The organism is Polaribacter aquimarinus (assembly GCF_003129485.1).
Classification (GTDB): Bacteria; Bacteroidota; Bacteroidia; order Flavobacteriales; family Flavobacteriaceae; genus Polaribacter; species Polaribacter aquimarinus.
In genome coordinates this window covers 115,343-173,013 of the sequence record NZ_QFFG01000001.1, presented here as the reverse complement: position 1 = coordinate 173,013, position 57,671 = coordinate 115,343, and the positions used below count along the sequence as shown (strand labels likewise).

General features: G+C 29.2%; 56 protein-coding genes and 1 pseudogene (2 of these 57 running past the window's edge). 31 read left to right on the top strand and 26 right to left on the bottom strand.

Annotated elements, in window-relative coordinates; translation table 11 throughout:
* A protein-coding gene (locus DIS07_RS00785; RefSeq protein ID WP_109403315.1) for a TonB-dependent receptor domain-containing protein crosses the window boundary here: on the bottom strand, positions 1-783 show its 5' portion. 1,674 nt of this gene lie to the left of the window's left edge; only the first 783 of its 2,457 coding nucleotides appear in the window; the start codon lies at positions 781-783; the stop codon falls past the left edge of the window.
* A gap of 93 nt (positions 784-876) precedes the next feature.
* Here DIS07_RS00785 and DIS07_RS00780 point away from each other — a divergent pair, with 93 nt between their 5' ends.
* The gene (locus tag DIS07_RS00780) at positions 877-1,248 is read left to right on the top strand and encodes a CoA-binding protein (RefSeq protein ID WP_109403314.1); all 372 of its coding nucleotides are present in this window, start codon (positions 877-879) and stop codon (positions 1,246-1,248) included.
* A 161-nt stretch (positions 1,249-1,409) separates the two neighbouring features.
* Here DIS07_RS00780 and DIS07_RS00775 read toward each other — a convergent pair whose 3' ends face one another.
* Genes DIS07_RS00775 through pyrR form a run of 6 tightly spaced genes read right to left on the bottom strand, consistent with a single transcriptional unit; the run spans position 1,410 to position 5,237 of the window.
* Positions 1,410-2,180: a LuxR C-terminal-related transcriptional regulator gene (locus tag DIS07_RS00775; RefSeq protein WP_109403313.1), complete on the bottom strand. Its 771-nt coding sequence runs from the start codon at positions 2,178-2,180 to the stop codon at positions 1,410-1,412.
* A 10-nt stretch (positions 2,181-2,190) separates the two neighbouring features.
* Positions 2,191-3,105, bottom strand: coding sequence for a ribonuclease Z (locus DIS07_RS00770; RefSeq protein WP_109403312.1), 915 nt, complete (start codon positions 3,103-3,105; stop codon positions 2,191-2,193).
* Positions 3,102-3,422 (bottom strand): T9SS type A sorting domain-containing protein, encoded by a 321-nt coding sequence (locus DIS07_RS00765; protein WP_109403311.1) that lies wholly within the window; start codon positions 3,420-3,422, stop codon positions 3,102-3,104. The genes DIS07_RS00770 and DIS07_RS00765 overlap by 4 nt, the downstream gene beginning before the upstream one ends.
* Positions 3,423-3,430: 8 nt before the next feature.
* Positions 3,431-3,763 (bottom strand): hypothetical protein, encoded by a 333-nt coding sequence (locus tag DIS07_RS00760; protein WP_109403310.1) that lies wholly within the window; start codon positions 3,761-3,763, stop codon positions 3,431-3,433.
* Positions 3,764-3,766: 3 nt separating this feature from the next.
* Positions 3,767-4,696 carry an aspartate carbamoyltransferase catalytic subunit gene (locus tag DIS07_RS00755; protein WP_109403309.1) on the bottom strand — a complete coding sequence of 310 codons (930 nt, stop codon included), beginning with the start codon at positions 4,694-4,696 and terminating at the stop codon, positions 3,767-3,769.
* Between the two features lies 1 nt (position 4,697).
* Positions 4,698-5,237 (bottom strand): bifunctional pyr operon transcriptional regulator/uracil phosphoribosyltransferase PyrR, encoded by a 540-nt coding sequence (gene pyrR, locus DIS07_RS00750; protein WP_109403308.1) that lies wholly within the window; start codon positions 5,235-5,237, stop codon positions 4,698-4,700.
* Positions 5,238-5,429: 192 nt separating this feature from the next.
* Between pyrR and DIS07_RS00745 the strand changes: the two genes are divergently transcribed.
* Positions 5,430-6,800, top strand: a complete 1,371-nt coding sequence (locus tag DIS07_RS00745) for a tetratricopeptide repeat protein (protein ID WP_109403307.1) — start codon at positions 5,430-5,432, stop codon at positions 6,798-6,800.
* A gap of 22 nt (positions 6,801-6,822) precedes the next feature.
* Here the strand turns inward: DIS07_RS00745 and DIS07_RS00740 are convergent, their stop codons facing one another.
* The gene (locus DIS07_RS00740) at positions 6,823-7,593 is read right to left on the bottom strand and encodes an MBL fold metallo-hydrolase (protein WP_109403306.1); all 771 of its coding nucleotides are present in this window, start codon (positions 7,591-7,593) and stop codon (positions 6,823-6,825) included.
* A 109-nt stretch (positions 7,594-7,702) separates the two neighbouring features.
* Between DIS07_RS00740 and DIS07_RS00735 the strand changes: the two genes are divergently transcribed.
* The 4 genes from DIS07_RS00735 (at position 7,703) to DIS07_RS00720 (ending at position 12,370) form a co-directional block, all read left to right on the top strand.
* Positions 7,703-8,626: a DUF368 domain-containing protein gene (locus DIS07_RS00735; RefSeq protein ID WP_109403305.1), complete on the top strand. Its 924-nt coding sequence runs from the start codon at positions 7,703-7,705 to the stop codon at positions 8,624-8,626.
* Positions 8,626-9,633: a DUF368 domain-containing protein gene (locus tag DIS07_RS00730; RefSeq protein ID WP_109403304.1), complete on the top strand. Its 1,008-nt coding sequence runs from the start codon at positions 8,626-8,628 to the stop codon at positions 9,631-9,633. Before DIS07_RS00735 ends, DIS07_RS00730 begins: the two co-directional genes overlap by 1 nt.
* The gene (locus DIS07_RS00725) at positions 9,614-10,372 is read left to right on the top strand and encodes a shikimate dehydrogenase family protein (RefSeq protein ID WP_109403303.1); all 759 of its coding nucleotides are present in this window, start codon (positions 9,614-9,616) and stop codon (positions 10,370-10,372) included. The genes DIS07_RS00730 and DIS07_RS00725 overlap by 20 nt, the downstream gene beginning before the upstream one ends.
* A gap of 75 nt (positions 10,373-10,447) precedes the next feature.
* The gene (locus DIS07_RS00720) at positions 10,448-12,370 is read left to right on the top strand and encodes a DUF349 domain-containing protein (protein ID WP_235869067.1); all 1,923 of its coding nucleotides are present in this window, start codon (positions 10,448-10,450) and stop codon (positions 12,368-12,370) included.
* A 77-nt stretch (positions 12,371-12,447) separates the two neighbouring features.
* Here DIS07_RS00720 and DIS07_RS00715 read toward each other — a convergent pair whose 3' ends face one another.
* Both DIS07_RS00715 and DIS07_RS00710 read right to left on the bottom strand, forming a co-directional pair.
* Positions 12,448-13,221 carry a zinc ribbon domain-containing protein gene (locus DIS07_RS00715; RefSeq protein WP_109403302.1) on the bottom strand — a complete coding sequence of 258 codons (774 nt, stop codon included), beginning with the start codon at positions 13,219-13,221 and terminating at the stop codon, positions 12,448-12,450.
* A gap of 2 nt (positions 13,222-13,223) precedes the next feature.
* Entirely contained in the window at positions 13,224-14,318 is a 1,095-nt protein-coding gene (locus tag DIS07_RS00710; protein ID WP_109403301.1) for a Nif3-like dinuclear metal center hexameric protein, read from the bottom strand.
* Positions 14,319-14,394: 76 nt separating this feature from the next.
* Here DIS07_RS00710 and lpxK point away from each other — a divergent pair, with 76 nt between their 5' ends.
* Together lpxK and DIS07_RS00700 are read left to right on the top strand one after the other, a co-directional pair.
* Positions 14,395-15,423 (top strand): tetraacyldisaccharide 4'-kinase, encoded by a 1,029-nt coding sequence (gene lpxK / locus DIS07_RS00705; RefSeq protein ID WP_109403300.1) that lies wholly within the window; start codon positions 14,395-14,397, stop codon positions 15,421-15,423.
* Positions 15,424-15,559: 136 nt separating this feature from the next.
* On the top strand, positions 15,560-16,033 hold the full coding sequence (locus DIS07_RS00700; protein WP_109403299.1) for a thioredoxin family protein: 474 nt from the start codon (positions 15,560-15,562) through the stop codon (positions 16,031-16,033).
* 72 nt (positions 16,034-16,105) lie between these two features.
* Here DIS07_RS00700 and DIS07_RS00695 read toward each other — a convergent pair whose 3' ends face one another.
* The 6 genes from DIS07_RS00695 to DIS07_RS00670 form a co-directional block, all read right to left on the bottom strand.
* Positions 16,106-17,206, bottom strand: a complete 1,101-nt coding sequence (locus DIS07_RS00695; protein WP_109403298.1) for an OmpA family protein — start codon at positions 17,204-17,206, stop codon at positions 16,106-16,108.
* Between the two features lie 112 nt (positions 17,207-17,318).
* Positions 17,319-18,215 carry a Ppx/GppA phosphatase family protein gene (locus tag DIS07_RS00690; protein WP_109403297.1) on the bottom strand — a complete coding sequence of 299 codons (897 nt, stop codon included), beginning with the start codon at positions 18,213-18,215 and terminating at the stop codon, positions 17,319-17,321.
* 6 nt (positions 18,216-18,221) lie between these two features.
* Positions 18,222-18,710, bottom strand: coding sequence for a SixA phosphatase family protein (locus DIS07_RS00685; RefSeq protein ID WP_109403296.1), 489 nt, complete (start codon positions 18,708-18,710; stop codon positions 18,222-18,224).
* Between the two features lie 34 nt (positions 18,711-18,744).
* Positions 18,745-19,392, bottom strand: a complete 648-nt coding sequence (gene pdxH, locus DIS07_RS00680; RefSeq protein WP_109403295.1) for a pyridoxamine 5'-phosphate oxidase — start codon at positions 19,390-19,392, stop codon at positions 18,745-18,747.
* A 19-nt stretch (positions 19,393-19,411) separates the two neighbouring features.
* Positions 19,412-19,900 carry a hypothetical protein gene (locus DIS07_RS00675; protein WP_109403294.1) on the bottom strand — a complete coding sequence of 163 codons (489 nt, stop codon included), beginning with the start codon at positions 19,898-19,900 and terminating at the stop codon, positions 19,412-19,414.
* Complete coding sequence (locus DIS07_RS00670) at positions 19,897-21,330, bottom strand: sodium:solute symporter (protein WP_109403293.1); 1,434 nt, start codon at positions 21,328-21,330, stop codon at positions 19,897-19,899. The genes DIS07_RS00675 and DIS07_RS00670 overlap by 4 nt, the downstream gene beginning before the upstream one ends.
* A gap of 92 nt (positions 21,331-21,422) precedes the next feature.
* On the opposite strand from DIS07_RS00670, the gene recR reads away from it, so the two are divergent.
* A complete protein-coding gene (recR, locus tag DIS07_RS00665) occupies positions 21,423-22,040 on the top strand; it encodes a recombination mediator RecR (protein WP_109403292.1) in 618 nt (205 codons plus the stop codon).
* A 1-nt stretch (position 22,041) separates the two neighbouring features.
* Here the strand turns inward: recR and DIS07_RS00660 are convergent.
* The 5 genes and pseudogenes from DIS07_RS00660 to DIS07_RS00640 form a co-directional block, all read right to left on the bottom strand.
* Positions 22,042-23,291, bottom strand: a pseudogene (locus DIS07_RS00660) (TCR/Tet family MFS transporter).
* 40 nt (positions 23,292-23,331) lie between these two features.
* Entirely contained in the window at positions 23,332-23,931 is a 600-nt protein-coding gene (locus DIS07_RS00655) for a CopD family protein (RefSeq protein WP_109403291.1), read from the bottom strand.
* Positions 23,932-24,055: 124 nt separating this feature from the next.
* Complete coding sequence (gene hemH, locus DIS07_RS00650; RefSeq protein WP_109403290.1) at positions 24,056-25,075, bottom strand: ferrochelatase; 1,020 nt, start codon at positions 25,073-25,075, stop codon at positions 24,056-24,058.
* 110 nt (positions 25,076-25,185) lie between these two features.
* A complete protein-coding gene (locus DIS07_RS00645; RefSeq protein ID WP_109403289.1) occupies positions 25,186-25,701 on the bottom strand; it encodes a TrmH family RNA methyltransferase in 516 nt (171 codons plus the stop codon).
* 64 nt (positions 25,702-25,765) lie between these two features.
* Positions 25,766-26,650 carry a helix-turn-helix transcriptional regulator gene (locus DIS07_RS00640; protein ID WP_109403288.1) on the bottom strand — a complete coding sequence of 295 codons (885 nt, stop codon included), beginning with the start codon at positions 26,648-26,650 and terminating at the stop codon, positions 25,766-25,768.
* 205 nt (positions 26,651-26,855) lie between these two features.
* Between DIS07_RS00640 and hemA the strand changes: the two genes are divergently transcribed.
* The 9 genes from hemA (at position 26,856) to hemF (ending at position 35,772) form a co-directional block, all read left to right on the top strand.
* Positions 26,856-28,091 (top strand): glutamyl-tRNA reductase, encoded by a 1,236-nt coding sequence (hemA, locus tag DIS07_RS00635; RefSeq protein ID WP_109403287.1) that lies wholly within the window; start codon positions 26,856-26,858, stop codon positions 28,089-28,091.
* A 10-nt stretch (positions 28,092-28,101) separates the two neighbouring features.
* Complete coding sequence (gene hemC, locus DIS07_RS00630) at positions 28,102-29,691, top strand: hydroxymethylbilane synthase (protein ID WP_109403286.1); 1,590 nt, start codon at positions 28,102-28,104, stop codon at positions 29,689-29,691.
* Between the two features lie 4 nt (positions 29,692-29,695).
* Positions 29,696-30,658 carry a porphobilinogen synthase gene (hemB, locus tag DIS07_RS00625; protein WP_109403285.1) on the top strand — a complete coding sequence of 321 codons (963 nt, stop codon included), beginning with the start codon at positions 29,696-29,698 and terminating at the stop codon, positions 30,656-30,658.
* Positions 30,659-30,719: 61 nt separating this feature from the next.
* Positions 30,720-32,012, top strand: a complete 1,293-nt coding sequence (gene hemL, locus DIS07_RS00620; protein WP_109403284.1) for a glutamate-1-semialdehyde 2,1-aminomutase — start codon at positions 30,720-30,722, stop codon at positions 32,010-32,012.
* Positions 32,013-32,036: 24 nt separating this feature from the next.
* Entirely contained in the window at positions 32,037-32,393 is a 357-nt protein-coding gene (locus DIS07_RS00615) for a four helix bundle protein (RefSeq protein WP_109403283.1), read from the top strand.
* Between the two features lie 44 nt (positions 32,394-32,437).
* Positions 32,438-33,463 carry a uroporphyrinogen decarboxylase gene (gene hemE / locus DIS07_RS00610; protein WP_109403282.1) on the top strand — a complete coding sequence of 342 codons (1,026 nt, stop codon included), beginning with the start codon at positions 32,438-32,440 and terminating at the stop codon, positions 33,461-33,463.
* Between the two features lie 131 nt (positions 33,464-33,594).
* Entirely contained in the window at positions 33,595-34,341 is a 747-nt protein-coding gene (locus tag DIS07_RS00605) for an EI24 domain-containing protein (protein WP_109403281.1), read from the top strand.
* Positions 34,341-34,880: a GNAT family N-acetyltransferase gene (locus DIS07_RS00600; protein ID WP_109403280.1), complete on the top strand. Its 540-nt coding sequence runs from the start codon at positions 34,341-34,343 to the stop codon at positions 34,878-34,880. The genes DIS07_RS00605 and DIS07_RS00600 overlap by 1 nt, the downstream gene beginning before the upstream one ends.
* A complete protein-coding gene (gene hemF / locus DIS07_RS00595; RefSeq protein WP_109403279.1) occupies positions 34,870-35,772 on the top strand; it encodes an oxygen-dependent coproporphyrinogen oxidase in 903 nt (300 codons plus the stop codon). The genes DIS07_RS00600 and hemF overlap by 11 nt, the downstream gene beginning before the upstream one ends.
* On the opposite strand, the gene DIS07_RS00590 is transcribed toward hemF, so the two are convergent.
* A complete protein-coding gene (locus tag DIS07_RS00590; RefSeq protein ID WP_109403278.1) occupies positions 35,769-37,649 on the bottom strand; it encodes a tetratricopeptide repeat protein in 1,881 nt (626 codons plus the stop codon). The two genes, hemF and DIS07_RS00590, sit on opposite strands and share 4 nt — an antisense overlap.
* Before the next feature lie 394 nt (positions 37,650-38,043).
* On the opposite strand from DIS07_RS00590, the gene DIS07_RS00585 reads away from it, so the two are divergent.
* From DIS07_RS00585 to DIS07_RS00545, 9 genes are all read left to right on the top strand, one after another.
* Positions 38,044-38,550: a hypothetical protein gene (locus tag DIS07_RS00585; protein ID WP_109403277.1), complete on the top strand. Its 507-nt coding sequence runs from the start codon at positions 38,044-38,046 to the stop codon at positions 38,548-38,550.
* Positions 38,551-38,564: 14 nt separating this feature from the next.
* Positions 38,565-39,329, top strand: coding sequence for a hemopexin repeat-containing protein (locus DIS07_RS00580; protein WP_109403276.1), 765 nt, complete (start codon positions 38,565-38,567; stop codon positions 39,327-39,329).
* 692 nt (positions 39,330-40,021) lie between these two features.
* Complete coding sequence (locus tag DIS07_RS00575) at positions 40,022-41,311, top strand: S41 family peptidase (RefSeq protein ID WP_109403275.1); 1,290 nt, start codon at positions 40,022-40,024, stop codon at positions 41,309-41,311.
* A 229-nt stretch (positions 41,312-41,540) separates the two neighbouring features.
* Positions 41,541-42,794 (top strand): sensor histidine kinase, encoded by a 1,254-nt coding sequence (locus tag DIS07_RS00570; protein ID WP_109403274.1) that lies wholly within the window; start codon positions 41,541-41,543, stop codon positions 42,792-42,794.
* A complete protein-coding gene (locus DIS07_RS00565; RefSeq protein WP_109403273.1) occupies positions 42,791-43,489 on the top strand; it encodes a response regulator transcription factor in 699 nt (232 codons plus the stop codon). Before DIS07_RS00570 ends, DIS07_RS00565 begins: the two co-directional genes overlap by 4 nt.
* Positions 43,490-43,592: 103 nt before the next feature.
* A complete protein-coding gene (locus DIS07_RS00560) occupies positions 43,593-44,156 on the top strand; it encodes a hypothetical protein (protein WP_109403272.1) in 564 nt (187 codons plus the stop codon).
* Between the two features lie 186 nt (positions 44,157-44,342).
* Positions 44,343-45,656 (top strand): dihydrolipoamide acetyltransferase family protein, encoded by a 1,314-nt coding sequence (locus tag DIS07_RS00555; RefSeq protein ID WP_109403271.1) that lies wholly within the window; start codon positions 44,343-44,345, stop codon positions 45,654-45,656.
* A 102-nt stretch (positions 45,657-45,758) separates the two neighbouring features.
* Complete coding sequence (locus tag DIS07_RS00550; protein WP_109403270.1) at positions 45,759-46,493, top strand: hypothetical protein; 735 nt, start codon at positions 45,759-45,761, stop codon at positions 46,491-46,493.
* Positions 46,494-46,631: 138 nt separating this feature from the next.
* Positions 46,632-50,207 (top strand): TraB/GumN family protein, encoded by a 3,576-nt coding sequence (locus DIS07_RS00545; protein ID WP_109403269.1) that lies wholly within the window; start codon positions 46,632-46,634, stop codon positions 50,205-50,207.
* An 85-nt stretch (positions 50,208-50,292) separates the two neighbouring features.
* On the opposite strand, the gene DIS07_RS00540 is transcribed toward DIS07_RS00545, so the two are convergent.
* From DIS07_RS00540 to DIS07_RS00525, 4 genes are all read right to left on the bottom strand, one after another.
* Positions 50,293-51,924: a pyruvate dehydrogenase complex dihydrolipoamide acetyltransferase gene (locus tag DIS07_RS00540; protein WP_109403268.1), complete on the bottom strand. Its 1,632-nt coding sequence runs from the start codon at positions 51,922-51,924 to the stop codon at positions 50,293-50,295.
* A gap of 6 nt (positions 51,925-51,930) precedes the next feature.
* Positions 51,931-52,920: a pyruvate dehydrogenase (acetyl-transferring) E1 component subunit alpha gene (gene pdhA, locus DIS07_RS00535; protein WP_109403267.1), complete on the bottom strand. Its 990-nt coding sequence runs from the start codon at positions 52,918-52,920 to the stop codon at positions 51,931-51,933.
* Positions 52,921-53,051: 131 nt separating this feature from the next.
* The gene (locus DIS07_RS00530; protein WP_181374494.1) at positions 53,052-53,687 is read right to left on the bottom strand and encodes a hypothetical protein; all 636 of its coding nucleotides are present in this window, start codon (positions 53,685-53,687) and stop codon (positions 53,052-53,054) included.
* Positions 53,688-53,806: 119 nt separating this feature from the next.
* Complete coding sequence (locus tag DIS07_RS00525; RefSeq protein WP_109403265.1) at positions 53,807-54,475, bottom strand: M15 family metallopeptidase; 669 nt, start codon at positions 54,473-54,475, stop codon at positions 53,807-53,809.
* 141 nt (positions 54,476-54,616) lie between these two features.
* On the opposite strand from DIS07_RS00525, the gene DIS07_RS00520 reads away from it, so the two are divergent.
* The 4 genes in view from DIS07_RS00520 to DIS07_RS00505 are tightly spaced (at most 47 nt apart) and all read left to right on the top strand, a layout consistent with a single transcriptional unit that may run on beyond the window.
* The gene (locus DIS07_RS00520) at positions 54,617-55,471 is read left to right on the top strand and encodes a PPK2 family polyphosphate kinase (protein ID WP_109403264.1); all 855 of its coding nucleotides are present in this window, start codon (positions 54,617-54,619) and stop codon (positions 55,469-55,471) included.
* Positions 55,472-55,518: 47 nt separating this feature from the next.
* Positions 55,519-56,346, top strand: coding sequence for a 3'-5' exonuclease (locus DIS07_RS00515; RefSeq protein ID WP_109403263.1), 828 nt, complete (start codon positions 55,519-55,521; stop codon positions 56,344-56,346).
* Between the two features lie 30 nt (positions 56,347-56,376).
* A complete protein-coding gene (locus tag DIS07_RS00510) occupies positions 56,377-56,862 on the top strand; it encodes an ABC transporter ATPase (RefSeq protein ID WP_109403262.1) in 486 nt (161 codons plus the stop codon).
* Between the two features lie 20 nt (positions 56,863-56,882).
* Positions 56,883-57,671, top strand: the beginning of a protein-coding gene (locus tag DIS07_RS00505; RefSeq protein ID WP_109403261.1) for a glycoside hydrolase family 3 N-terminal domain-containing protein. The gene runs 2,130 nt beyond the window's last position; the window shows 789 of its 2,919 coding nt (coding positions 1-789); its start codon is at positions 56,883-56,885; the stop codon falls past the right edge of the window.

Below are 57,671 nucleotides of genomic sequence, written 5' to 3'. Positions count from 1 at the left end.
CATATTTGTAGATGCATTATATCTTACATAATGACCCGCAGTAACACCACCATCAATAGAGCCATTAAAGCCCATGTTAGCGTTTTTATTTAAAACAATATTAATAATTCCGCTCATACCTTCAGGGTTGTATTTAGCTGAAGGATTTGTAATTAATTCTACACTTTTTATTGATGAAGACGGAATTTGTTTTAATAAATCTGCTACAGGTATGTTGGTAGGTCTTCCATCAACCAAAACTCTTACATTAGAGTTTCCACGCAAACTTATTTGCCCCGTTTGGCTATCTACACTTACAGATTGTACGTTGTTTAACAATTCTGAAGCAGTTGTACCAGCAGATGTAAGATCTTTTCCAACATTGATTACTTTTCTGTCTACTTTTTGTACTACAGTAGAGGTTTCAGCTCTGACTACAACTTCATCTAAATTAGCAGTGTCTTCTTGTAAAGCTATTGTTGCTAAATTTATTTTTTTGTTTTTAGAGGTTACATTAATTTTTCTTGAGTAAAGTTTGTAACCTATAAATTGAACTTCTACTAAACTATTTCCTTTTGGAATATCTTTAATTTTAAAAAAACCTTTTTCGTCTGTAATTCCTCCAGTTAGAATTTTTTTTGCCATGTCTCTAATCACTATGTTTACATATGGCAAAGGTTCTTTTGTTTTGTTATCGATTACTTTTCCAGAAACAACTCCAGGTTTTGCAATCATATCTTTTGCCATTTGGGCAAAAGAATTTACTGATACAAATAGTATAACGATTAGTAATGCTTTTTTCATTTTAGTTGATTTAGTTTTGGTTGAATGCTATATAGACGTGCCAATGTTTATATTTGTTACAGGAAATAATCCTGTTTAACGTATTATTAACATATGAAAAATGTAACTCTTGTTCTCGGTGCTTCTTTAAAAGAGGTTAGGTATTCTAATATTGCTATTCGCAGACTAAGAAGTAAAGAAATACCTGTAGTTGCTGTTGGCTTTAGAACAGGTGCGGTAGCAGATGTAAAGATTGAAACAGAAAAGATACAGTTTCAAAATATAGAAACTGTAACATTGTACCTTAATCCAAAAAGGCAAGTTGAGTATTACCATTATATAATTAATTTAAAACCTAGACGTGTAATTTTTAATCCAGGGACAGAGAATTTCGAGTTTATAAAATTATTGAAAGAAAACGGTATCGAGTCTGAAGTTGCCTGTACTTTAGTTTTATTAAGTACGAATCAGTATTATAAGATGTAAATTGAGTTGATTTGAAGACTTTTTCTTTTCAAAATATTGTGGATTTTAATAAAACTATTTTGTTTACCAAAAATAATCAACCCAATTTACAATAAAACAAAGATAAATTTTGATTGATTCTTAGACAATACTCATTATGAGTATTTTAAGTGCGATTTAAGTTAGATTAGTTTTGGATTATTTTTAAAATAGCTAATCAATTCGAAAGTAGAAGTTAACTTTAGCTTTTTTAAAATATTTCTTCTATGAGTATCAACAGTATGTTTACTAATGTTTAAATTCTCAGCGATTTTAGTACTTGTTTTTTTAGAAATTAATAGTCTTATAATGTCTCTTTCTCTATTACTAATTATATCCAATAAATTATTACTAGACATGTTTTTATAGAAGAGTGTTTCGTATTCTTTTTTATCATTCAAATACTTAGCACAGGCGCAAATATCCATATTTAAGTCTAAGTCTAAAACTGTATAATGTGCCATGCCTATAATAGGTTTATTAGTTTCATCAAATTGTAACGGAGTGGTATTTTGTATAATGGTGATATAATCTCCTTTTGCATTTTTGATTCTATAATTCCAAGTATAGCTCATTCGTTTACGTTGCTGGTTGTCTAATTCTGTCATTGTAAACTTCATTAAATCTTGTAAACAAGCTAACCATAGTTGAATGTCTTTTGGGTGAAAAAGAGACCAAAAATAATCCATTCCTCCTTCTTCCATATTTTTTTTAGGAATACCCGTACATGCTGTAAAATTTTTACTAATATATTCGAAATTCTGATGAACTGTATTTGTAATACAAAAGAAAGTTGAGTTATAAGGATAGTAAAAATCTAATTCAATTAATTTTTTAATATGCTCTTCAATTTCTACATTAGGGTAGCTATTAAAAATATCATTGTAAATAGAATTGATGTTATAAGTGTTCAAATAAAAAAAATTAAATGTTAAATATTTTTCCGGGTTCTGCTAATGCTGTATTCTTAAAAACCTCTTGTGCTTCTTGCTTAAAGATAGAAATATCTTTGTATCTCCCTGAATAGTGTCCTAAAACTAATTGATTTACATTTGCTTCTTTTGCAATTCTGGCTGCTTGTTTTGTGGTAGAATGTTTTGTTTTTTTTGCTAAATCTATTCTATCGTCTAAAAAAGTAGCTTCGTGATATAACAAATCAACATTTTTTATCGTAGGAATAATATCGGGTTTATAACTAGTATCGCTGCAAAAAGCAAAACTTAACGGTTTACTAGAAGGAAGGGTTAATTCAGAATTAGATACAACTTCTCCAGTAGATAAAGTAATGTTTTTACCAGCTTTAATATTTAAATAATCAGCTTTTCCAATTTCCGGATAACCACTGATATTCAACATATTTAATTTTTTAGGTTTTTCTTTTTCAGTAAATAAATAACCATTGGTATACACCCTATGGTCTAAAGGAATTGTTCTGATTTCTACTTTATCATCCTCAAAAATAAGTTCACTTTCATTAGAAATTAATTCATGAAAAACCATTGGGTATTTTGCATGAGACTGTGAGATTTTAAGTTGTAAGAGAGTTGCTTTTTTTATGCCTTTAGGTCCATAAATATGTAATTCTTTTTCTCTATTAAGTATGCCAAAAGTTGATAGTAAGCCGACTAAACCATAAAAATGATCACCATGTAAATGAGAGATAAAAATATGGTTTATTTTAGAAAACCCAACTTTATATTTTCGCATTTGACGTTGTGTACCTTCACCACAATCAATTAAAAAATGACGGTTATTAATTTCTAAATATTGAGCCGTTGGAAAAGCATTTATTCTTGGAGTTGCAGAATGGCACCCTAAAATGGTTAGGCAAATACTCATCTAATCACAAAACGTTTTGAGATATTGCTTTTTTTGTCTTGAATACTGTAAATGTATATACCGGATGGTAAATCTTTTTTGAAAAATGGAATACTGTTTTTACCACCTTTTACTTTAATTCTTTTTTTAAAAACAGTTTTTCCTAACACATTTCTAACAGTAAAAAATACATTAGAAGTAGATGAGGATATAAAACTAATTTTGGTGGTGTTTGTAAATGGGTTTGGAGCAGCAGAAAGTGCATCAATAGATTTTTCTTGAGAAAAACTTAGCGAAGTAATACTTAAAAATAAAATAAAAAGTATTCTTTTAATCATTTTTTTGTTTAAAAACCTAATTCTCTTTCCATATCTTCCATATCAATAACATCTTCCGCTTCTTGTAATGTAGGAACTATGTTAAAGCTATCAGGAAAATTATCTATGTTAATCTCTGAACTTATGACTACAAATGATGTGCCATTTTCCTTTTTTTGTTCAGATATATCCAAAAATAATAAAAATTCTTTACTAGAAATGTTAATATTATTAGAAACTTGGATAACAATATTTTCTTTTTGACGATTCTTTTCTTCAATTAAAAAAGAGTTGTAAAACTCAGAAAACGAATTTTCATCAATTGAAATAAGAGTAAACTTATCATTTTTATCAATTTGCATAACTTACCTTTTAACTTGTTGTGCCAATAAATAAATAACAGCCATTCTTACTGCAACACCATTTTCTACTTGATTTAAGATGATTGAGTCATTAGAGTCTGCCACATCACTGGTAATCTCAACTCCACGATTTATTGGTCCTGGATGCATGATTACAATTTTCTTGCCAAGGTTGTCTAAAATCTCTTGATTAATTCCAAAAAGTTGTGTGTATTCTCTGGTAGATGGAAAATATTTTATGTCCATTCTTTCATGTTGAACACGTAAAACATTGGCTACATCACACCATTCTAATGCTTTTTTTAAATTGTTTTCTACTTCAACACCTAAGCTAGAAATGTATTTAGGTATTAAAGTAGTTGGTCCACAAACTTTTACTTTAGCTCCTTGTAACTGCAGAGCGAAAATATTAGACAGTGCAACTCTAGAGTGTAAAATATCACCGATAATCACTATTTTTTTGCCTTTTACATTGCCTAATTTTTCTCTTATAGAATAAGAATCTAAAAGTGCTTGAGTTGGGTGTTCATGTGTTCCATCACCGGCATTAATAATTTTTGCATCCACATGTCTAGATAAGAAAACTCCAGAACCTACACTTGCATGACGCATTACAACAATATCTACTTTCATAGCTAAGATATTATTTACAGTATCTATTAATGTTTCTCCCTTTTTCACCGAAGATTGACTTGCAGAAAAGTTAATTACATCAGCAGAAAGTCTTTTTTCTGCTAATTCGAAACTTAATTTAGTACGCGTACTATTTTCAAAAAATAAATTAGCAATGGTAATATCTCTTAGAGAAGGAACTTTTTTAATAGGTCTATTAATTACCTCTTTAAAATGATCTGCAGTTTTAAAAATAATATCAATATCTGATGATTTTAGATATTTTATTCCCAATAAATGTTCTACACTTAATTCTGACATATTACTTATATTCAATATAGACCGAGTCCTTTTTATGTGTTTCTTTCCAAGTTACCAAAACGCGTTCTTTATTAATAGCATCTACTTGTCTACCTCTATAATCAGGTTGTATTGGTAGGTGTCTACTAAATCTTCTATCAATTAAAACGAGCAACTCAATATTATCGGGTCTACCATAAGATTGCATTGCAGTTAAAGCAGCTCGAATACTTCTTCCAGAATACAAAACGTCATCGATAATAATAACTTTTTTACCTTCAATTAAAAATTCCATTTTGTTAGTTTCGGCTGCTAAAGGAGCCTTTCTTCTCCCAAAATCATCTCTATAAAACGTAATGTCTAGAAGACCTAATTGTAAGTTTTTTATATGGTATTCTTTTTCTAATAACTTTGCTAATCTATTTGCCAAAAAACTACCTCTAGGTTGTAAGCCAATTAAAACAGTATTGGAAAAATCGTTGTGATTTTCGATTAACTGACATGCCAATCGATGTAAAATTATTTCAATATCTTTTGAGTTAAGAAGTGTTTTTTTGCTCATAAGAAACCTATCAAATTAGCTTGATAGCTATTGAAAATCAAAATTACTGCAAATAAATGTATATGCAAAATTTATCACAACTAAATAAAATATTAGAATTTGTTAATTAAATTGTTAAAAACAAATGTTTGGATTTTAAAAGTGATGTAAGACTTATAGTACTTTTAAAGTAATAATTCAAATATCATAGTTATGTCTCTATTAAAATTTGAATCCATGCTCAAAACCAATGCAGTATATTTCTTTGATTTGGTTGAGTTTGAAGAAATTATTATCCATTATTTAGATGCAGGTAAACACGCTTTGGCTAAAAAAGCGGTAAAATTAGGTTTACAACAACATCCTGCATCCATCGACTTAAAATTACTTCAGGTAGAACTTTATATTTTTGAAGATGACTTAGATAAAGCTTCATTGTTATTAAAGAGAATAGAACGTTTAGAACCTAACAATGATGAAGTTTTTATACAAAAAGCAACCATTAGTTCTAAAAAAGGAAACCATAAAGAAGCTATAAAATTTTTAAAACAGTCACTAAGCTTTACTAAAGATAAAGTTGATGTATGGTCTCTTTTAGGGATGGAATATCTTTATTTAGATGATTTTGAAAACGCAAGATTGAGTTTTGCAAAATGTATCGATGTAGATTACGAAGATTATTCAGCGCTATACAATGTTGTGTATTGTTTTGATATGGAAAAAGAGCATGAAGCAGCTATAAAATTTTTAAATTCTTATATTGATAGTAATCCGTATTGTGAAGTAGCATGGCATCAATTAGGTAGACAATACTATATATTAGATATGTTTAAAAAAGCTTTAACTTCTTTTGATTATGCAGTTTTAATAGATGAATCTTTTATAGGTGGGTACTTAGAAAAAGCAAAAACTTTAGAGCAATTAGAACGTTATCAAGAAGCAATAGATAATTATTTAATTACTTTAGAGTTAGATGATGCTACAGCTTTTGCTTATGTTAGAATAGGAGAATGCCATGAAAAATTAGGTAATTTTAACGAAGCTATTTCTTTTTATAAAAAGGCAGTTCACGAAGATCCTTTATTGGATAAAGGTTGGGTTTTACTTACAGACTTATTTTACCAACAAGAAAACTATCAAAAAGCATCTTACTATATTTCTAAAGCTTTAAAGATTGAAGAAGATAATGCAATGTATTGGAGGCGTTATTCTGAAATTAATTTGAAATTGAATTTTTATGAAGAAGCTGTTTCAGGTTTTAAAAATTGTTTAAATTTAAATGATGATGATATAGAAGTTTATATCGGGTTGTGTGACGTTTTATCTTTTTTAGGCGAATTTAATGATGCATTAAATATTTTAATTAAAGCAAAAAAGATTTACAGAGATTTTGCTGAAATAGAATATAGATTAGCAGGGTTGTTTATAGTTTTAAACAGAGAAAAATACGGGTTTAATCACTTAACCACAGCGCTTAAAATAGATTACGAATACAGCTCTATTTTAAATGAGTTGTTTCCAACAGTATATGATTCTCAAAAAGTACAAAAATTATTGAATGATTTTAAAAAGGCTATGGAGTAAAACCAATTAAAACTTATTTTCTTTAAGGGTACCAATTCCATTGAATCACATCTATAGAAGAGTTTTTATTATTTACAATTTGTTTAAATTTTGTAACATCACTTAATCCATTAGATCCTCTGTAATGGTAAGGGTATATTTTCTTAGGTTTAAATGCTAATACAGCATCAGCTGCACTTTCTATATTCATAGTATAAGGTAAATTCATGCAGATAAAAGCTTTATCTATATTTTTTAAGTTTCGCATTTCTGGGATATCTTCAGTATCACCCGAAAAATAAATACGTTCATTGCCAATTGTAATCACATATCCGTTTCCTCTACCTTTTGGGTGAAACCTTAAAGCTTCTTCTCTCAAATTATACATAGGAATAGCTTCAATTTTAAAGTTATTTATAGATTTTTTATCTCCATTATTCATCACTATAATTTTTTGAGCATTAATCGTTTTAATCTTTTCAGCAACTGCCTTCGGAGCAATTATAGTGGTTTGTTTAAGGTCTAAAGCTTGTAGTGTTTTGATATTCAAGTGATCTCCATGTATGTCTGTTATCAAAACATAAGTAGGGTTTTTAAATTTCGAAAAAGTACCTGCTCCACCAGTTGGGTCTAAATAAATGTTTTGGTTTTTAAATTGAATAACAACAGTAGCATGAGTTATTGGAGTGATTTTAACTTTTTCATTCTCAATTTGGTTATTCTTTACTACCAAAGCATTTTTTTCTTTTTGCTCATTTTTTTTACAAGCAAGAGTAATAGAAGTTAATAGAAAAACAAATAGAATTTTTTTCATGATATGAGCTTAATAAGTTGTTATACCAAAGATAATAATATTGAAAGTTGATTTTTGTTAACTTTTCTCTAAAATCCTTTATCTTCGTTTCTCAAAAATCAACTTTAAAATGAGTAGAAAATTAAAAGACTATTTAGTAATCGGACTTAAAGGAATGGCAATGGGAGCTGCAGATGTTGTTCCTGGTGTTTCTGGTGGAACTATCGCTTTTATCTCTGGTATTTATGAAGAATTACTAGGTTCTATTAGTAATGTGAGTTTAAAACTACTTAAAACCTTAAAAACTGATGGAATAAAAGTTGCATGGAAACAACTAAATGGAAATTTCTTAGCAGCATTATTTATTGGAATTTTTGTGAGTATCGTTTCTTTGGCAAAAGCCATTAAATGGATGTTAGAGAACGCGCCTATTTTGTTATGGTCTTTTTTCTTTGGTTTGGTTTTAGCGAGTATTATTTATATCGCTAAACAAATCACAAAGTGGAATGTTATCTCAATTATAGCTTTGGTTTTAGGCGCTTTTTTAGCATATTATATTACAACTTTAAACCCTTTGGTTTCTGAAAACTCGTCTTTATTATTTTTGTTTTTAGCAGGGGCAATAGCAATTTGTGCAATGATTTTACCAGGGATTTCAGGTGCTTTTATCTTAGTTTTACTTGGAGCATATAAACCAATTTTAGCAGCTGTGAATGACAGAGATATAAAAACTATTGCAGCAGTTGGTTTAGGAGCAATAGTTGGTCTATTAAGTTTTTCGAAAGTTTTAAAATGGTTGTTTGCCAATTATAAAAATGCAACACTAGCAGGTTTAACAGGTTTTATCATCGGTTCTTTAAATAAAATTTGGCCTTGGAAAGAAACACTTACTTGGCGTACAAACTCTCATGGTGTAGAAGTGCCTTTCAACCAACAAAGTGTTTCTCCACTTTCTTTTAATGGAGATTCACAATTAACTTTAGCAATCATTTTAGCAATTGTAGGTTTTGGTTTAATTTTATTGATGGAAAGAATCGCAGTCCAAAAAAAATAATGCAAAGAGAAAGACCTCTTATAGAGAAAATTTATCTTTTTTTAAAAGGTTTGGCAATGGGTGCAGCAAATAAAGTACCTGGTGTTTCTGGAGGTACAGTATCTTTTGTTTTTGGGTTTTATGAAGAACTTATTTACTCGTTTCGTAAGATAAACCTAAAAGCATTTAAACTACTTTTTAACGGGCGTTTTACTAGTTTTTACAGATATGTTAACGGTCAGTTTTTACTACTGATTATGGGAGGAAGTATTTTTAGTTACTTCAGCATTTCTTTGGTCTTAGATTATTTTTTAGCTAATTACGAACTCTATGTTTGGAGTTGGTTTTTTGGGATGATTATTGGTTCAATATACTATATAGGTAAAGATTTTGGAGATTGGAATTTTAAAAATATTTTATCACTAATTGTAGGGGTGTCTATTGGTTTAGGAATCAGTTTTTTAACTCCTGCTACAGAAAATGATAATCTTTGGTTTGTTTTTATATGTGGAATTATTGGTGTTTCAGGAATGACGCTTCCAGGACTTTCAGGATCGTTTATCTTGATTTTAATGGGGAATTATGTATTACTTTTAGTAGATTCTGTAAACGAACTATTCTTTGTAATTACCAATTTATTATCAGGAAATTTCGAAGTATTATCAGACCCAATTAAAATTAGATATTTAAAAATAATAAGTGTTTTTACCGCGGGTTCTGCTTTTGGTTTGGTTTCTATTTCACATGTTTTAGGATATGTTTTAAAACGATGGCACCAAATTGTAAATGCAATTATTATTGGTTTTATTACGGGTTCTTTAGGTATCGTTTGGCCTTGGAAAAATACTTTGTATTTAAAAAATAAAGAAGAATTTGTTTTAGATAAAAAAGGAAATAAAATTGTTGAAAATTACGAACGTTTTGTTCCTGATTTTTATGACTCAGAAACTTGGATTGCCATTTTTTATATCATCGTTGGTATTGGTTTAATTTTGATTATTGATTATTATGGAAGAAAGAAAAAATAAATTATTTGGTTTGTTAGGAAAAAATATTTCCTACTCTTTTTCGAGAGGTTATTTTACCAAAAAATTTGAAAATTTAGGGTTAAAAAAACACAAATATGTTAATTTTGATTTGCAAAACATTGATGAACTTCCTAAGGTTTTGAAAAAAAACAAAGATACCTTAAATGGTATCAATGTTACCATTCCCTATAAAGAAGAAGTAATGCAATACCTAGATAAATTAGATGAAACAGCAAAAGAAATTGGAGCTGTAAATACAATTAAATTTACTAAACGTGGTAATTTAAAAGGATATAATACAGATGTAGTGGGGTTCGAAAACTCAATTTATCCATTCTTTAAAAAACATCATAAAAGAGCACTAATTTTAGGAACTGGAGGTGCTTCTAAAGCCGTTGCTTATGCTCTTAAAAAGAATGATATTAAAGTGAAATTCGTGTCGAGGAATCCAAATGGAAAAAAACAAATTTCTTATCTAGACATAACAGAAGAAGTTTTAAAAAAATATACTGTTATAGTAAACTGTACTCCTCTAGGAACATCACCAGATATTGAAAAATGCCCTAATATTCCATATGAATTTCTAACAGAAAAGCATCTTTTGTTCGATTTGATTTACAATCCAGAAGTTACGACTTTCCTTAAAAAAGGTTTAAAAAAAGGAGCTACCATTAAAAATGGTCATAAAATGTTAGAATTACAAGCAGAAGAATCTTGGAGAATTTGGAATGATGACTAAATCATTTTAATTTTTTAACATTTTCAGTACTTGTAGATTCACCAAGTAGTCATTATCTTTATAAAATATATAATAATGGTATTATATAAGACCTTAAACATTGTAGATATGTTAGATAATAATGATGAAAATACTGAAAAGAAAGCACAAAAAGTAGAAGAAACTCCAAAACCTACTTTAGAAGAAATAACTGAAGATTCTAAACCAAAGGTTGATGAAACTTCTAACGCCATTGGAGAAATTGAAAAATCTATGGCTGAAGATGCTGAAAAAGACGTATCTAAAGAAGATGAAACCCCAACCATTGATTATACAATACTTTCTTTAAAAGATTTAGTTACTGAACTAAAAAAAGTATTATCCAATAATCCAGTTCAAAAAGTAAAATCTCAGGTTGAAGGAATTAAGAGTACTTTTAATCAAAAGTTTGGTACTTTGTTGGCTGAGAAAAAAGCTGCTTTTTTAGAGGCTGGTGGCAATTCTATAGACTTTCAGTTTTCGAGTCCAGTAAAATCAGAATACAATAAATTACTATCTGATTATAAGAAGCAAAGAGATGCTTATTATAAAAATTTAGAAAAAGAATTATCTGTAAATTTAGAGAAAAGACTTACTGTTATTGAGCAATTAAAGGATTTAATTGTAAACGCAGATACTTCTACCATGTATAAGAGTTTTAGAGAATTGCAGGAGTTTTGGAGAACTATTGGTCCAGTTCCTAAAAATCATTATAACGATACTTGGAAAACATATCATCATCATGTTGAGCGCTTTTACGATTTATTGCATTTAAGTAATGATTTTAGAGATTTAGATTTTAAACATAATTTAGAAGAAAAATTAAAAATTATAGAAAAAGCTGAGGCTCTTGCAGAAGAAGCTGATATTAATGTTGCGTTTAAAAAATTACAAGATTTACATAAAACTTGGAAAGAAGATATTGGACCAGTATCTCAAGAAATGAGAGAAGAGGTATGGCATAAATTTAGTTCTGCAACTAAAAAAATTCATGATAGAAGGCATGAATATTTTAGGGAAATGCGTTCTAAATATAAAGATATTATTGAGAAAAAGTTAGAAGTTATTGCTAAGATTAATACTTACGACTCTTCAAATAATAAATCGCATAACGATTGGCAAAAAAGTATCAAAGAGATAGAATCTTTAAGGCAAGAATATTTTAATGCAGGGAAATTGCCATACAATAAAAGTGAAGAAGTTTGGCAAAAGTTTAAAGCAGCTACTAAAAAGTTTAACAGTGCTAAAAATATATTCTATAAACACGAAAAAAGTGGTCAGCAAGAAAACTTGCAAAAGAAAATTGCTTTGATTGAAATAGCAGAATCATTAAAAGATAGTGAAGATTGGGAAACCACAACCAATACCATGAAAAAAATTCAGTCCGACTGGAAAAAAATTGGTCATGTTCCTCGTAAATTTTCTGATGATATTTGGAAACGTTTTAAAGGTGCTTGCAACCATTATTTTGATAGATTTCATCAGCAGAAGAATTCTTTAAATAAAGAACAACAAGGAGTTGTAGATGCTAAAAAAGCATTTTTAGATGAAGTTAAGGAGATGAAGAAACCATCTAAAGATAAAGTAATAGAAGTAATTAATAAATGGAGAGATTTAGGAAATTTACCAAGAAATGCAAGACATTTAGAAGGTAAATTTAACAAGCAGGTAGATAAGTTGTTGGAAGGTTTATCTTTGGGTAAACAAGAAATGGTAATGATGAAATTTACGAATGTTGTTGATGGTTATATTGCTAATAATGATGTTAGAAAATTGGATTCTGAACAGTTTTTTGTAAGAAAGAAAATAGATGAAGTTGTAAAAGAAATTCAGCAATTAGAAAATAATTTAAGTTTCTTTTCTAATGCTAAAGATGATAATCCTCTGGTTCTAAATGTAAAAAGTAAAGTTGAAGAGTTTAAAAACGATTTATCTATTTGGAAAGAAAAGTTAAGTTATTTAAGAAAATTAGATTATTAAACATAATTAAAATGATTTGAAAATAAAAAACTCGAAGCTTAGCTTCGAGTTTTTTTATGTTTTATGTTTTTCTTGTACTAAGAAAATAACTTATCCATTTTAGCTTTTTCTTCTTCAGCTAAGGCAGCATCAACTAAGATACGACCACTGTGTTCATCTATTGTAATTTTTTTTCTATTAGCAATTTCTAATTGTACTTGAGGTGGTATTGTAAAGTAAGATCCTCCTGAAGCTCCACGCTCAATAGCAACAACGGCTAAACCGTTTTTTACTTTGTTTCTAATTCTTGAGTAAGCAGAAAATAAATGTGCTTCTAAAGATTCAGAAAATTCAGCAGATTTTTTAATCAACAATTCTTCTTCTTTTTCAGTTTCTTTTAAAATAGCATCTAACTCAGCTTTTTTATGCCCTAAATGTTGCTCTTGCTTAGCTAATTTTTCTTTAGTAGCATCAATCACTTCCATTTTTTGAGCAATTTTAGCCTTGTACTCGTTAATTCTTTTTTCAGCTAATTGAATCTCTAATTCTTGGTATTCAATTTCTTTTGCTAACGAATCAAATTCTCTGTTATTTCTAACTTTCTTTTGTTGTTCGTCATACTTTTTCATCAAAGTATTAGACTCTTCAATAGCTAATTTTTTATTGTTAATGTCAGTTTCTAAATTAGCAACATCTTGATTTAAATTAGAAATACGTGTATTTAAACCGGCAACTTCATCTTCTAAATCTTCAACCTCTAAAGGTAATTCACCTCTTACATTTCTAATTTCGTCAATTCTCGAATCGATTAATTGTAAATCATATAAAGCTCTTAACTTTGCTTCAACCGAAATTTCTTTCTTCTTTGCCATGTTTATATATAATATATTGGATTTGTACTTTTTTCTGATAAAATGATTGCAAAATTACTAAATTTTTTTGTAAGATAATCAACCAAAAGGTTTTTTGTAAACTGTTCGCTCTCATAATGTCCAATATCGGCTAAAAGTATGCTGTTTTCTGCTTTAAAAAACTCGTGGTACTTAAAATCTGCACTCACATAAGCATCAGCTCCAGCCCTTTTTGCGGTTGATATGGCAAAACTTCCGGATCCTCCTAGAACTGCAACTTTTTTTATTTTTTTATGAATTAAATTAGAATGACGAACGCAATCGGTTTTCATTGTTCTTTTAAGATATAATAAGAAATCTTTTTCATCCATTTCAGAAGATAACTCACCAATCATTCCCATTCCAATATCTTGATGTACATTTTCTGTGGTTACAATTTCATAAGCCACTTCTTCATAAGGATGATTTTCTTGTAAAGCTTTTAAAATAGAAGATTCGTTTTTGGTTTCGAATATTACAGAGATTTGAGTTTCTTTTTCAGAATGATTTTCTCCTTTCTTTCCTATTGTAGGTTTTGAGTTTTCATTACCTCTATAAGTTCCTTCACCCAAAACATTAAAAGAACAATTATCGTAATTTCCAATATTTCCTGCACCAGCTTCAAAAAGAGATTTTCTCAATCCATCAGCTTTATCCAAAGGAACATAAGTGGTCAATTTTTTGATGATATCTTTTTTAGGGATTAAAATTTTAGTATTGGTAAGTCCAATGACCTCACACATTTTTGCAGAAACTCCATTTTTAGAGTTGTCTAAAGCAGTATGAGTTGCATAAATGGCAATGTCATTTTTTATAGCTTTTAAAACGACTCTTTCTACATAAGAATTACCATTTAATTTTTTTAGTCCTCCAAAAATAATAGGATGAAAGCTAACAATTAAATTACAGTTTTTAGCAATGGCTTCATCTACAGTTTCTTCTAAAGTATCTAAGGTTACTAAAACTCCAGAAACTTCAGAATTATAATTACCCACTAATAAACCAACGTTATCAAAATCTTCAGCGTAATTTAATGGCGCTAATTTTTCTAAATAATTTGTGATGTCTTTTACAATCATAAAATAAAGTTCTATCGAAAACCAAAGTTAGCATTTTCCCTCTATCAATCCATAAAAATGACTTATTTTCGTGTTAATGAAAATACTACGTTTTTTATTATATCCATTTGCCATTATTTATGATGTGGTTACTCGCATCCGTAATTTTTGTTATAATGCTGGTATTTTTAAAGAAACGTCATTTGAAATTCCAGTAATTGTAGTTGGAAATTTAAGTGTTGGTGGAACTGGAAAAACTCCACAAATCGAATATTTAATTCCATTGCTAAAAGAGACTTATAAAACAGCGGTTTTGAGCAGAGGTTATAAACGTAAAACAGAAGGTTATTTATTGCTAAATAATTCTCATTCTGCTGAAGATGTTGGGGATGAACCTTTGCAATATTTTAAGAAATTTACAAATATTAGTGTTGCTGTTGATGCGAATAGAGTAGTAGGAATTACAAAACTAATTGAAGATAAATCTCCTGAAGTTGTTTTGTTAGATGATGCATATCAACATAGAAAAGTAAAAGGAAGTTTCTATATTTTGTTGACAAAATATGATGATTTATTTGTGGATGATTTTCTGTTGCCAACAGGTAATTTAAGAGAAAGTAGGAGAGGAGCAAAAAGAGCTGATGTAATTTTGGTTACTAAATGTCCTGAAAATTTAAGCAAAAATGCTCAAAATAAAATTGAACAGAAATTAAGTAAATATCAGAAAAAAGTATTTTTTACCACAATTTCTTATGATGATAAAACATCAGGAAAAAATGAGGTTTTAATTGATGATTTAAAAGATTATGATGTTTTATTAGTTACAGGAATTGCGAACCCAACTCCATTATTGTCTTTTTTAAATGATAAAAAAGTAAATTTTAAACATTTAAAATTTTCGGATCATCACCATTTTTCAAATCAAGAGATTGATTTTATAAAGGATGAATATTCAAAACTTTCATCATCAAAAAAAATTCTCTTAACTACAGAGAAAGATTATGTTCGGTTAAAAAATAAAATGGAAGAAATATCTTTTTTGGGAATACGAACTTCATTTATCAATAAAAAAGAAGAGTTTAATTTGATGATAAATTCTCATATAAAACAAAACCAACGTTTTTAACGTTGGTTTCTTTTCTTGATTTTTGTTAGAAGTATCTTTTTAGGGTTACTTCATTTATATGACACTGCTTTTTTTAATAAGTCACCTTTTTTTAGTTTTGGTATTATTTTTGTTACTTTTATAGAAAATATTTTAAATGCGAAAAAATATAATAAGTTTTGTCGTTTGTTTTTTGGTTGTTTTAAGCTACAATGCTCAAGAACATATTGTTGAAGCCGATAAAGTAATAACACCTAATTGGGAGTCGAGTTTTAAAAAAGCTTTAAAAAAATCAAAAAAAGAAAAAAAACCTGTTCTAATTTATTTTACAGGTTCAGATTGGTGTGGTCCTTGTAAAGTTTTGGATAAAAACCTGTTTCATACACAAAAATTTAAAGATTTAGCTGATAAAGATTTAATACTTTATGAAGCAAATAATCCTAGAAATAAGGATTTGGTCGAAGCAGAAAGAATGAAAGAGAACTATAAGTTAATTAGTAAATATAAAGTAAGATCTTATCCAACGTTGGTTTTTGTAAATCACAAAGGAAGAATGATAGGATATAAAAAAGGATTGATTCTTACGGAATATTACTATCCTTTTATACAATCTGTTATTGAAAATTATTAAAAAAGTTTATAAGAAAAGAAAAACCGAAGCTATTAGCTTCGGTTTTTTTATGATTTCTTGTTAGAGAAATACTTATTTTTGATTGATAACTCTAAAAGTTGTTCTTCTATTTGCTCTGTGTTCTGCTTCTGTACAAGAAACACCATCAGCACATCTATTTGTTAATTTTCTTTCACCAAAACCATTTCCAGTTAATTGACTTGGGTTTACTCCTTTAGAAATTAAATAGTTTGTTACAGCCTGAGCTCTTCTTTCAGATAAATCTTGATTGTTTGCTTTTGTTCCTCTAGAATCTGTATGAGATTCAATTGCAACAGCTACACCATCTTTTAAGATTGGTAATAATCTTGCGTCAATAATTCTTTTAGCTCCGGCAGTTAAAGTTGCACTCCCTAAGTTCCAATTAATTGGTAATGGAGTATTGTTTACTAATTCACATTCAACTTCTTTCCAGGTAGTTAAACCACCTTTATTTACTAAAACTTCTTTGGTAACTGTTTTGTATTTAGCAGTTATAGAAACTTCTTCCTGCCAAGCATCTTTAACTAAAACTGTTTTCTTAATGCTTCCATAAACAGCAGGAATTTCTATTTCTTTTGTGGTTGGTGGAGTAACCATTACTCTTTTTAAATATGTTTTTTCATATCCTGGAACTTCACTAGAAACTGTACTTGCATCTTGAGACAATTTAGTTAAAGGAATAGTTACAAATTGAGCAGGAATAGGTTTATAACACCAATATCTACAGTCATTTGGATCACTAGATTCACAATCAGGAGCTTTTTCACTCATTTCCCATTTTGCTGATGCCGCTTTTGTTTCTATTGTTTCAGAATCTTGAGAAAAACTAGCTTTTACTACTCTTAACTTATTAGCATCTTCTTTTGCTGTATAAGATATAACTTTGTTTTCCCAGACAGCAGGAACAACTACTAAACGTTTTCCAGCTTCTTTAACCAATACTCTTTCTGTAACTGTTTTGTATTCTGCTGGATGCGTAATAATTCTTTTGTAAGCAGGTGCAATTTCGATAGTCACATCTTCATTTTTCCATACTTCAGGAGTTTTACAACGTACATAACATTTTCCTGGTTCTGGATTTTCTGGTAAATCTTGACCAAAAGAAATTGATGCAACCATTAAAAAAGTTGCACTAAGTAATAATTTTTTCATAATTAAATCTGTTTTTTGATTTTTTGTTCATATTTGTGACACCAAGATTTGTTTTGAGTCACATAATATGTTTAAAAAAAACTAAAATTTAAAAATGAATATGAGTTGTGGTTTATAACTTGTTGTAGAATAAACTTTTAATAATTCCGTCTGAAAGTCCAATTTTAGGAACAAATATTTTTCTAGCTCCACTCCATTTCATGGCAGATAAGTAAATTTTTGTTGCAGGAATAATAACATCAGCTCTATCAGGATTTAAACTTAGCTCAGAAATTCTTTCATTATAAGACATTTGTTTAAGGAATTGATACTGAGCATTTAAATAGATATAAGAAATAGGTTTTCCTTCTGCTCTTCCAGACATCTTAAAAAGTTTATTAATGTTACCACCAGAACCTATTAAAGAGACCTTTTTTAGTCCTTTAGTATTTTTCTTAATCCATTTTTCTACACTTGCAAAAATTTCCTTATTGACAGATTTTTTGTTATTTAATAAACGAACTGTCCCCATTTTAAATGATTTCGAAGCAATCACTTTTCCATCAGAAAAAATAGTAAATTCGGTACTACCACCTCCAACATCAACATATAAGTAAGATTTATGTCCGCTAATTAAATCATCCAAATCAGTAGAAGAAATAATTTCAGCTTCTTCTTTTCCGCCAATAATATCAATTTGGATTCCAGTTTCAGAGTTGATTTTTTGAACAACTTCTTTTCCATTAGCAGCTTCTCTCATTGCAGATGTAGCACAAGCTTTGTAACGCTCAACTCCGTGAACATCCATCAATAACTTGAAAGCGTTCATAGCATCAATCATTCTCTGGGTGTTCTTATGGCTTATTTCTCCGCCAACAAAGGCATCAGCACCTAAACGAATGGGAACACGAATTAAAGCAGATTTTTTGAATTGAGGTTCTTTGTCATCTGAAACGATAACGTTTGATACTAAAAGTCTAATTGCATTAGAACCGATATCTATGGCTCCGTATTTTTTAATTTCTAACAAACTAATTTATTTATGATTTTTAGGAAATTCTATCATAAAAGTTTTTCCTTTTTTGATGTTCTTCCAATGCTTATCTTCAAACTGAATTCCTATAACTCCACAAGTAGTAACATGAGAAATAGGTTTGCTTCCAAATTTATTTACAAAAGTATTAATACCGTGATCATGGCTAAAAATAATAGCAGAATTAAAACCATCATCTAAAGCTTTAACCGTTTTTACCAAATAGCCATCGCTAAAACTATATAGTTGCTTTCTTATTTTTAGATTTGATAAAGCATATTCAAAGTTTTCACAAAAAATAACGGCAGTGTGCAAAGCTCTATTTGCGCTACTAGATACAAAAACGTCTGGTCTATCAATTTTTTTTGATAAAAATTTAGACATTAAGTGTGCGTCGTTAATTCCACGTTTTTTTAGAGGTCTGTCAATATCTTTAATCCCAGCGTATTCCCAAGAAGATTTTGCGTGTCTAACAATGTATAAAGTTTTCATTCAATCTTGATTGTTGAAATGTAAATATAAAAATTTATGGCGCTAATCGTTCTATTTTCCAAGAAAAATCTTCAGCTAAAGTATATCTAATTCTATCGTGCATCCTGTTGGGTCTCCCTTGCCAAAATTCGATTGAGGAAGGTTTTACAAGATAACCACCCCAATGTGGAGGTCTATTAATTTCTTTGCCTTCGAAATTTCTTTCGAATATTTTTAAGTTTTTGTCTAATTCGTCTCTTGATGAAACCACTGTGCTTTGATTAGATGCCCAAGCACCCAATTTGCTACCATCTGGTCTTGATTCGAAATACCCATCAGATAAGTTTTCTGCTAATTTTTCTGCTTTTCCTTTAATGATAATTTGCTGCTCTATAGCAGGCCAGAAGAAAGACAAACAAATTTGATTGTTATTTTCTATGGATTTTCCTTTTTCTGAATTGTAGTTTGTATAGAATATAAAGCCTTCCCAAGTAAATCTTTTTAATAAAACCACTCTACTTTTTGGAAAACCATCTAAACCAATAGTAGAAATCGTCATTGCGTTACTTTCGTCAACCATTTCTGAATTATCAGCATTTAAAAACCAAGTTTGGAATAATTCCATTGGATTTTCGGGACAATTGCTTTCTAAAAGTTCTTGCTTCTCGTAAGATTTACGGTAGTTTGATAAGTCTTTTGACATTATATAAAAAGGATTTGATTTATAGGTTTCTTATGATCATTGATATGCCAATTATAGTTATGGCAGCAATAAATATCCATAGTTTATATTCATAAAATTTATCATTATCTCTTACTATGGAAAAGTCTTTTTTAAATCGTTCTTCATCTATTGGTTTTAATTTGTCATAAACTAGATAAATTCCAAATGTTGTTATTACGCTTCCCATAATAATTGGGTGTTCTGTAGTTAAAGTTTCAAATTCAATTAAAAAGTCATTTAAGATTGAATCGTATACTTTTAAGCCTCTTAATAATTGACTGATTCCAAAAAAACCAATTAGATAGGATATGGTTCTAAAATTAATTAAATACCTTAAAACTGAGTCTCCTTTTAAATAAAATATTTTATTTCTTAAATAATAAATTGCCGAAGCACTTATAATAATTAAAGCTATACCAGATTCTAATGGATAATCTTCAAAAAGAAATCCAAATTGTTTGATTAAAAATTTTAATAGACTTTTCATTTCCTTTTAAACAAAGATAATCCAATAAAGGTTAAAAACCCATTTAAAACTAAAACGAAAAAGCCAAAATCGAAATTGAAAAATTCTAGACTGTGATAACTAATAATAAAAGTTAAAATAGGTGCTAACAAACAAATAATAGGTACCATTTTGTCTTTTACGTTTTGCTTTGTGAATAATCCAAAAGTATATAAACCTAATAGTGGACCGTAAGTATATCCTGCTGCTTTAAAAATGTTGGCAATAACACTTTCATCAGCAATAAAATATTTAAAAATTAGAATGATGAGAATCAGTACAACCGAAAATACAACGTGAATTTTCTTTCTAATTTTTTCTTGAAGCTTTTTGTCTTTCTTTTTGTCAATCTCTAAAATATCAATACTAAAAGATGTGGTTAAAGAGGTTAAAGCAGAATCTGCACTAGAATAAGCTGCAGCAATTAATCCTAACAAGAAAAACAACGCAGTTGCTAAGCCTAAATTTCCTTGAGTTGCTATTATTGGGAAAAGTTCGTCTTTGTGTGCATCAATTCCGTTTTGTTGTGCAAAATCGGTTAATAAAACACCTAAAGCTAAAAAGAAAAAGTTAACAATTACCAGAACAATGGTAAACCAAAACATATTTTTTTGTGCATCTTTTAGGTTTCTACAAGTTAAGTTTTTTTGCATCATATCTTGGTCTAATCCTGTCATAACAACAGCTATAAATGCACCAGATAAAAATTGTTTCCAAAAGTAATTTCCAGCGCTAACATCCTCAAAAAAGAATATTTTAGAGAGTTTACTATCAGAGACATAAGTGAATAAACTATCAATTTGCATTTCATCAGAAATGGTGTAAATACAAACACCAACTGCAATTAACATAAATAAAGTTTGCAACGTATCTGTCCAAACAATGGTTTTAATCCCGCCTTTAAACGTATATAGCCAAATTAATAAAATAGTGATGGAAACCGTTACCCAAAACGGAATTCCATAAGCATCAAACAAAATAACTTGCAGTACATTTGCCACTAAAAACAAACGAAAAGCGGCACCAATAGTTCTTGACAATAAGAAAAAACTGGCACCGGTTTTATAAGAATATCGCCCAAATCTATCTTCTAAATACGTGTAAATTGAGGTTAAATTCAGTTTGTAATAGAGTGGAAGTAGTACCAAACCAATGACTGCATAACCAATAACATATCCCAAAACCATCTGAAAATAACTCATGCTTTGAGCTTCTACCCAACCTGGAACAGAAATGAATGTAACTCCTGAGAGTGATGCTCCAATCATTCCAAAAGCAACTAAATACCAAGGTGATGAGTTGTTAGCTTTAAAAAAGGTTTTGTTGTCTGCAGATTTTCCTGTGATGTAAGAAATGAATATCAAAACAGAAAAATAAGCGACAATTAATAGTATAATATGGAGTGGCTGCATTGTAAATTACAAATGTTTAATTCTAAATTACGAATATAGTCTTTTGTCTTTTTTCTATATTCTTTTTTCTTAAGAAGTTGTAATTTTACAAAATGGATTTTTCTTCGAAATTATTAGAAAATGCAGTGAATGAAGTATCGCGTTTACCCGGAATTGGAAAACGAACTGCACTACGTTTGGTGTTACATTTATTAAAACAGCCTTCAGACAATACCAAGTATTTATCGGAAGCATTATTGCATTTAAGAAATGATGTAAAAACTTGCGAAAAATGCCATAATATTTCTGATACCCTTTTGTGTGATATTTGCAACAATCCTAAAAGAAATCCTGAAATTGTTTGTGTCGTTGAAGATATTAGAGACGTAATGGCAATTGAAAGTACTTCTCAATTTAATGGTTTGTATCACGTTTTGGGCGGAAAAATTTCTCCAATTGAAGGAATTGGACCTCAAAATTTACAAATTGAATCGTTAGTTTCTAAAGTTGAAAAAGGAGAAGTGAAGGAGTTGATTTTTGCTTTAAGTTCTACTATGGAAGGAGATACTACCAATTTTTACATCTTTAAACAAATCGAAAAATTCGAGATTACAACATCTACTATTGCAAGAGGTATTTCTGTGGGTGATGAATTGGAATATGCAGATGAAGTTACTTTAGGAAGAAGTATTGTAAATCGTATTCCTTTTGAGCAGAGTATTAGGAGTTAGATTATTCCTCTTTCAAAACAACAGTCTTACTGGTTTTAACTTTATGCTTTTTAAAAGAATAAAAAGCCATAAAAGCACTGATTATCATTAAGATGGCAGCTAATAAAAATGGTGCACCGGCAAACTCAAAAGGAGCATCTTCTTTTGTAAAGTAGTAGAAAATACCTGTCATTACTGGAGGGCCAACTATTGCAGAAGCGCTCATTAAACTGGTTAATGTACCTTGAATTTCTCCTTGTTCTGTATTGGGTACTTGTATAGAAATTACGGCTTGTAATGCAGGTCCTGCAATTCCGCCCAAACAATAAGGAATTAAAAAGACAAACATCATCCAACTGTCTGTGGCAAATGCAAATAATAGCATTCCTAAACTGTAAAAAAGAAGCCTACATAAATACTTTTTTCGTTTCCTAATCTTGGATTTATCCATCGTATTAAAACACCTTGAACGAGTGCAACACAGAGTCCAATCATACCTAAAGAAAGTCCAACCATTTTTTCATCCCAATTAAATTTATACATTGAGAAAAAACTCCAATTGCTTTGAATGGCGTGAGAAGCCACATATAAAATAAACATTGATAAAACCAATCCAATCAGTTTTGGGTATTTTTTTAAGCCTATAAAACTCCCAACAGGATTCGCTCTTTTAATATCAAACGCTCTTCTTTTCTCTTTAGATAAAGATTCTGGAAGAATAAAATAACCGTATAAGAAGTTTATAAAACATAAAACGGCAGTTGCATAAAACGGAACTCTTGAACCATATTGTCCTAATAAACCACCAATTACAGGGCCAATAATAAAACCTAAGCCAAAGGCAGCACCAATCATTCCAAAGTTTTTGGCTCTGTTTTCTGGTGTGCTAATATCTGCAATATATGCCGATGCAGTAGTAATGCTAGCTCCTGTAATTCCTGCAATAATTCGTCCAATAAATAACCAAGTAATTGTTGGTGCTAAAGCCAATAAAATGTAGTCTAAAGTAAATGCGAAAAGAGAAATTAAAATAATAGGTCTTCTTCCGTATTTATCACTTAAATTTCCAACAACAGGCGCAAAAACAAATTGTGTAATGGCATAAGCAAATGTTAACCAACCTCCAACTTTTGCAGCTTCACTAATATCACCTTGAATGAGTTCTTCTATTAAACCTGGAAGTACAGGAATTATAATTCCCCAGCCAATTACATCAATTAGCATTGTAACAAAAATGAAACCTAAAGCAGCTTGCTTTTTATTTTTTTTCATTGGATAATTTGAACCATCAAATAAATGAAATATTTGTCAGTTATTCTTCTTTAGAGATTGTTTTGTCTGTATTTTCTAAAACTTCTTTCTCAGCTTTTTCCCAAGATTTCTTTTCTCGTATTTTTTTGTAAAGTCTGATACCTAACATCAATAAAACACCAAAAAGAATAATACCAATAACGCCCCATATCCAATTGATAGCACTTTGTAAGGTTACTAAAAAGACTACAGCAAATAGAATGATAGTGGCAACCTCATTCCAAATTCTAAGTTGTAAAGCTGAATATTTTATGACATCATTTTGCAATTGTTTGTAAATTCTTTGACAAGAATAATGGTAAAAATATAAGGCTAAAACAAAAGCGAGTTTTACGTGCATCCAAGGTTCTGATAAATAATAAGGATTTTTATATAACATCCAAAAAGCAAAAAAACTAGCTAAAATTGCTGATGGCCAAGTGATAATATACCACAAACGTTTGCTCATTAGTTTAAACTGAGTTTGTAATATTTTTTTATCTGGTTGTGGTTTTTTCTCTGCTTCTACGTGATAAATAAACAAGCGAATAATATAAAATAAACCTGCAAACCAAGTAATTACAAAGATGACGTGTAAAGCTTTTACATATAAAAAATCCATATTGTTGTATTAAATTTCAAAGTTGAGATTTCTTGACTTCCCTCGAAATGACTTTCGTTAAAAATTTCATTTTTGCTAACTGCTAACTGCTAACTGCTAACTGCTAACTGCTAACTGCTAACTGCTAACTGCTAACTTCCCAGTCTTTAATCCATCCTTTCATAACATCTACCCAATCATCATTATCATTCATACAAGGTATGTGTTTGTAATCAGTTCCTCCAGCTTCTAAAAAATCTTCTTTTCCTTCCATCGCAATTTCTTCTAAAGTTTCTAAACAATCAGAAACAAAAGCAGGAGTAATAACCGCTAATTTTTTCTTTCCTTCTTTTGGAAATTTTTCCAACTCAAAATCAGTGTAAGGTTTTAACCAAGGGTCTTTTAACAAACGAGATTGAAACGAGTTGCTATACGTTCCTTCTTTTAGGTTTAGCGTTTTGGCAATTTCTTTTGTTGTTTCAAAACATTGATGTCTGTAACAAGTATGATGTGCTACTGAGTTACGCTCACAACATGAACCATCAATTTTACAATGACTTTTTGTTGGGTCAGATTTTTTGATATGACGTTCAGGAATTCCGTGATAAGAAAACAATATATGATCGTAATCAAATCCTTTTAAATGATTCGCAATATTTGCGCTCATTGCTTTGATATAATCTGGCTCATTATAAAAAGGAGGCAAAGTATCTAAAGTCACATCTGGATAATGTTCTGCTAAAATTTCTTCAGCTTTGGTTACCACAGTTTCGTAAGATGACATTGCATAATGTGGGTACAAAGGCGCTAAAAAGATTTCTGTAACACCTTTATCGACCAAATTTTTGATACCTTTTTCCATAGACATAGAACCATAACGCATTGCCAATTCTATTGGAGTATCGATTTTTTGTTTTAGTTTTTCAGTAAAACGCTCAGAAATCACCACAAGAGGAGAACCCTCATCCCACCAAATTTTTTTATAGGCTGCTGCTGATTTTTTTGGTCTAAAATTTAATATGATTCCTTTAATTAGAATGTAACGTTTCCAATACGGAATATCGATAACGCGTTCATCCATTAAGAATTCATCTAAATATGTTTTTACATCTTTTAAGTCTGTAGAATCTGGTGATCCTAAATTGTTTAATAAAACTCCTTTCATTTTTATGCTGAATTTATTTTCAGTATTTTTTTTATTTTGCTTACTGCTTACTGCTTACTGCTTACTGCTTACTGCTTACTGCTTACTGCTTACTACTTACTGCTTACTACTTACTGCTTACTACTTACTGCTAACTGATTTGTAACCTCATACAAAGTTATTGCTAAACTATGAATTACATTCATTGATGAATTTCTACCATACATTGGTATGGCAATCGTTTCATCTACTAAATTTATATTTTCAATTCCATTACGTTCACTACCCAAAAGTAAGACGATTTTCTCGTGATTTTTAAAATTAAAATCTTGAATATTGATGCTTTTATCAGTAATTTCTATTCCGATAATTGTATTGCCTTCTTCTTTAAGTTTGGTTATTATTTCCTCAAAATTTACATAAGAATCATGTTCAATTTGATTAATTGTATTTCTAGCGGTATTAATTACTTTTCTGTTATCTATAGATGGAGAACTTTCGTGAAAATAGATTTTTTCTACACCAAAACTTTCAGAAATACGGAAACACATTCCTATATTTTCAGGAGTTCTAATAGCGTCACAAACAATAGTTATAGGAAACTTCTTTTGTGAGTTTTCGATATCGTAATGGGTAAGTTGTTTCAATTTTTTATTTTTCTTCTAACTTCTAACTTCTAACTTCTAACTTCTAACTTCTAACTTCTAACTTCTAATTTTGTAAACTCATTATATATTTCTTGGGTGTAGTGCCAAATTTCTTTTTAAAAGCCGCAATAAAATGGCTAGAAGTACTGTACCCAACTTTTGTTCCAACTTCATTTACATTAAACTGGTTACTCTCTAGTAATCTTCTGGCGTGTTCCATTTTGTAATCAAACAAAAAACTGTACACAGTATCTCCGTAAATTTGCTTAAAACCTTCTTTTAGTTTTTTAATATTTAAACCAATTTCGTTTGCTAATTCTTGTAAACTAGGTGGTTCTGCCATTCTATCAATAATAATTTCTTTCGCTTTTCTAATTTTTAAAACATTTTGTTCATCCACTAAAAACGGACAATATTCACCTTCTACGTTTTCATCTTGCTGAAAATGTAGGCTCAACAATTCATAAACCTTACCTTTTACATACAATTCTCTAATGGAACTATTGATGTTTGAGTTGATAATTTGTTGTAAAACAATAGAAACAGTAGGTTTTATTTCGGTATCATCATAGTATTTTCTGTTGCTGTTTTCATCGCTTAAAAAAGGAATATATCCAGATTCTTTAGAAAATAAAGAGTGAAATTTTTCAATAGAAATTAATAAAGAAACTAATGTTGTTTTGGGTTGATTTTCTAAGTGAATAGGTAATGTTCTTTGCGGATTGTATAATAAAATAGATCTATTATCTAAAACATCAAAAGAATAGGTTCCGTTGTTGAATAGAAATTTAGAATTTCCTCTCAAACAAAAATGAATTTGAATAAATGTGCTATTAATGTCTCTTTCAAAAATCTGTACTTCTTTGCTTTCATTCTGAAAATGAAGTACATAAAACCCATCTTCTAAATCAATTTGCTCTAAAGTACTTTTGCCGACATTTTTAAACATGTTATTTTGATAAATTTAATTTGTTTTTATTTAGAATGATTCTATATAGCGAAATGAAAAAACCTTACTACTGTTGCAAACATAAGGGATTTTAAAGTTTTTTTAGTTAAAAACTATCTAAAAAACATCTAACGTTATAAAAAGTACTTTAAGCGACATTTTTTTTTAAATGAAGTTTTTATTTTTGACCAACTTTTACAATAACATGCAAGAGGATAGGCAAGAGCACTTTTACAATATTGGGGTTAGTTACAAAAAAGCAGATGCTAACACACGTGGAAAATTTTCTTTATCAAAAGAAAATCAAAAAGCATTATTGGTACTTGCCAAAGAAAAAGGCTTTCAAGGAATTTTTGTTTTATCAACTTGTAACAGAACTGAAATTTCTGGTTTTGCAGAAAGACCTTGCCAATTAATAGAACTTTTATGTGAATTTTCTGAAGGCACAATTCAAGAATTTGCAAAAGTTTCTTTTGTTTACAAAGGGCAAGAAGCAATTAACCATTTATTTAGAATAGGTACTGGTTTAGAAAGTCAGATTTTAGGAGATTACGAAATTGTAGGTCAATTAAGACAATCGTTTAAAATGGCTAAATCTTTAAATACGACTAATGCGTATTCCGAAAGATTGGTAAATAGCGTTCTACATGCTAGTAAGAGAGTTAAGAACGAAACGAAATTAAGTTCAGGAACTACTTCTGTTTCTTATGCAGCTGTGCAATATATCATCAAAAATTTACCAGATTATAATTCAAAAAATATTTTAGTTTTTGGATTGGGTAAAATGGGAAAACATACTTGTAAGAACTTAGCTGAATATACTCAGAATAAGTCAGTTTGTTTAATAAATAGAACTGAAGAAAAAGCTACTGAATTTGTAAAAGAGCACCAATCAATTAGAAAATCTACTATAGAAAATTTAACTAAAGAAATTAATAAAGCGGATGTTTTAATTGTTTCTACTGGTTCTGATAAACCTACTATTACTACAAAACATATTTCTGAAAACAAAGAATTATTGATATTAGATTTATCTATGCCAGAAAATGTAGATAAACAGGTAGCAGATTTAAAAAGTGTTTTTTTGGTGAATGTTGATGAGCTTTCTAAGATTACTGATGAAACTTTAGCGGTTCGTCAACAAGAAGTGCCTTTAGCAGAAAAAATTATTGAAACGCATAAAGCTGAATTTAACGATTGGTTAAATCACAGAAGATTTACACCTGCAATAGCAGCTTTAAAGCAATCTTTAGAAAATATAAAAAACGACGAAATCAATTTCCAAAAGAAAAAAATTACTGATTTTGATGAAAATCAAGCAGAAATTTTAACAAATCGTTTTATCCAAAAAATAACTACACAATTTGTGAAACACTTAAAAGATGAAGAAACATCAGTTTCACAAAGCCTTCAAGTAATTCATAAGGTTTTTCAATCTTAACCAAAAATCAATGCAAAAAACCATAAGAATAGGAACTCGCGATAGCCAATTAGCGCTTTGGCAAGCAAATAAAGTACGCAAAGAATTAGCAGAATTAGGGTATGAATCTGAAATTGTTCCTATAAAATCTACGGGTGATATTGTTTTAGATAAACCTTTATATGAACTTGGAATTACAGGGATTTTTACCAAGAATTTAGATATTGCAATGCTAAATGGCGATATTGATATTGCTGTGCATTCTTTAAAAGATGTACCAACTGTTTTACCAGAAGGTATTATTCAAGGCGCAGTTTTAAAGCGTGCAAATTATACTGACTTACTAGTTTTAAAAGATACTGAAGAATTTTTCGGACAACCAGGAGGTGTAATTGCTACTGGTAGTTTGCGTAGAAAAGCAATGTGGCTGAACCGTTATCCAACACATAAAGTAGTTGATTTAAGGGGAAATGTAAATACACGTCTGCAAAAATTAGAAGATAATGATTGGAATGGAGCTGTATTTGCAGCAGCGGGTTTAGAAAGATTAGGATTAAGAAATAAAGGAGCAATTCCATTAACTTGGATGATTCCTGCTCCAGCTCAAGGAGCAATTATGGTGGCTTGCTTAGAAAAAGATCAATTTGCAATTGATGCTTGTGAGCAGTTAAATCATTATGAAACACAAGTTTGTGTTGGAATTGAAAGAGAGTTTTTGAATCAATTAGAAGGAGGTTGTACAGCTCCAATTGGTGCTCTAGCTTATGTTGATGAAAAAACTGAGGAAATCAACTTTAAAGGAGTTTTACTAAAAAAAGACGGTTCAAAGAAAATTACAGTAACCAAAACTGCTAAAATGGGACGTCATCGTTTTTTAGCAAAAGATTGTGCAGATTATGTAATTAATAGAGGAGGAAAAGAGATGATGTTGGCAGATATGGAAGGTGAATCTCCTGTGAGTCAAAAAGTATATTCTACTAAAAAATTATCTGAAGCTCAAAAAAAAGTATTACCAAATAGCATTGGTATAGAAGATAGCGATTTTATTAAAATTAGATTTAATAGAATTCCACCAAAGGTGATGAAAAACGAGTTAGAAAACGTAATCATTACTAGTCAAAATGGAGTAGAAGCTATTTTAAATTCTTTTACCAAGGATGAATTGAACTTCAAGAATATTTATTGTGTTGGTAGAAGAACAAAAAAACTAATTGAAAACAGAATTGGTAAAGTAACTCACGTTGCAAAAAACGCAAAGAAATTAGCTGAATATTTATCTAAAGAATTAGAAAATAAAGAAGTAACCTATTTTTGTAGTGATGTACGCTTAGATATCTTACCTGCTTATTTGCAAACACACGAAATTATAGTAAACGAAGTAGAGGCTTATAAAACTATGTTAAGTCCTGATAAAATTGATGATTCAGTTTCAGGAGTTTTGTTTTATAGTCCATCTGGTATTGAGAGTTATTTAAAAGAAAATAATACTGAAAAAATTGCTTTTTGTATTGGTGAAACCACTGCAAAAGAAGCAAGAAAACATTTTGATAACGTACAAGTTGCCAATTTGCCAAGTGTAGATTCAGTTTTAGAATTGGTAATGAATCATTTTAATTCATAAGAAAATGTTCAGAACAAGAAGATTAAGAAAATCAGAAGGAATTAGAAGATTGGTTAGAGAAACCAAATTATCTGTAGATGATTTTATTTATCCTCTTTTTATTGAAGAAGGAGAAAATATCAAAACAGAAATTGTTTCTATGCCTGGGATTCATCGTTTTTCTTTGGATAGGATTTCTGAAGAATTAGAGGAAGTTGTAACGTTAAATATTCCTGCTGTTTTATTATTCGGTATTCCTTCAGACAAAGATGAAGAAGGCACAGAAACTTGGAATGATAACGGAATTATGCAACAAGCAATTCGTTTTATCAAAAAGAATTATCCAAGTTTATATGTGATTACAGATGTTTGTTTTTGCGAATATACTTCTCACGGACATTGTGGAATTATTCACGAGAATGATGTAGATAATGATGCAACATTAGTAAATATTGCAAAACAAGTAATTTCGCATGCAAAAGCAGGAGTAGATATGGTGGCTCCATCAGGAATGATGGATGGAACCATAGATATGATTCGTCAATCTTTAGACAATACAGGTTTTGTAAACTTGCCAATTATGGCGTATTCTGTAAAATATGCCTCTGCTTTTTATGGTCCATTTAGAGATGCAGCAGATTCTGCACCTACTTTTGGAGATAGAAGAACCTATCAAATGGATCCTTCAAATAGAGATGAAGGAATGCGTGAAGCCACTTTTGACGACCAAGAAGGCGCAGACATTTTAATGGTAAAACCAGCATTGTCGTATTTAGATATCATTAGAGATTTAAAAAATAATTTTGACAGACCAATTGCATGTTATAATGTTAGTGGAGAATATGCAATGGTAAAAGCAGCAGCTGAAAAAGGTTGGATTGATGGAGAAAGAGTGATGATGGAAAGTTTATTATCCATGAAAAGAGCAGGAGCAGATATTATTATCACTTATTTTGCTAAGGAAGCTGCTAAAATTTTAAACAAATAGATTTAGCGTTTTGCTGTCAGCAATTGCTAATAGCTAAAAGCTAATTACTAAAAGCTATAAAATGAAATTCAAAAAATCACAAAAATTATATAATAAAGGTTTAGTAAATCTAGTAGGAGCAGTAAATTCTCCTGTAAGAGCATTTTCTTCTGTGGGTGGAAATCCATTGTTTATTAAAAAAGCAAAAGGAAGTACAATAACAGATGTAGATGGAAATGAGTATGTAGATTTGGTATTGTCTTATGGACCAATGATTTTAGGTCATCGTCATAAAAAAGTAGAAAAAGCTGCTAAAAAAGCATTAAAAAATGGCTATTCTTTTGGAGCATCTACAGAAAACGAAATCAAATTAGCAAAAATCGTTTGTGATGCTTTTCCAGGTATGGATAAAGTCCGTTTTGTAAACTCAGGTACAGAAGCTGTTTTAAGTGGAATTCGTTTGGCAAGAGCCTTTACAGGTAAAGATAAAATTATTAAATTTTCGGGTTGTTATCACGGACATCAAGATGCCTTATTAGTAGCTGCAGGTTCTGGATTAGCAACTTTAAGTTTACCAGGATCAAAAGGTGTACCTGAAGGTGCAGTAAAAAACACTTTAATCGCAGAATACAATAATTTAGAAAGTGTAAAAGCACATTTTGAGAAATTCGATGATATTGCAGGAGTAATTATTGAACCTGTAGGTGGAAATATGGGAGTTGTAATTCCGCAAAACGATTTTTTAAAAGACTTAAAAGAGTTAGCTCACAAAAACGGAGCGGTTTTAATTGCAGATGAAGTAATGACAGGTTTCCGTTCTAAATTTGGAGGAGCGCAAGAAGTGTTAGGTGTTGAGGCAGATATTACTTGTTTAGGTAAGGTTATTGGTGGAGGTTTTCCAGTAGGAGCTTATGGAGCAAGAAATGAAATTATGGAAAATGTGGCGCCTCTTGGAGGAATGTATCAAGCAGGAACTTTAAGTGGAAACCCAATTGCAATGGCAGGAGGGATATCAACATTAACCGAGTTGAAAAAGCAAAATCCTTATGATAAGTTTGAAGAAATAGGGTCAATTATAGAAGTAATTTTATTAGAAACAGCAAAAAAATACAATATAGATTTATCGGTAAATAGATTTGGTTCTATGCTGAATCCATTTTTTACCAAAACCAAAGTCACTAATTTTGAAGAAGCACAAACTTCTGATACAGAAAAATTTGCAGTGTTCTTTTGGGAAATGATTAAAAACGGAGTTTTCTTACCTCCATCACAATTTGAAGCTTGGTTTTTGTCATCGGCTTTAAAAGATAAGGATATTAAAAAAATAGCAGACGCAACTGACAAAGCGATGCAAAAGGTAGCTGATAGCTTTTAGCCTTTTGCTATTAGAGAAGAAATAATGAGAAATTTTAGAAATTTATTGATTTGGAAACAGGGAATTTTACTTGTTAAAGAAATTTATAAAATAGCTCAAAAATTACCTTCTGACGAGAAATTTGGGTTAATAAGTCAAATCACTAGAGCAGCTGTTTCTATTCCATCAAATATTGCAGAGGGCTCAAGTAGAAATAGTGAAATTGAATTTAAAAGGTTTTTAGAAGTTGCAATGGGTTCTCTATTTGAGGTGGAAACTCAACTTATAATAATTCAAGAATTAGAATTAATTAAATCAGAAGAATTAGAAATCATTTTTGAACTTATAGCAAAAGAGGGAAAGATGATTAACGGATTAATAAATACGATAAAGAATAGCTAAAAGCCAAAGCCAAAAGCTAAAAGCCGATAGCCAAAAGCTATATAATGATAAAAAACGATTTATTTTTAAGAGCATTAAAAGGAGAAACAGTAGACAGACCACCAGTTTGGATGATGCGTCAAGCAGGACGTTATTTGCCAGAATTTATGGAAATCAAACATAAATACGATTTCTTTACACGTTGTCAAACTCCAGAATTAGCTTCAGAAATTACAGTACAACCTATCAGAAGATATGGAATGGATGCCGCCATTTTATTTTCTGATATTTTGGTAATTCCGCAAGCAATGAATATTGAAGTGGAAATGAAACCAAATTTTGGTCCATATTTACCAAATCCAATTCGTTCTCAAAAGGATTTAGACTCAGTAATTATTCCTGATATTCAAGATTCTTTAGGCTATGTAATGGACGCCATAAAAGCTACTAAAGAAAAACTAAATGATGAAATTCCGTTAATAGGTTTTGCAGGTTCACCTTGGACAATCTTATGCTATTGTGTACAAGGTCAAGGCTCTAAAAACTTTGATAAAGCCAAAGAATTGTGTTTTACAAATCCGGTTATAGCACATAGTTTATTGCAAAAAATTACAGACACTACTATTGCCTATTTAAAAGCAAAAGTTGAGGCTGGGGTAAATGCAGTTCAGGTTTTCGATTCTTGGGGAGGTATGTTGTCTCCAACAGATTATCAAGAATTTTCTTGGCAATACATTCAGCAAATTATTGATGCATTAAAAGATGAAACTCCAGTAATTGCATTCGGAAAAGGATGTTGGTTTGCACTTGGCGATATGGCAAAATCAGGAGCTTCTGCTTTAGGTGTAGATTGGACGTGTTCAGCAAGAAATGCACGTTATTTATCAGGAGGAAGAATTACGTTGCAAGGTAATTTCGATCCTTCACGTTTGTTATCTCCACCATCAGAAATTAAAAAAATGGTGCATCAAATGATTAACGATTTCGGAAAAGATAGATATATTGTAAATTTAGGTCACGGAATTTTACCAAACATTCCACTAGACAATGCAAAGGCATTTGTAGATGCTGTAAAAGAATATAAAAGTTAATCTCACTTCGAGTGATTTTGGTAACAAAATAATATCGAGAAGTTGGGCGTTCCCTAAAGGTCGTGCTTTCGCAAGTCGCTCTTTTCAAGGAGCTCCAACAAATGCTCAATCACTAACGCAAGCCAACGTAAATGATTAAAGACATACTTTCAGGAATTCAAGCATACGCAGGTGCTTTTGGTTTAATATCTAAACTAAAGCTCTGGAAATACTTTGCGATTCCAATGATAATTAGTGTGCTAACAGCAACTATTATTGGTTTTACAGCGTATGGATTGTCAGATAATATAGGTGTCTTTCTCGCAAAAATTTGGATTTGGGATTGGGGTAAAGAAACTGTAACTACAATTACTTCTTTTGTTGGAGGTTTGGTGGTTTTAATTATAGGCTTAATCCTTTATAAACACATTATTTTAGCGTTGTCTGCACCTTTTATGAGTCCTGTTTCCGAGAAAATAGAAGTACATATTAATGGAAATTTGCAGCATACGCATAGAAAAACATCTTTTCAAGAACAATTGGTTAGAGGAATTCGAATTAGTATTCGAAATTTGAGTAAAGAATTATTGGTAACCATTCCTATTTTATTGCTAAAGTTTATTCCGTTAGTAAATATATTTTCTACCATTTTATTGTTTGTAGTGCAGTCTTATTATGCTGGTTTTGGAAATATGGATTATACTTTAGAACGTCATTTAAAATACAAAGAAAGTATCGATTTTGTAGGTAGAAATAAAGGTTTTTCTATCGGAAACGGAATTGTTTTTATGTTGTGTTTATTAGTTCCTGTTATCGGAATTATTGTAGTTTTACCACTTTCTGTAACAGCTGCATCAGTTAAAACGGTAGTGCTTTTAAATCAGCAAAAAGAAGCTTAATGATTGCAAATTTAGGAACACACGAATTACATTTACTTCAAGAAAAAGACTTTTGGAAGATCTGTAATTTTATGGTTGCTAACCAAGATCGATTTAAAACCTATTTTCCATCCACTTTAGCACAAAATCTAACTCCAGATTTGTCTACAAGATTTGTCAAAGAAAAGACGAGAAATATTCTAGAGAAAGAAGAATTTGTTTTTGTTCTAAAAAATACTGAAGACAGAACCATAGATGGTATTTTTTATATAAAAGAAATTGATTGGAAAAAAATGCAAGGAGAATTGGCTTACGCAATTGGTTATCAAATAGAAGGAAAAGGTTTTACAACAAAAGTGGTAAAAGCATTGACCAAATATTCTTTTGAAGTTTTAAAACTCAAAACACTCCAGATTATTACAAATAAAACGAATATTAGTAGTGTTAAAGTTGCTGAAAATTGTAATTTTAATTGGATTAAAACATTACATAAATCATTCACTCCTCCAGGTTCTGAGTCCTTAGATATGGAGCTTTACGAAATTTACAATGAAAGATAAATTTTACAATTACATAGAAAATCTTCAAGATACAATTACTTCAACACTAGAAAAAGTAGATGGTGAGGCAAAATTTCAAGAAGATATTTGGAAAAGAGCAGAAGGTGGAGGAGGTAGAACCAGAGTTATTGAAAATGGTAAAGTTTTTGAAAAAGGAGGCGTAAATATTTCTGCTGTTCACGGAGAATTACCAGAAGTTTTAAGAAATCAATTTAAAGTTAAAGAAGGTAATTTTTTTGCTTGTGGATTGAGTTTAGTTTTGCATCCAAAGAATCCATTAGTGCCTACTGTGCACGCAAATTGGCGTTATTTTGAAATGTATGATGATGCAGGAAATATTGTTACCCAATGGTTTGGTGGTGGTCAAGATTTAACGCCTTATTATTTGTTTGATGAGGATGCAATTCATTTTCATTCGGTTTGCAAATCTGCTTGTGACAAACATCATTCTGAATTTTATCCAAAATTTAAAGAAACCTGTGATAACTATTTTTGGAACGCTCACAGAAATGAAGCACGAGGAATTGGAGGTTTATTTTTCGATTATCTAAAAGAAACTGATGAGTTCTCAATGGAAGATAGATTCAATTTTGTAACTGAAGTTGGTAATAGTTTTTTAGAAAGTTATGTGCCTATTGTTGAAAAAAGAAAAGAAATTGAATTCACAAAAGAAAACAAAGATTGGCAAGAAGTAAGAAGAGGGCGTTATGTAGAATTCAATTTAGTGCATGATAGAGGAACTCTTTTTGGTTTAAAAACCAATGGAAGAATAGAAAGTATTTTAATGAGTTTACCACCCATTGTACAATGGAAATATAATCATTCTCCAACAGAAAATTCTGAAGAAGAAAGATTGCTTAAAGTTTTAGCGCATCCTAAAGATTGGGTTTAAAGGGTGTTTAAGTAACTATTTAAATCTTGTTCTTTATGTAAACCTAATTTTTTCTTTAATCTATATTTTGATTTTAGTACACTCTCCGGTAGCACATTAAACATTGAAGCTATTTCTTTTGTAGATAAATTCATTCTTAAAAAAGAAGCTAATCGAATTTCTTTTTCAGTAATATTTTTAGCCAATGACTTAATTTTTTCATCAAAATTATTATGAACTTCAGAAAAATAAGATTTGAAAACTTCCCAATCTTTATCCTCAGCACTTTCTTTTTTAAGCAGTAAAACTAATCGTCTAAACTCTACTTTAAATAATTCTGGAGATTTTTTTATTCTTTCTAAATTTTCTTTTAATTCTTGGATAAATGTGTTTTTCTGAACTAAGTGTAATGTTTGACTTGTTAGTTCTTTTTTCTTAAATTCTAACTTCTGTTTTAAAATTGCTTCTTGCTTTTCTTGTTCAATCTTATTTTTTTTAATTCGTTGCTTAAATCCAAAATAAATTAATCCTGAAATAGCTAAAAAAGAAAACATTCCAATTCCAAATAGCGTTTTTGTTAGCTTATCATTTTTGGCTTGTGCATTTAAAGTCTTTATTTCTTCTTCTTTTAACGCAATTTCATTTTCTTTTTTTGAGGTTTCATAGATTATTTGCAATTCTTCAATTTCTCTTGATCTAGAATTAAAGTCTATTTTTCTTGATGTTTCAGTAATTAATTTTTGATACTTAAGTTCCTCTCTTAAATTACCAAGTTTTTTATAAATATTTGCATATAAATTATAAGATATTAACTGCATAACAGAACCTTGGGTGTTATTATATTTAGATGTAAACTCTTTAGCATGTTTTAAAGCTTCTTTTGGATTATTTAATTCTATATAAGAATCTCCAATTCTAATTAAGTTTTCAGCAATACTTTTAGGATTGTTAAATAATCTAGAAATCTCTAAACTCTTATTTAAATTTTTTATAGCTACTTTATATTGTTTTTTATGGTAATTTACGAGACCTTTAGTTTTATAAGCAATCATAAGCATATATTGGTCTTTCAGTTTTTCTAATTCAGGAATTGCTTCATTTAAAAGTAGTTGAGATTTATTAAAATTATATACATTATTCTCATACATAGAAGCTAACAATACCATTTCTTGATATTGACTTCTTTTAAAACCTTTTTCTTTTGATTTTTTAATTACTTTCTTATAAATTTTTTCAGCATTAATTGTGTCTTTCATTAAAGAATAACATTGAGCAAGACTTCCAAAACCTTTGTTTATGTAAAATTCATCGTTTATATCCTCAGCAATTTCTATAGATTTCATTAAGTTTTTTCTTGCTAACTTATAGTAACCTTGCATAAACCATAAACGAAATTTATTTGAATATACTTTGGTTAATCCTGAAGAGTCTTTGGCTTTAGTATAATTTACTAAAGCACTATCTAAATATTTTTTAGCTTTTTTATATTCAGATAAATCAGTTTTATCTACAGCAATATTTAAATATGCTGTTCCCATTTTGCTGTTGTTTTTTTGTTTTTTGAAATAGAATAGAGCCTTCTTGCTAAATTTTGTAGCTTCATTAAGCTTACTCATATAACCATATGATGTGCCTTTTTTCATATATCCATCAGCTAAGATATATTCGTTGTTTGTAGTTTTACCTAATTCTACCAATTTGTTTGCATATTCAAGCGATTTTGGTGTGTTAGAATTAACAAACTCTTTCCAAATTTTTAGAAGGATATCTGCTTTTAAAGAATCATTTTTTTCTGTTAATAAAGCATTATTTAAACTATCTACTCTCTTCTTATTTTGACTATAAGAAAGTAGACTTACACAAAATAAAAATGTTAAAAGTAGTCTGTTTTTTTTCATCTCGGAAGTTTTTATACAACTACTAATGTAATGAATATTATATAATTCCTGAGTTACGGATTATCAACTGTCTATAATTATTAATTAGGATTAAAATTGCATTAATCAGTATAATTCACTAAAAATCAATTATTTAAGTTAAGTTAATTTTGATTTTAAATATGGTTTTTGTCCATGTGAAACTTTGTATGTCCATACTTTGTCCATGCTAAAAGTTAGATTTTATTTCATTTCTTACCTAGTTTTGAACTGTCGAAAATATCGATAAACAAATTTTGTGGTGTCTTATTTTGGATAAGGCTGCAGACTTACCAATTTAAGATCACTACAAGAATTAAAACCACAAAATAATATCATTATGAAAACATCAAAGTTTGCAATCGTCATTCTAGTTATGATAATTATTGTTGCATGCAGTAATAATGACATTTCTCTAGAATCAAAACCAGAATCATTTAAGATAAAAGCAGATTCAATAACGGTACGTGAATTTCCTGCTTCAGAAGGTAATGCTTTAGAGCTTTATGGACGAATCAGTTCAACTATTACTGTTGATGATAAAAGCGAAGAGTTCATTTTATGGGAGAGAAACCGCGATTTTTTTGATTCTGTTGGTACAGAAGCATTCTTGATTAACTCTGAAGGTTCTGAGTATAGGATTACCCTTACAGAAGAAGAAGTGCAGAATGATGCCAAGTTAGGCTTTTATGTGCAATTGTACGATAAAGATCCTGATGGTAATAACGATGATTTTTTGGGTAATAAATCAGGTTTTATTTCAGTACAACAGTTTATTGAATTTACCGAAACTAGAAACCCATGGCCAATAGGATATGGACTCACTGAATTTGATGGTATATATATTCTTGTGTGGTTTTCTGTTGAGCATATCAAAGAATAATTAAATCAATCATTATGAAAGTATTACGTATTAAATTAAGAACATCGCTACTAAAATATCTACTGTTAAGTTTGGCTATTTTACTATCTAGTTGTATGGTTTTACCAAATATTGAAAAAGGTATACAAAAAAAGAAAAAGTTAAAAAAAATAGACGCTGCATTCACACACTCAAATGGGGCTATTTATTTTTTCTCTGGTGTAAATTATATTAAATGGGAACCAGGAAAAGGAGTTGTAAAAACTAAAGATAATAGAACTAAAAGAGTAACTGCTAAAGATGGTTGGAAAATGGTTTATTGGCCATTTAATGTGAGCTTAAATGCAGCTATAAATTACAAGAAAAAAGCTTATTTTATCAATGGAAATCAATTTATAGAATATAAATCTAGTAGTAAGAGTATTAAGCAATATAAATTGGGTAAATCAAAATTTTTAAGAGGATTAGATTATAATTTTAGTAAAGGAATAGATGCAATAATTCAGCATCCAAAAAGTAAGCTCTTTTATGCTTTTAAAGGAAATCAATATTATTGTTTTAAAGATAATGGAATTTTACCTCCAGTAAAATTTGATAGCGGTATTATTGGGGTTAATGCTTGGAAATCTTTGCCTAAATTTTTTAGAACTAATATTGATGCAGCTTTAGTGCATCCCAAAAGTAAAAACATTTATTTTTTTAAAGGTGATAAATATACAGTTTGGAAACCAGGTAAAGGTGTTGTTAATCCAGCCATTAGAAAAAGAAATATAGATGGATGGAGAGGAGTAGTTTTTTAAATCTATTAAGATTGTCCCTCAACTTTTCTCAAAAGAATAAATTATCTGCTCGATAATTTATTCTTTTTTAATTTAAATGCTATTTTAAAGTAATAGTAAAATAGGCTGTTTTTTTTAGGTTTGTCATTACAATATGAATGGAGCTAAAAACTTTATGTCTTAGAATACTCAGAGGATTTTAAATAATCAAAAAAGAGTTATAGCAATACTCAAAAACCAAACTAATTTGATAGTGTTGTTATTTTTTCAATTTCTTTTTTTGAAGAAAAATTAATTATTTTTTTATTTGATTACTTTTTAAATTGTTAATAACCTAAGAAGTATGTAATTTTTGAGTTTAAATTTTCAAATCAATTTATTGTTGTTTTGTCATGTTAATTTGAATTTTCTAATCTAAAAACTGTGCAACAAGTTAAAGGTCTAAAAATTATTTTTATTGTTTAAATACTTGTTTTATAGTGTTTTGTAAGGATGTGTTCTTTACTTGGATTTACTTTATAATAAATTTAGAAAATCAAATCACTATTATTTCTAATTTGTTCAGATTTAGATTATTTTGATTTTAGTTATTAACAAGTTTTCATGAATCTTATTAATAATTGTTAATAAGTATGATGTATAGTGTAATCTGACACATCAAAAATTAATAACTTAGAAGGTAGTAAAGTTTTATTTATTATAACTGGTTAAAAATGAAAAATTTACCAACCATACTTTTAATACTTTTAAGTTTAGCATTTGCAGCTCAAACTAACAAAACAGCAAATAATTATAAGTTGCATCAAGATTTTGGAAAACTAATCCAAGATATTTCAGATCACTATATTTATTTAGAAAATAAAAAAACAGATTTTGATTGTGTAAAAGATAATTACTCTAAAATAATTTCTAAGGTTAAATCAGATCAAGAAAAAATTTTGTTTTTTGAGTATTTGTTGAGTGAATTTTATGACAATAATCTTGCTCTTGATGCGAAAACTAAATATTCTTTTCGCTTACAATCTCCACTTTATGTATCGTTTAAAAATAATAAATTTTTTATCACAAATATTTGGTTCTCTCAATTAGAAAGTTTTGGTAAAAATATTTTAGGTGCTGAGGTTTTAAATTTTAATAGTAAAGAGTTTCATAAAGTTGTCGATAAGTTTCCAGTACAATGTGTCGATAAAAACATTCCAGAAGTTAGAGAATGGATTGCTAATAAAATCATATCAGGAAGAAATATAGAACAAAGAATTTTAACCTTAGAGTTAACCGACGGAAGAAAAATAAGTTTAAATATAGATAAAATTAAGATCAGAGAAGATAAAAAACTTTTCTCAGTTCGTAAAAAAAATGGAATAGCAGTTATTAGATTCAATAATTCTTTGGGGGATATTAATTTGATAAAACGTTTCGACAATCAACTAAATTCACTTATGGGTACAAAAGGTTTAATTATAGATTTAAGAAACACTAAAGCTGGTTCAAATGATTATATAGCCAAAGCTATAATGAGTAGATTTATAGCAAAAGATTTGCCTTATCAAAAATATGTTTCTAAAGAAAAGTATGCTAATACTCCAGAAATCACAAAAAGCGGGTTAGAATTTGTGAGCCCAAGAGGTCTACAGTACAAAAAACCAATTGTTGTTTTAGTTGGTAAATGGACAGGTAGTGTTGGTGAGAGTTTAGCTGTTGGTTTAGATGGAATGAACAGAGCAAGAATTGTGGGTACGGAAATGAAAAGATTTATAGGGTCTACAACAGATTATTCCTTTAAAAATAAAAACTATGGTTATCAAATTACTACAAATAAATTGTACCATATTAATGGTATAAAAAGAGAAAATTTTATCCCAGAATTTAACATTACACAAGAAAGTATTTTAAATGATGATGTTTTAGAAAAAGCTTACAGTCTATTTGAATTCATAAATAGAGACAATTTTGTTACTGGACTTAAAACTAAAAATAATATCGTTTCTAAAGTAGATAAATAGAAAAATACGATTTTTTATAAGTTAACGCAAGGTTAATGATGTCGTTTTTTTATTCTTCGGTTAATCATTTCCTTATTTTTGAAGATGCATAAAAAAATTAGACTTCTAATTACTGTATCAATTTTAGGTTTATTGGCTTTGTCTTTAATTCAAGGCTATCTTATTAATAATACCTACAAATTAAAAAAAAGCAGCTTTTATTTCTGAAACTCGAAAATCCATTTCTAGAATGGATGATTTGTCTCCGAGTTTAGATACAATAAACGATTTATGGCAAGAGAAGTTTTTGAGTTTAGTAGCAGATTATTTTTCAGGTCAAATTACTAAAGAGAAAATTTTATCAAATATTAAAGAATATAATAATTCTATAAATGATTTGTATATAGAAACATATCAGAAAGAACTAAAAAAGAAAGAAATAGGCTACGATTTAAAATTTAATAAAATTGTAAATACAATTATAATATCAGATAGCATTGGTAATGCTAGAGATACAATATTCAACTCTAAACCTAAAAAAGGATTTCATTTAATAGGAGATAAATTTACCATAGAAAATGGACACAAAGTAAGCAGTTCTTTATGGCTCACAGATCATACTTTTAAGAGAATAATAAATGATGAATCAAAATCATTTACATATAATCTTCAGTTTGAAACAGAAGATAGAATGAATATTGATGGATGGGAAAGAATAGTTTTAAGAAGAATGGCTAGTTTATTAATTATTTCTATTTCTATTTTTCTACTAGTTTTTGGATTATTGTTTTATGCAATTAAAAGTTTTATCACTCAAAAGAAAATTGCAGACATTAAAACTGATTTTGTAAACAACATTACACACGAACTAAAAACACCCTTATCTACACTATCTTTAGCAACCAAGATGTTAAAATCGGATAAGAATATTTCTGTATCAGAAAACTCAAAGAATATTGTAAATACTATTGAAAGACAAAATGTTAGGTTGCAAAAATTGATAGACCAAGTGTTGAATAACTCATTGGGATATCAAGAAATAAAACTTAATAAAGAAACAGTAAATTCAAAAGAGTATTTAGATACTATTATTAATGATTTTCAGATTTCTTTAGAGTCCAAAAGTATTCAAATAGATAAAAATATTCAAATAAAGCAAAATATAAATATTGATAAATTTTACTTTACAACTGCAATTCTAAATATATTGGAAAATTCTGTAAAATATGGAAAAGAGAATTTAAAAATCATTATTAAAGCTAATTATGGAAAAGATTTTGAAGTTTCAATTTCTGATAATGGAATAGGAATTCCTAAAAAAGAATTAAAGTTTTTATTCGATAAGTTTTATAGAGTAGGGAATAAAGAAATACATAATGTAAAAGGTCTAGGTTTAGGTTTATATTATACAAATCAAATTGTAAGAGCACATCATGGAACAATAGAAGTTATTAGTGAATTAAACAAAGGAACTACCTTTACCATAAAGATACCTTTGCAATGATAATAGAAACTAAACACATATTATTGGCAGAAGATGATGCCGATTTTGGAAGCATTTTAAAACAATATTTAGAAATGTCTGGTTTTTCTGTAGAATGGGCAAAAAATGGAGTAGAAGCATTAACTCTATTTAACAAAGGAAATTTTAATATTTGTGTTTTAGATGTGATGATGCCAAAATTGGATGGATTTTCTGTTGCAGAACAAATTATAGAAATCAATCCAGAGATTCCTTTTGTTTTTTTAACGGCTAGAAAAATGAAAGAAGACAAACTCAAAGGGTTAAAATTAGGTGCAGATGATTATGTCGTAAAACCATTTGAAGCTGATGAATTGGTGTTAAGACTCAATAATATTTTAAAAAGAACTCAAAAAGTACAAACATCGTTTTCTTCTGAAGAAATTATTGCTATTGGAAACTATAAGTTCAATACAAAAAGACTAGAACTGCATTTAAATGATAAAATTCAAAGGGTAACTGAAAAAGAAAGTGTTTTAATTCAGTTTTTAGTTCAACATAAAAATCAATTGTTAAAAAGAGAAGAAATTTTAAAATCAGTTTGGAAAAATGACGATTTTTTCTCTGGCAGGAGTATGGATGTTTTTATAAGTAGATTGCGAAAATATTTTAAAGAAGACGCATCAATTTCTATTGAAAGTATTCGTGGAATAGGTCTAGAGTTTAAAATACGTTAATATTTTTTTTATTAACGTTAATGATGAGTTAACGGGTTGTAAATCTTAGTTTTAAGAAAAAATCAATTTTACATTTGTGTCATAATAATTTAAAAACCATATTATGAAAACAATAATTCTTACAGCAGTATTGGCTTTATTTTTAGGAAACAATTTCTACGCTCAAACAACCCCAACACCTCCCAAAACTCCCAAAACCTCAAAAGGAATATCTTATTCAATTACTTTTGATACAGATGATGCAGAAGACAATTCTTCTGTATCAATAAAAAGAAATGATGATATTTATAAATTTTCTGCAAGATTTCATGAAAGTAAAACAGGCAATATAAAAAAACTACTTGTAGATAAGTTGGGAAAATCTAATTTAAAAATAGTTGGAAATACCTACAGGTGGATAAAGACAGAAAATGGAGAAAAATTGTATGATTGTAAATTAACCGATACAACTTTAAAAATATATGTAGATAAAGAATACGCGAATTCTAAAGTGGTAGATATGCTAGATGAATTTGGTACTGTTTTAAAAGATGTCATTTCTGGAACAGATTCTAAAAAAGAAGCTAAAGAAATAGCTGAAAGAGATTTAAAAAGAGCTGAAAGAGAATTGGCTAGAGCTAAGAGAAAGTTAGAAAAAATTAAAAGAAAAATGAAAAACTTAAATTAATCACTTTTAAATTATGTTCATTTTAAAACCAAAAAAATGTATTTTTAATAGTTAAAATACATTTTTTTGGTTTTTTATTTACGAATAATATAAAATTAACTTTTATTTAAATTGATTTTTCAATACGAAAATTGATAAAAAATAAACCATTTTTAGTATTTTTGCAATCTGAAAAATCAGATAGAAATGGCAAGATTTGAATTAAAGTTACCTAAAATGGGAGAAAGTGTTGCTGAAGCAACTATAACTTCTTGGTTGAAAGAAGTTGGAGAAACCATTGAAATTGATGAAGCTGTTGTAGAAATTGCTACTGATAAGGTAGACTCTGAAGTACCATCTGAAGTAGAAGGTACTTTAGTTGAAATATTATTTCAAAAAGACGATGTTGTTGGAGTCGGAGAAACCATTGCTGTGATAGAAACTGAAGGTGAAGAATTAATAGATGTCACTGAAACAGAACAAGTTCAAGTTCCAAACGAAGTTGTAGAAATTGAAAAAACTATAGAAAAAGCATCAGAAGTAGCTGCTATACCAATTACTAAAACTTCAGGCTCTGGTAAATTTTATTCTCCTTTAGTAAGAAACATAGCACAAACTGAAGGTGTTTCTATGGAAGAATTAGAGAGTGTTTCAGGTTCAGGTAAAGAAGGTAGAGTAACCAAAGAAGATATTCTTGCTTATATAGATAATAGAGGTAAAATTTCTGAAAAAGAAACCACTTTACTTAAAGTTGAAGCACCAAAACCAATTGAAAAAATTGTAGCTAAAGCTGCCCCAGTTTCTGTGAATGGTGGAGACGAAATTATAGAAATGAGTAGAATGGGGAAACTTATAGCAAAACACATGGTAGATTCTGTTCAGACCTCTGCTCATGTACAATCTTTTATTGAAATTGATGTTACTAATATTGTAAAATGGCGCAACAGGGTAAAAGATGCTTTTATGAAAAGAGAAGGAGAGAAGCTGACATTTACCCCGATTTTTATGCAGGCTATTGCAACCACTATAAAAAAATATCCACTAATTAATATTGCTGTTGATGGTGATTCAATCATTAAAAAGAAAAATATCAATTTAGGAATGGCAGCAGCCTTACCAGATGGAAATTTGATTGTACCCGTTATAAAAAACGCAGATCAACTCAATTTAGTAGGTATGACATCTGCTGTAAATGATTTGGCAAATAGAGCAAGAAATAACCAACTGAAACCAGATGAAATTCAAGATGGTACTTATACTGTAACGAATGTTGGAAGTTTTGGATCTGTTATGGGAACTCCAATCATAAACCAACCACAAGTTGCTATTTTAGCTTTAGGAGCTATTCGTAAAGTTCCTGCTGTAATCGAAACCTCTGAAGGTGATTTTATAGGTGTAAGGCAAAAAATGTTTGTATCTCATTCTTACGATCATAGAGTGGTTAATGGTGCTTTAGGCGGAATGTTTATTAAGACACTAAAAGAAATTCTAGAGGCTTGGGATGTGAATCAAGAATTTTAAAAATATAGATTTTACATAATAAAATAAAAACGCTTGAATTTTCAAGCGTTTTTTGTTTTTGAAATAATATCTTCGTTAAATAAATTTTTTAAAAAAATATAAATGAAAAAACACCTATTTTTATTCTTTATAGCGTTAAGTTTTGTAGTTCAGAGTCAAGAATCGGTACTATTACGATTTAATTACAATACAGGTGAAAAATACCTTTTAGATATGAAAATATCTCAAAAAATGGGAACTGTTATGACTAACGATATGGCTTTTGTAATGTCTCAAAAGATTACTGCTATAGATGATGATACATTTGATAGTGAGATGAAAATTGAAAAAATTGTTGTGAAAGTAATTCAATCGGGCACTGAAGTAAATTATGATTCTACAAAAAATGAAGCAGAGTTGGATGTAACTGGTAAAATGATGAAGTCTCAAATGGATCCTATGTTGAAAGCTGTGATAAAAGTTAAAAGCAGTACTTTGGGTAAAGAAATAGAGACAAAAGTAGAGCCAAATGTCTTGGGGTTAAATAATATGACAAATCAATCCAGTAACATTGTTTATCCAAAAGAAGCAGTCTCTATAGGGAGTAGTTGGAGTATGATAAAATCTGAAAAAGGTATGGAAATGAAATTTGTCTATACAGTTAGTTCAATAACATCTAAGTTAGTTCTTTTAGATATCACAGGTACTGTTGGAGGATTAGCAAAAGGGACAATTAAAGGTATTATGTATATTGATAAAAACTCTGGAGTAACACAGTATTCAACCATAGATATGGACATGTCAATTTCAGGACAACAGTTGTCAACAAGTCTTGTCGCTACAGTAAAAAAGCAATAGTTATTGTTTTGTAAACTAGTTTAAGTTGAATTTAATAATAATAATTTTTTTAAACCAGTGAAATTTACTTTCACAGGTTTTTTGTTTCTTATTCAGTTCATTTTATTTAATTTAACTTCCTAAAATAAACTAAAAAAAATGCTAAAAAAACACCTCTTTTTATTTTTCATATTAGTTATCTCAATTTCATTTGCTCAAGAAAAAAACAGTTTACTTTGGAAAATTTCTGGAAACGGATTAACAAAAGATTCTTACTTATACGGTACCATGCATGTGAGTCAAAAAATAGCTTTTCACTTAGATGATGTATTTTATAATGCTTTATTAAAAAGTGATTTTGTTGGTCTTGAATCAGATCCTTCTACTTGGTTAGATCATATGTTTAATTCTTCAGATGAAATGAACTTAATTAGGGGGTTTTTAAATAATAACTCGGATTTTTACAACTCACCATTCAAATTAAATGAACCAAAACAAAGAGAGATTATGTTCTATCTTTCTAGAGAAGATGTTCTTTTAAATGGTATTCTTTATCGTACAAATCAGATGATGCAAAATTTTCAAGAAGATACTTTTTTAGATATGTTTATTTATCAAACAGGAAAAAAGAACAAAAAGAAGATTTTTAGTTTAGAAAATTTTGAAGAATCCTCTCTTTTGGTAAAAAAAGCCACACTTTCTTCTAAGGCAAGAAAAAGTAAGCCAGATTCTTGGTTGCAAAAAAGAATGAAAGACGAAGGTTTTTTGAGTTTAATGAATAATGCTTACCGTGACAGAAAAGTAGCTCTTTTAGATTCTATTAATCAGGCAATGTATAGTAAAAGTTATATGAACAATATGTTATACATCAGAAATGAAAATATGGTGAATAGTATAGATTCAATTGTAAAAAAGGGTTCTTTGTTTTCAGCCATTGGAGCTGCTCATTTAGGGGGTAAAAAAGGTGTAATTGAAATGCTAAGAGAAAAAGGGTATACCGTTGAGGCATTAACTTCTGAGATTACAAGTAAAGCTGAAAAGGCTAAAAAAGAGATTGAAAATAAAACTATAGATGTTCGATTTAAAGAACAAACTGCAGATGACGGTTTTTTTACAGCGCTTTTACCAAACAAAATGTACGAATTAAATATTCTAAATAATACTTCTTATATAAGTCCAGATTTAACAAATGGAGCTTATGTTATTATTACAAGGATGAATACTTTTTCTAAAATTCATGGAGCAGAAATTAAAAATAAAAATTTTGATAAACTTTTATATGAATCGATTCCTGGAGAAATAATTTCCAAAAAAGACATTGTAAAACAAGGAATAAAAGGTTTAGATATTTTAAATAAAACTAAAACAGGTAATTTTCAGAGGTATCAAATATTTTTTACTCCCTTAGAAGTCTTAATTTTTAAAATGAATGGTAAAAATAATTATGTAAAAATTTTTGGAGATACCTTTTTTAATTCTATAAAATTTAATAATGTAACGAATTCATTTATAACTGTAAGTCCAAAGAATAAGAACTTTACTGTAAAAGTGCCTTCATTTCATAGTTTTATTAATAAATCTTATCAAGGTAATAGAACTATCCATGCTATAGATAAAGAAAATAATTATTATTTTTTAAGAGAAGTTACCTTAAACGATATTAGTTACATAGAAGAGGATACATTTGAATTGGAAAGAATTCAAGAGCGATTTTATAAAAATTTAGAGTTAGAATATAAAAAAGGTAACTTTGAAACAAGTAAAAAAAGAAGTTTTATAAGCAATACAAAACTTAAAAATGGAAGCAGTTTATTCTTAAAAACAATGACTAATGGAAGTCATTATTATCTTTTAGGATATATTTCTAACAAGAAAGATGTAACTTCTAAAGATGTTTTTTTTGATTCTTTCAAAATTTCAAATTTTCATTACAAAGAAGACTTTACAACTAAAATAGATACTTCATTATATTTTTCTGTAAAAACAATTGTTAAACCAAGCTTTAATCGATATGATTTTAATAAATTAAATGAAAACAAAAGTTATGAATCATTTACCAAATCAACAAATTATACGAATAATGCAAATGAGAAAATTTTCGTTAAACTTAATAAATTGCATGATTTAGCAAGTTTTGATAATGTAGATTCTCTCTGGAGTAAAAAAGGTTATTCCAATAACTTTTACAACATGAAAAGAGCTTTAAAGCAAAATACAAGATTGAATTTTAATTCTTTATACTTTAAAAATACTTTAGAAAAGAAGAATGTTAGAAAGGGACTTGATGCGAACGGAAATCATTTTTATTCTTACTATTTAAAAGATTCTCTTAGTAGTAAAGCTATAAAAGTAAAAAACATTTTAGTTCAAGGCGCTATTTACGAATTAAAAACACTAGTAGATACAGTTTATTCCGAGAGTAAATTTGTAAAAGAATTTTATAATTCTTTTAAACCTAAAGATACAATCTTAGGCAAACCACTATTTATTGATAAAACAAACCAGTTTTTTTTAGCTTTAAAAAACAAAGATAGTATTGTTTTAGATGGTTATGATGAGGTGAATTTTAAAAAGAAGCATACCAAAAAACTGATGAATGTTTTAAGGACCTATGAATTTCCTGAAAATCAACTGAAAATTAAAAAATACTTAATTAAAGAGTTAGGAAAGTTTAAAACCAAAAAAGTAGAACGTTTTTTAAATGATTTATATATAAAATCATTTCAAAATCCATCTAATCAAATTACGATTATTAACGCAATATTAAATACAAAATCAGAAAAATCTTATACAAGATTTTTAAAATTATTAGAATCTGATGTTCCTTTATCTTCTAATAAATATCAAATGAACCGAATGATTGAATCTGTTGGTGATTCATTGACAATTGCAAAAAATCTTTTTCCAGAGCTATTGAATTATACAACTATTGAGGAGTATAAAAAACCAATATATGAGTTACTAGTCGAATTGATTGATGAAAAATTGATAAATAGTTCAGATTATTTGTCTTATAAAAAACAACTATTAAATCAAGCTAAAATTGAGTTAAAGAGACAGCTGGGTAAAAAATCTAATGAAAATTCTTATGCTTCTAAGTCTGATGGAGATTTATTAAAACTATATGTAAAATTGTTATTTCCTTTTAGAAAAGATAAAAATGTAAAAACCTTTTTTAATAACGTAGAATTCATAAAAAATTCAGATGTAAAATCTACATTAATTATGCTTCAAATTGATGCTTCTGAAAAATATAATAAAGATATTTTTAGAGATTTAGTTTCTAATTTATCAAGTAGAGGTGTTTTGTATGAAAAGCTTCATAATATTAAAAAGACATCTATTTTTCCTGAAAAGTACAAAAACAAAGAAGAAATTTATAAAGCTCTTTTATTTAAAAGAAACCAAAAGAAAGAGCTTAAAGACAGTATTGTATTTCTAGAAAGCAGATTTTTTGAAGTTTCTAAAACCAAATTTGAAATCTATTTTTATAAATCTAAAATAAATAAGAATAGTACACAAAAGTATAATAAAGATTGGAAAATGAATTATATTATTTTTGAAGCAAAAGATGATGAAATTTCTATAAAACCAATTAATGATGTTAATAATAAAAATCTAGATACAACTAAACCCATAGAAGAAATTATTGATGATTTAGTAGAAGAAAATAAACTAAAAAATAGGAAAAGAGTTAATTTGAATTCTCGAGGTAGAAGAAATAGAATGTTTTAACAACGCTCTATTATTCTATAATTATCTTATTAAAACAAAAAGCTCGCAAATTTGCGAGCTTTTTTAATAATATATAATACGTAAACTAAGCTAACATGGTAACTGGGTTTTCAATAAACGTTTTTAATGTTTGTAGAAATGCAGCACCAACCGCACCATCTACAGTTCTGTGATCACAGGTTAATGTTAAGTTCATTGTATTTCCTACGACAATTTGTCCATTTTTAACCACTGGTTTTTCAACTATGGCACCTACAGAAAGTATAGCAGAATTTGGTTGGTTTATGATTGATGTAAAATTATTAATACCAAACATACCTAAGTTAGATACTGTAAATGTGCTACCCTGCATATCTGCAGGAGTAATTTTTTTATTTCTAGCTTTACCGGCTAAATCTCTAACACCAGCTCCAATTTGAGTTAAACTCAATTGATCTGTATGTTTTATAACAGGAACTAACAAACCATCATCTACAGCAACAGCAACACCAACGTGAATATGGCTATGGTAAACTGTAGTGGTTTCATTCCAAGATGTATTTACTTGCGGATGTTTTTGTAAAGCCATTGCACATGCTTTTACAACCATATCGTTAAAAGATACTTTCACATCAGGAATTGCATTAATTGTTTTTCTTGAAGCCATTGCATTACTCATATCAACCTCAATATTTAAACTGAAATCTGGAGCAGAGAATTTGGAATTACCTAAAGATTTTGCAATTGCTTTACGCATTTGAGAATTCTTAACTTCATCAGATTTTTCTTCACCGATAGCAGTAAATGTTGTTGCTTGAGCAGAAATATTTGAAGCAGCTTCTACAGGTTTAGTTGAAGGGGTATAGTTCTCAACATCTTTTTTGATGATTCTTCCATTTTCTCCTGAACCACTAACATTAGCTAAATTAATTCCTTTATCAGAAGCAATTTTTTTAGCTAAAGGAGATGCAAAAATACGACCACCATTACTATTTGAAGCTATAATAGGTTTAGCTTCCTCGGTTTTTTGGGTAGTTTTTTCTACTTTTATATCTGAAGATGTATCAGGTTTTTCAGTAGCAACTGCATTAGTGTTAGCACCACCATTGGCTACAATTGCAGAAACATCTGTTCCAGCAGGTCCAATAATTGTTAATAAACTATCTACAGGAGCTGTTTCTCCTTCTTGAACACCAATGTATAAAATAGTTCCTTCATAGAAACATTCGAATTCCATTGTAGCTTTATCTGTCTCGATTTCAGCAAGCATGTCGCCTTCTTCTACAACATCACCAACTTTCTTTAACCAAGTTGCAACGGTACCATCAGTCATGGTATCACTTAAACGAGGCATTGTAATAACATTAACTCCATCTGGAATAGCCACTGCTTGATTAGCAGAGTTTTCAGAAGGTGTTATTTCTTCTTTTGTAGGTTCTTCTTTAACTTCTTCTTTTGGAGTTTCAGCACTACCATTTATAATAGCAGAAATATCTTCACCTTCTTCTCCAATAACAGCTAGTAAAACATCAACTGGAGAGGTTTCTCCTTCTTGAATACCAATGTGTAAAAGAGTTCCTTCATAGAAAGACTCAAATTCCATAGTTGCTTTATCAGTTTCAATTTCAGCTAAAATATCACCTTCTTCTATTTTATCTCCAACTTTTACTAACCATTTTGCCACAACACCTTCTTCCATGGTGTCACTTAATCTCGGCATATTTATTATTGTAGCCATAATATCTTAACTTATAAAAGGATAATCTTCTTGTTCATAAACAACATCATATAATTGTTCTACTGGAGGGAATGGAGATTCTTCGGCGAATTTTTCACATTCTTTAACCAGAGCTTTAACTTCTTTATCTATAGCAGAGATTTCTTCATCAGTTGCATATTTTTTCTCTTTAATAACATCAAGAACTTGAGTTATTGGGTCGATTTTTTTGTATTCTTCGACTTCATCTTTTGTTCTGTAATGTTGAGCATCAGACATTGAGTGTCCTCTATATCTATAGGTTTTTAATTCTAAGAAAGTTGGTCCATCACCACGTCTTGCTCTTTGTATTGCTTCGTCAATTGCTTCAGCAACTTTAACAGGATTCATTCCGTCTACTGGTCCACAAGGCATTTCGTAACCTAAACCAAGTTTCCAAATATCAGGATGATTTGCAGTTCTATCTACAGAAGTTCCCATGGCATAACCATTGTTTTCACAAATAAAAATTACAGGTAATTTCCAAAGCATAGCTAAATTAAAAGCTTCATGTAAAGATCCTTGTCTAGCAGCACCATCACCAAAACATGTTAAGGTAACACCATCAGAACCACTATATTTGTCACCAAAAGCAATACCAGCTCCTAATGGAATTTGGCCTCCAACAATTCCATGACCACCATAAAAACCATGTTTTTTTGAGAAAATGTGCATAGACCCTCCCATTCCTTTAGATGTTCCAGTTACTTTCCCATACAATTCTGCCATAACACGTTTTGGATCTTCTCCCATACCAATTGGTTGCACGTGGTTTCTGTATGCTGTAATCATTTTATCTTTAGATAAATCCATTGCATGAATAGCTCCAGCTAAAATTGCTTCTTGGCCATTGTACAAATGCAAGAAACCTCTAACTTTTTGCTGAATGTACACAGAAGCTAATTTGTCTTCGAACTTACGCCAAAAAAGCATGTCTTTGTACCAATTTAGGTAAGTTTGTTTGGTGATTTTTTTCATTCTAATAGTTGTTGTTTGTTTTGTAGATTACTGAATTAAATTTAAAATAATCGAAATACAAAAATAACTGTTTTGAGTAGAATAAAAAAGCCCGTTTTTATTTAATTTATCACTATTTTTTTTGGAAGGTTTTATTTGCTTTTTGCTATGACTATCGTGGCTTTAGCATCAGTTGCTAAATTCCACTCATTAGAAGATATTAACATGCCAGCATCGTTATAAACCTTAAATGCTGCAGTATTTGGCCCAGAAGTACCCTGATTTAGTGCTTTAAATGCAATTTTATTGATGCCTACTTTTAATGGAATATTAAATCTTTGATAATTTTGTTTTAGAACAATATTTGTGATTACTGGTAGGTCATTTACATAAATAGTTACTCTATCTCCATCAGGATATTGAAAATCTCTACAAATAATAAATACACTTTTGGAGTCAGTTCTAAAACTTCCTAAATCTTGATCAATTTTTGGATATATATATTGACCATTAATTTTTTTGAAACCTTTTAATAACCGCTCTTCATTAATTTTTGCTTTAGTAAGAATACCTTTGTTATTAAGAGCGTTCTGAGCTTGTTTTTTTTTTAGCTTTTCTTTTTCTTTATCGTAAGCGCTTTTAAAACCATTTGTTCCATCTAACTTAATGGACTTTGGTTTTTTTACCGCTTTAGAACTATTCAATACAATTGCCTTTGTTTTTCCTTTTTCTTTATTAGTGGTAGTGTTATCTAACTGGGCATTTAAATTTAAAAAACTTATAAGCATCAGCGAAGTTAAAAAAAGAAGTTTAAAATTTGATTTCATTTGTTGATAGTACTTTCTAGCAAGAATTACAAATATAGTGCCGATTTTATGTTGAGTCGTTTAGAAATTGTTAAAACTTACTATTTTACAGGAAAATTAAAGTATTTTTTGGGAAAGGGTTCATTTTTTAAGGTAAAATGCCACCATTCGTTTTCATAAGGTTTAAAGTTATGAGCTAACATTATGTTACGAAGTAGCATTCGGTTGTGTTTACTTTTTTTAGAAATATCTTTGTAAAAGGGATGCGATACAATTCCAAAAAAGTCATAGATACTCCCCATGTCTAGTGCTTTACCTGTTTTTAAATTTACAATTGTTAAATCTACTGTACTACCTCTTGTATGTCCGGATTTAGAAGCAATATAACCTCTTTTAAAAAGTTCGGATTTTGGTACATTAGGATAATATTTTTTTTTCATTAATGTATCACTTAAAACCTTAGCCCATCTTACAAAATGATTTACAGCTTGTTGTGGCCTGTAAGCATCAAAAATTTTTAAACTCATCCCATTTTTTAGTAATTTTTGTTGAACTTTATGTAAAGCTAATGCAGTTTCTCTTGTAAGAATTACACAATTTTTAAGGTATCCATCAATAGGTTTTCCAATAAAATTATTATTACTTAAATAACGCAACTCAGATTTTATAGAGTAATCAACATCAGAGAGATAAACAAAACCTTGAGGCAGTTCTTGAGCTCTTGAAGAAATTATTGAGATTAAAAACCAAAGTATTAAGAGTCTTTTCATGGTTCAAAAATAATAAAAATACTATGGAATGAAACCTGATTTTAAAAACATAAAAATTATGAATAAATTCGTAAAACTTCATCTTAATAATAATTATAATTATGTATTTTTTCTATCTTTAAAAAATATTTAAAATTAAGAATGAATCCCGAAAATTATAAAATTAAAAATGCTCTTAAACTTTCTACTTTAGAGACAAGAGAAGTAGTTGATGACGCAAAAAAACAGCTTAAAAAAATTAGAAAAAAATTAAGTAAGATTCAAGATACCATGTATGCAGAGGGCAAATACGGAATGTTAATTTGTCTACAGGGAATGGACACTTCTGGAAAAGATAGCTTAATAAGAGAGGTTTTTAAAGATGTAAATGCCCGTGGAGTAGAAGTACATAGTTTTAAAGTACCTACAGAATTAGAGTTAAAACACGATTTTTTATGGCGACATTATGTTGCACTGCCTCCTAAAGGGAAAATAGGCGTTTTTAACAGAACTCATTACGAAAATGTTTTGGTAACAAGGGTACATCCTAATTATATTTTTGGAGAAAATATTCCATCAGTAAAAAGTTTAGACGATTTAAATGATGATTTCTATCATAATAGAATGGAAAGGATCAATGCTTTTGAAAAACACCTTACAGATAGTGGTACAATTGTTTTAAAATTCTTTTTAAATTTATCTAAAGAAGAACAAAAAAATAGGTTGTTAAGACGTTTAAATATTCCAGAGAAAAACTGGAAATTTTCTTCTGGAGATTTAAAAGAACGCAAATTATGGGATAAGTATATGTTTTGTTATGAAGATTTACTCAATAAAACATCAAAAGAAACTGCTCCTTGGTTTGTAATTCCTGCAGATGATAAACCCACAGCTAGATTAATTTTGGCTGATATTGTTTTACAAGAATTAGAAAAATATAATTTTAAAGAACCTACTTTAGCTAAAAAAGATTTAGCTAAAATAGACGAATTTAAAGCACAATTAAATAACGAATAAGTGTAAAAGCAAAAAAAAATTTTGCTATAAACTTTAATAAATGTATAATGAAATTAAACCTCATAAAGCCAATTGTATTTTTCGATTTAGAAACTACAGGTGTAAATATAGCAACCGATAGAATTGTCGAAATTTCAATCTTAAAAGTTTTTCCAAACGGGAATAAAGAAAGTAAAACATGGTTGGTAAATCCAGAAATAGAAATTCCACAAGATGCCACTGATGTTCATGGAATTACTAATGAAAAAGTAGTTACAGAACCTACATTTAAAGAGCTAGCACCTAAAGTAAGTGAAATGATTGCAGATTGTGATTTAGCAGGATTCAATTCAAATCGTTTTGATATCCCTCTTTTGGCCGAAGAATTGATGCGGGCTGGTATAGACTTTGATATGAAGAATAGAAAAGCAATTGATGTACAAGTTATTTTTCATAAAAAAGAACAAAGAACATTGAGTGCAGGTTATCAGTTTTACTGTGGAAAAGAACTAGAAGGTGCACACGGAGCGGAGGCAGATACAAATGCAACGTATGAAATCTTATTAGCACAATTAGATAAATATAATGATATCGAAAATTCTGTTGATGCATTGAGTGATTTTTCTACTCATGGAAAAAGAGCAGATTTTGCAGGTTTTATTTTATTAAATGATAATGACCAAGAAATTTTTTCTTTTGGTAAGTACAAAGGAAGAACTGTTGAAGAAGTTTTAAAAGAAAATCCCGGATATAACAATTGGATTCAGAATGCAGACTTTCCGTTATATACAAAGAAGGTTTTAAGAGAAATTAAAGAGCGAATGTCAGCGTCAAAACAAACGATGACAGATGAAGAAAAATTACAAGCTTTACAGCAGAAATTTAATTTAAGATAGTTTATCAAACTAAAAATAAAGATTAAAGATATGTTTACCGAATATAAAAATTTACCTAACAATTCTCGTGTTTGGATTTACCAATCTGATAGAGAATTTACAGCAAAAGAAGTTGAATTTATATCAACTAAAGCAGAAGAATTTATAAATCAATGGACACGTCATGGAGACGATTTAAAAGGTTCTTTTACCATAAAATACAATCAGTTTTTGGTTTTAGCGGTAGATGAAAGCTTTAATAATGTTTCAGGTTGTTCAATAGATAGTTCTGTTCGTTTTATACAACAATTAGAACAAGATTTAGAATTAGATTTGATGAATAAAATGAACATTACTTTCAAAGATAATGAGCATATCAATTTGGTGAAATTATCTGATTTCCAAAAATTTGCTGCTGTTAAAAAAATAACTCCGGAGACAATTGTTTTTAATAATATGGTGAATACCAAGCAAGATTTTGAAACTAGTTGGGAAATTCCAGCAAAAGAAAGCTGGCACAAAAGGTTTTTGGTATAAAAATTGACTTAATTAACATTATGAAGAAAAAGTTACTTGTATTCCTTTTTTTAGGATTCGTATATAATCTATTTGCACAAAGAATTGATCCTCTTTTAACAAAAGATTATGAAAATCAGCAAATTTGGGTAGATAGTATTATAAATAACATGACTTTAGATGAAAAAATTGGTCAGTTATTCATGGTACAAGCATATTCAAATTTAGATAAAAATCACGAAGATTTTATTACAGAAATGATAAAAAAATATCATGTTGGGAATCTAATTTTTATGCAAGGAACTCCAGCAAAACAAGTAGAACTCAATAATAGGTATCAGGCAATATCTAAATTACCTCTCATGATTGGTTTTGATGGGGAATGGGGTTTAGATATGCGTCTAAAAAACACCTACAGATTTCCTTGGAACATGACTTTAGGTGCAATTAAAAATGATTCTTTAGTAAAGCAATTTGGAAAACATATTGGAGAACATTGTAAGCGACTAGGAATACACATTAATTTTGCACCAGTTGTAGATATTAATGTTAATCCAGATAATCCAATTATAGGAAATCGTTCTTTTGGAGAAAACAAACATAATGTAACACAAAAAGCAATTGCTTTTACACAAGGAATGCAAAGTCAAGGAGTTTTAGCTAATGCGAAACACTTTCCTGGTCATGGTGATACTGCAGCAGATTCACATCATACATTACCCGTTTTAAATTTTGATATAGCCCGCTTAGATTCTATAGAGTTGTACCCTTATAAAAAATTATTTGATAAAGGAGTGGCAAGTGTAATGACTGCGCATTTAAGTATTCCA

Bases quoted from the DNA above. Each gene is read 5' to 3' on its own strand.
- DIS07_RS00695 (WP_109403298.1), bottom strand. From the start codon at position 17,206: ATGAAAAAATTATTACTTAGTGCAACTTTTTTAATGGTTGCATCAATT.
- DIS07_RS00780 (WP_109403314.1), top strand. From the start codon at position 877: ATGAAAAATGTAACTCTTGTTCTCGGTGCTTCTTTAAAAGAGGTTAGG.
- DIS07_RS00770 (WP_109403312.1), bottom strand. From the start codon at position 3,105: ATGAGTATTTGCCTAACCATTTTAGGGTGCCATTCTGCAACTCCAAGA.
- DIS07_RS00755 (WP_109403309.1), bottom strand. From the start codon at position 4,696: ATGTCAGAATTAAGTGTAGAACATTTATTGGGAATAAAATATCTAAAA.
- DIS07_RS00540 (WP_109403268.1), bottom strand. From the start codon at position 51,924: ATGGCTACAATAATAAATATGCCGAGATTAAGTGACACCATGGAAGAA.
- DIS07_RS00565 (WP_109403273.1), top strand. From the start codon at position 42,791: ATGATAATAGAAACTAAACACATATTATTGGCAGAAGATGATGCCGAT.
- lpxK (WP_109403300.1), top strand. From the start codon at position 14,395: ATGAAAATACTACGTTTTTTATTATATCCATTTGCCATTATTTATGAT.
- DIS07_RS00545 (WP_109403269.1), top strand. From the start codon at position 46,632: ATGCTAAAAAAACACCTCTTTTTATTTTTCATATTAGTTATCTCAATT.
- DIS07_RS00600 (WP_109403280.1), top strand. From the start codon at position 34,341: ATGATTGCAAATTTAGGAACACACGAATTACATTTACTTCAAGAAAAA.
- hemH (WP_109403290.1), bottom strand. From the start codon at position 25,075: ATGAAAGGAGTTTTATTAAACAATTTAGGATCACCAGATTCTACAGAC.
- DIS07_RS00725 (WP_109403303.1), top strand. From the start codon at position 9,614: ATGGAAGAAAGAAAAAATAAATTATTTGGTTTGTTAGGAAAAAATATT.
- DIS07_RS00590 (WP_109403278.1), bottom strand. From the start codon at position 37,649: ATGAAAAAAAACAGACTACTTTTAACATTTTTATTTTGTGTAAGTCTA.
- DIS07_RS00570 (WP_109403274.1), top strand. From the start codon at position 41,541: ATGGATGATTTGTCTCCGAGTTTAGATACAATAAACGATTTATGGCAA.
- recR (WP_109403292.1), top strand. From the start codon at position 21,423: ATGGATTTTTCTTCGAAATTATTAGAAAATGCAGTGAATGAAGTATCG.
- DIS07_RS00720 (WP_235869067.1), top strand. From the start codon at position 10,448: ATGGTATTATATAAGACCTTAAACATTGTAGATATGTTAGATAATAAT.
- DIS07_RS00515 (WP_109403263.1), top strand. From the start codon at position 55,519: ATGAAATTAAACCTCATAAAGCCAATTGTATTTTTCGATTTAGAAACT.
- DIS07_RS00525 (WP_109403265.1), bottom strand. From the start codon at position 54,475: ATGAAAAGACTCTTAATACTTTGGTTTTTAATCTCAATAATTTCTTCA.
- hemA (WP_109403287.1), top strand. From the start codon at position 26,856: ATGCAAGAGGATAGGCAAGAGCACTTTTACAATATTGGGGTTAGTTAC.
- hemC (WP_109403286.1), top strand. From the start codon at position 28,102: ATGCAAAAAACCATAAGAATAGGAACTCGCGATAGCCAATTAGCGCTT.
- DIS07_RS00550 (WP_109403270.1), top strand. From the start codon at position 45,759: ATGAAAAAACACCTATTTTTATTCTTTATAGCGTTAAGTTTTGTAGTT.
- DIS07_RS00655 (WP_109403291.1), bottom strand. From the start codon at position 23,931: ATGGATTTTTTATATGTAAAAGCTTTACACGTCATCTTTGTAATTACT.
- DIS07_RS00765 (WP_109403311.1), bottom strand. From the start codon at position 3,422: ATGATTAAAAGAATACTTTTTATTTTATTTTTAAGTATTACTTCGCTA.
- DIS07_RS00685 (WP_109403296.1), bottom strand. From the start codon at position 18,710: ATGAAAACTTTATACATTGTTAGACACGCAAAATCTTCTTGGGAATAC.
- DIS07_RS00640 (WP_109403288.1), bottom strand. From the start codon at position 26,650: ATGTTTAAAAATGTCGGCAAAAGTACTTTAGAGCAAATTGATTTAGAA.
- DIS07_RS00510 (WP_109403262.1), top strand. From the start codon at position 56,377: ATGTTTACCGAATATAAAAATTTACCTAACAATTCTCGTGTTTGGATT.
- DIS07_RS00555 (WP_109403271.1), top strand. From the start codon at position 44,343: ATGGCAAGATTTGAATTAAAGTTACCTAAAATGGGAGAAAGTGTTGCT.
- hemF (WP_109403279.1), top strand. From the start codon at position 34,870: ATGAAAGATAAATTTTACAATTACATAGAAAATCTTCAAGATACAATT.
- DIS07_RS00675 (WP_109403294.1), bottom strand. From the start codon at position 19,900: ATGAAAAGTCTATTAAAATTTTTAATCAAACAATTTGGATTTCTTTTT.
- DIS07_RS00615 (WP_109403283.1), top strand. From the start codon at position 32,037: ATGAGAAATTTTAGAAATTTATTGATTTGGAAACAGGGAATTTTACTT.
- DIS07_RS00760 (WP_109403310.1), bottom strand. From the start codon at position 3,763: ATGCAAATTGATAAAAATGATAAGTTTACTCTTATTTCAATTGATGAA.
- hemL (WP_109403284.1), top strand. From the start codon at position 30,720: ATGAAATTCAAAAAATCACAAAAATTATATAATAAAGGTTTAGTAAAT.
- pdhA (WP_109403267.1), bottom strand. From the start codon at position 52,920: ATGAAAAAAATCACCAAACAAACTTACCTAAATTGGTACAAAGACATG.
- DIS07_RS00580 (WP_109403276.1), top strand. From the start codon at position 38,565: ATGAAAGTATTACGTATTAAATTAAGAACATCGCTACTAAAATATCTA.
- DIS07_RS00530 (WP_181374494.1), bottom strand. From the start codon at position 53,687: ATGCTTATAAGTTTTTTAAATTTAAATGCCCAGTTAGATAACACTACC.
- DIS07_RS00605 (WP_109403281.1), top strand. From the start codon at position 33,595: ATGATTAAAGACATACTTTCAGGAATTCAAGCATACGCAGGTGCTTTT.
- DIS07_RS00735 (WP_109403305.1), top strand. From the start codon at position 7,703: ATGAGTAGAAAATTAAAAGACTATTTAGTAATCGGACTTAAAGGAATG.
- DIS07_RS00740 (WP_109403306.1), bottom strand. From the start codon at position 7,593: ATGAAAAAAATTCTATTTGTTTTTCTATTAACTTCTATTACTCTTGCT.
- DIS07_RS00745 (WP_109403307.1), top strand. From the start codon at position 5,430: ATGTCTCTATTAAAATTTGAATCCATGCTCAAAACCAATGCAGTATAT.
- DIS07_RS00700 (WP_109403299.1), top strand. From the start codon at position 15,560: ATGCGAAAAAATATAATAAGTTTTGTCGTTTGTTTTTTGGTTGTTTTA.
- pdxH (WP_109403295.1), bottom strand. From the start codon at position 19,392: ATGTCAAAAGACTTATCAAACTACCGTAAATCTTACGAGAAGCAAGAA.
- DIS07_RS00710 (WP_109403301.1), bottom strand. From the start codon at position 14,318: ATGATTGTAAAAGACATCACAAATTATTTAGAAAAATTAGCGCCATTA.
- DIS07_RS00585 (WP_109403277.1), top strand. From the start codon at position 38,044: ATGATAATTATTGTTGCATGCAGTAATAATGACATTTCTCTAGAATCA.
- DIS07_RS00560 (WP_109403272.1), top strand. From the start codon at position 43,593: ATGAAAACAATAATTCTTACAGCAGTATTGGCTTTATTTTTAGGAAAC.
- hemE (WP_109403282.1), top strand. From the start codon at position 32,438: ATGATAAAAAACGATTTATTTTTAAGAGCATTAAAAGGAGAAACAGTA.
- DIS07_RS00575 (WP_109403275.1), top strand. From the start codon at position 40,022: ATGAAAAATTTACCAACCATACTTTTAATACTTTTAAGTTTAGCATTT.
- DIS07_RS00715 (WP_109403302.1), bottom strand. From the start codon at position 13,221: ATGGCAAAGAAGAAAGAAATTTCGGTTGAAGCAAAGTTAAGAGCTTTA.
- DIS07_RS00670 (WP_109403293.1), bottom strand. From the start codon at position 21,330: ATGCAGCCACTCCATATTATACTATTAATTGTCGCTTATTTTTCTGTT.
- pyrR (WP_109403308.1), bottom strand. From the start codon at position 5,237: ATGAGCAAAAAAACACTTCTTAACTCAAAAGATATTGAAATAATTTTA.
- hemB (WP_109403285.1), top strand. From the start codon at position 29,696: ATGTTCAGAACAAGAAGATTAAGAAAATCAGAAGGAATTAGAAGATTG.
- DIS07_RS00730 (WP_109403304.1), top strand. From the start codon at position 8,626: ATGCAAAGAGAAAGACCTCTTATAGAGAAAATTTATCTTTTTTTAAAA.
- DIS07_RS00520 (WP_109403264.1), top strand. From the start codon at position 54,617: ATGAATCCCGAAAATTATAAAATTAAAAATGCTCTTAAACTTTCTACT.